The 54969-nt window shown below is 72.3% G+C and carries 58 protein-coding genes (1 of these 58 only partly in view); 34 read left to right on the forward strand and 24 right to left on the reverse strand.

Annotated elements, in window-relative coordinates; all coding sequences use genetic code 11:
* The first annotated feature begins 173 nt into the window (after positions 1 to 173).
* Positions 174 to 899 carry a TetR family transcriptional regulator gene (locus QIS96_RS23905; RefSeq protein ID WP_282544773.1) on the forward strand — a complete coding sequence of 242 codons (726 nt, stop codon included), beginning with the start codon at positions 174 to 176 and terminating at the stop codon, positions 897 to 899.
* Between the two features lie 34 nt (positions 900 to 933).
* Here the strand turns inward: QIS96_RS23905 and QIS96_RS23910 are convergent, their stop codons facing one another.
* Entirely contained in the window at positions 934 to 2448 is a 1515-nt protein-coding gene (locus QIS96_RS23910) for an MFS transporter (protein ID WP_282544888.1), read from the reverse strand.
* Positions 2449 to 2565: 117 nt separating this feature from the next.
* On the opposite strand from QIS96_RS23910, the gene QIS96_RS23915 reads away from it, so the two are divergent.
* The 5 genes from QIS96_RS23915 to QIS96_RS23935 all read left to right on the forward strand — a co-directional run bounded on the left by QIS96_RS23915 (position 2566) and on the right by QIS96_RS23935 (position 7991).
* Positions 2566 to 3387 (forward strand): AraC family transcriptional regulator, encoded by an 822-nt coding sequence (locus tag QIS96_RS23915; protein ID WP_282544774.1) that lies wholly within the window; start codon positions 2566 to 2568, stop codon positions 3385 to 3387.
* Between the two features lie 115 nt (positions 3388 to 3502).
* On the forward strand, positions 3503 to 3796 hold the full coding sequence (locus QIS96_RS23920) for a hypothetical protein (protein ID WP_282544775.1): 294 nt from the start codon (positions 3503 to 3505) through the stop codon (positions 3794 to 3796).
* 162 nt (positions 3797 to 3958) lie between these two features.
* On the forward strand, positions 3959 to 6436 hold the full coding sequence (locus QIS96_RS23925) for a heavy metal translocating P-type ATPase (RefSeq protein ID WP_282544776.1): 2478 nt from the start codon (positions 3959 to 3961) through the stop codon (positions 6434 to 6436).
* Between the two features lie 87 nt (positions 6437 to 6523).
* Positions 6524 to 6943, forward strand: a complete 420-nt coding sequence (locus tag QIS96_RS23930) for a cupredoxin domain-containing protein (RefSeq protein WP_282544777.1) — start codon at positions 6524 to 6526, stop codon at positions 6941 to 6943.
* 67 nt (positions 6944 to 7010) lie between these two features.
* Positions 7011 to 7991 (forward strand): hypothetical protein, encoded by a 981-nt coding sequence (locus QIS96_RS23935; RefSeq protein ID WP_282544778.1) that lies wholly within the window; start codon positions 7011 to 7013, stop codon positions 7989 to 7991.
* A gap of 30 nt (positions 7992 to 8021) precedes the next feature.
* Here the strand turns inward: QIS96_RS23935 and QIS96_RS23940 are convergent, their stop codons facing one another.
* Positions 8022 to 9206, reverse strand: coding sequence for an alpha/beta hydrolase family protein (locus QIS96_RS23940; protein WP_282544779.1), 1185 nt, complete (start codon positions 9204 to 9206; stop codon positions 8022 to 8024).
* A gap of 153 nt (positions 9207 to 9359) precedes the next feature.
* Here QIS96_RS23940 and QIS96_RS23945 point away from each other — a divergent pair, with 153 nt between their 5' ends.
* Positions 9360 to 10409, forward strand: coding sequence for an Lrp/AsnC family transcriptional regulator (locus QIS96_RS23945; protein WP_282544780.1), 1050 nt, complete (start codon positions 9360 to 9362; stop codon positions 10407 to 10409).
* A 43-nt stretch (positions 10410 to 10452) separates the two neighbouring features.
* On the opposite strand, the gene QIS96_RS23950 is transcribed toward QIS96_RS23945, so the two are convergent.
* The 4 genes from QIS96_RS23950 to QIS96_RS23965 all read right to left on the reverse strand — a co-directional run bounded on the left by QIS96_RS23950 (position 10453) and on the right by QIS96_RS23965 (position 13395).
* Positions 10453 to 11130: a CBS domain-containing protein gene (locus tag QIS96_RS23950; protein ID WP_282544781.1), complete on the reverse strand. Its 678-nt coding sequence runs from the start codon at positions 11128 to 11130 to the stop codon at positions 10453 to 10455.
* A 3-nt stretch (positions 11131 to 11133) separates the two neighbouring features.
* Positions 11134 to 11595 (reverse strand): Crp/Fnr family transcriptional regulator, encoded by a 462-nt coding sequence (locus QIS96_RS23955; protein ID WP_282544782.1) that lies wholly within the window; start codon positions 11593 to 11595, stop codon positions 11134 to 11136.
* A gap of 157 nt (positions 11596 to 11752) precedes the next feature.
* Entirely contained in the window at positions 11753 to 12466 is a 714-nt protein-coding gene (locus tag QIS96_RS23960; protein WP_282544783.1) for a CBS domain-containing protein, read from the reverse strand.
* Between the two features lie 41 nt (positions 12467 to 12507).
* On the reverse strand, positions 12508 to 13395 hold the full coding sequence (locus QIS96_RS23965; protein WP_282544784.1) for a universal stress protein: 888 nt from the start codon (positions 13393 to 13395) through the stop codon (positions 12508 to 12510).
* Between the two features lie 267 nt (positions 13396 to 13662).
* Here QIS96_RS23965 and QIS96_RS23970 point away from each other — a divergent pair, with 267 nt between their 5' ends.
* The 3 genes from QIS96_RS23970 to QIS96_RS23980 all read left to right on the forward strand — a co-directional run bounded on the left by QIS96_RS23970 (position 13663) and on the right by QIS96_RS23980 (position 15696).
* Positions 13663 to 14571 (forward strand): universal stress protein, encoded by a 909-nt coding sequence (locus tag QIS96_RS23970; protein ID WP_282544785.1) that lies wholly within the window; start codon positions 13663 to 13665, stop codon positions 14569 to 14571.
* A gap of 34 nt (positions 14572 to 14605) precedes the next feature.
* Positions 14606 to 14884 (forward strand): DUF1876 domain-containing protein, encoded by a 279-nt coding sequence (locus QIS96_RS23975; RefSeq protein ID WP_282544786.1) that lies wholly within the window; start codon positions 14606 to 14608, stop codon positions 14882 to 14884.
* Positions 14885 to 15018: 134 nt separating this feature from the next.
* Positions 15019 to 15696 (forward strand): response regulator, encoded by a 678-nt coding sequence (locus QIS96_RS23980; protein ID WP_282544787.1) that lies wholly within the window; start codon positions 15019 to 15021, stop codon positions 15694 to 15696.
* A 43-nt stretch (positions 15697 to 15739) separates the two neighbouring features.
* On the opposite strand, the gene QIS96_RS23985 is transcribed toward QIS96_RS23980, so the two are convergent.
* On the reverse strand, positions 15740 to 17482 hold the full coding sequence (locus QIS96_RS23985; protein WP_282544788.1) for a sensor histidine kinase: 1743 nt from the start codon (positions 17480 to 17482) through the stop codon (positions 15740 to 15742).
* Between the two features lie 335 nt (positions 17483 to 17817).
* Here QIS96_RS23985 and QIS96_RS23990 point away from each other — a divergent pair, with 335 nt between their 5' ends.
* The 3 genes from QIS96_RS23990 to QIS96_RS24000 all read left to right on the forward strand — a co-directional run bounded on the left by QIS96_RS23990 (position 17818) and on the right by QIS96_RS24000 (position 20891).
* Positions 17818 to 19245 (forward strand): MBL fold metallo-hydrolase RNA specificity domain-containing protein, encoded by a 1428-nt coding sequence (locus QIS96_RS23990; RefSeq protein ID WP_282544789.1) that lies wholly within the window; start codon positions 17818 to 17820, stop codon positions 19243 to 19245.
* A gap of 255 nt (positions 19246 to 19500) precedes the next feature.
* Positions 19501 to 20211, forward strand: a complete 711-nt coding sequence (locus tag QIS96_RS23995) for a CBS domain-containing protein (RefSeq protein WP_282544790.1) — start codon at positions 19501 to 19503, stop codon at positions 20209 to 20211.
* 5 nt (positions 20212 to 20216) lie between these two features.
* Positions 20217 to 20891: a DUF4389 domain-containing protein gene (locus QIS96_RS24000; RefSeq protein WP_282544791.1), complete on the forward strand. Its 675-nt coding sequence runs from the start codon at positions 20217 to 20219 to the stop codon at positions 20889 to 20891.
* Positions 20892 to 20937: 46 nt separating this feature from the next.
* On the opposite strand, the gene QIS96_RS24005 is transcribed toward QIS96_RS24000, so the two are convergent.
* From QIS96_RS24005 to QIS96_RS24025, 5 genes are all read right to left on the reverse strand, one after another.
* On the reverse strand, positions 20938 to 21531 hold the full coding sequence (locus QIS96_RS24005) for an Rv1733c family protein (RefSeq protein WP_282544792.1): 594 nt from the start codon (positions 21529 to 21531) through the stop codon (positions 20938 to 20940).
* A 72-nt stretch (positions 21532 to 21603) separates the two neighbouring features.
* Positions 21604 to 22050 (reverse strand): DUF7144 family membrane protein, encoded by a 447-nt coding sequence (locus QIS96_RS24010; RefSeq protein WP_282544793.1) that lies wholly within the window; start codon positions 22048 to 22050, stop codon positions 21604 to 21606.
* A gap of 234 nt (positions 22051 to 22284) precedes the next feature.
* Positions 22285 to 22449 carry a hypothetical protein gene (locus QIS96_RS24015; protein ID WP_282544794.1) on the reverse strand — a complete coding sequence of 55 codons (165 nt, stop codon included), beginning with the start codon at positions 22447 to 22449 and terminating at the stop codon, positions 22285 to 22287.
* A gap of 40 nt (positions 22450 to 22489) precedes the next feature.
* On the reverse strand, positions 22490 to 23419 hold the full coding sequence (locus QIS96_RS24020) for a universal stress protein (protein ID WP_282544795.1): 930 nt from the start codon (positions 23417 to 23419) through the stop codon (positions 22490 to 22492).
* Positions 23420 to 23495: 76 nt separating this feature from the next.
* Entirely contained in the window at positions 23496 to 24380 is an 885-nt protein-coding gene (locus QIS96_RS24025; RefSeq protein WP_282544796.1) for a universal stress protein, read from the reverse strand.
* 252 nt (positions 24381 to 24632) lie between these two features.
* On the opposite strand from QIS96_RS24025, the gene QIS96_RS24030 reads away from it, so the two are divergent.
* A complete protein-coding gene (locus tag QIS96_RS24030; RefSeq protein ID WP_282544797.1) occupies positions 24633 to 25568 on the forward strand; it encodes a universal stress protein in 936 nt (311 codons plus the stop codon).
* Positions 25569 to 25652: 84 nt separating this feature from the next.
* Here QIS96_RS24030 and QIS96_RS24035 read toward each other — a convergent pair whose 3' ends face one another.
* Both QIS96_RS24035 and QIS96_RS24040 read right to left on the reverse strand, forming a co-directional pair.
* The gene (locus tag QIS96_RS24035; RefSeq protein ID WP_282544798.1) at positions 25653 to 26144 is read right to left on the reverse strand and encodes a helix-turn-helix domain-containing protein; all 492 of its coding nucleotides are present in this window, start codon (positions 26142 to 26144) and stop codon (positions 25653 to 25655) included.
* Entirely contained in the window at positions 26144 to 27097 is a 954-nt protein-coding gene (locus tag QIS96_RS24040; protein ID WP_282544799.1) for a universal stress protein, read from the reverse strand. Before QIS96_RS24040 ends, QIS96_RS24035 begins: the two co-directional genes overlap by 1 nt.
* Before the next feature lie 543 nt (positions 27098 to 27640).
* Between QIS96_RS24040 and QIS96_RS24045 the strand changes: the two genes are divergently transcribed.
* The gene (locus QIS96_RS24045) at positions 27641 to 28291 is read left to right on the forward strand and encodes a CBS domain-containing protein (RefSeq protein ID WP_282544800.1); all 651 of its coding nucleotides are present in this window, start codon (positions 27641 to 27643) and stop codon (positions 28289 to 28291) included.
* A gap of 156 nt (positions 28292 to 28447) precedes the next feature.
* On the opposite strand, the gene QIS96_RS24050 is transcribed toward QIS96_RS24045, so the two are convergent.
* Entirely contained in the window at positions 28448 to 29323 is an 876-nt protein-coding gene (locus QIS96_RS24050; RefSeq protein WP_282544801.1) for a universal stress protein, read from the reverse strand.
* A 266-nt stretch (positions 29324 to 29589) separates the two neighbouring features.
* Between QIS96_RS24050 and QIS96_RS24055 the strand changes: the two genes are divergently transcribed.
* The 5 genes from QIS96_RS24055 (at position 29590) to pspAB (ending at position 33065) form a co-directional block, all read left to right on the forward strand.
* Positions 29590 to 30666, forward strand: a complete 1077-nt coding sequence (locus QIS96_RS24055; protein ID WP_282544802.1) for a zinc-dependent alcohol dehydrogenase family protein — start codon at positions 29590 to 29592, stop codon at positions 30664 to 30666.
* Positions 30667 to 30671: 5 nt separating this feature from the next.
* Positions 30672 to 30989, forward strand: coding sequence for a helix-turn-helix domain-containing protein (locus tag QIS96_RS24060; RefSeq protein ID WP_282544803.1), 318 nt, complete (start codon positions 30672 to 30674; stop codon positions 30987 to 30989).
* A 104-nt stretch (positions 30990 to 31093) separates the two neighbouring features.
* Positions 31094 to 31366: a dsRBD fold-containing protein gene (locus QIS96_RS24065; protein ID WP_282544804.1), complete on the forward strand. Its 273-nt coding sequence runs from the start codon at positions 31094 to 31096 to the stop codon at positions 31364 to 31366.
* 181 nt (positions 31367 to 31547) lie between these two features.
* The gene (gene htpX, locus QIS96_RS24070; protein WP_282544805.1) at positions 31548 to 32471 is read left to right on the forward strand and encodes a zinc metalloprotease HtpX; all 924 of its coding nucleotides are present in this window, start codon (positions 31548 to 31550) and stop codon (positions 32469 to 32471) included.
* Positions 32472 to 32489: 18 nt separating this feature from the next.
* Positions 32490 to 33065: a PspA-associated protein PspAB gene (pspAB, locus tag QIS96_RS24075; protein ID WP_282544806.1), complete on the forward strand. Its 576-nt coding sequence runs from the start codon at positions 32490 to 32492 to the stop codon at positions 33063 to 33065.
* A 73-nt stretch (positions 33066 to 33138) separates the two neighbouring features.
* Here pspAB and QIS96_RS24080 read toward each other — a convergent pair whose 3' ends face one another.
* From QIS96_RS24080 to QIS96_RS24090, 3 genes are all read right to left on the reverse strand, one after another.
* Positions 33139 to 33711: a TetR/AcrR family transcriptional regulator gene (locus QIS96_RS24080; RefSeq protein ID WP_349017411.1), complete on the reverse strand. Its 573-nt coding sequence runs from the start codon at positions 33709 to 33711 to the stop codon at positions 33139 to 33141.
* A 79-nt stretch (positions 33712 to 33790) separates the two neighbouring features.
* Positions 33791 to 33964 (reverse strand): 3-hydroxyacyl-CoA dehydrogenase family protein, encoded by a 174-nt coding sequence (locus QIS96_RS24085; RefSeq protein ID WP_282544808.1) that lies wholly within the window; start codon positions 33962 to 33964, stop codon positions 33791 to 33793.
* Positions 33965 to 34064: 100 nt separating this feature from the next.
* The gene (locus tag QIS96_RS24090; RefSeq protein ID WP_282544809.1) at positions 34065 to 34775 is read right to left on the reverse strand and encodes an ArsR/SmtB family transcription factor; all 711 of its coding nucleotides are present in this window, start codon (positions 34773 to 34775) and stop codon (positions 34065 to 34067) included.
* Between the two features lie 66 nt (positions 34776 to 34841).
* Between QIS96_RS24090 and QIS96_RS24095 the strand changes: the two genes are divergently transcribed.
* The gene (locus QIS96_RS24095; RefSeq protein ID WP_282544810.1) at positions 34842 to 35471 is read left to right on the forward strand and encodes a flavin reductase family protein; all 630 of its coding nucleotides are present in this window, start codon (positions 34842 to 34844) and stop codon (positions 35469 to 35471) included.
* Positions 35472 to 35591: 120 nt separating this feature from the next.
* Positions 35592 to 35933: a hypothetical protein gene (locus QIS96_RS24100; RefSeq protein ID WP_282544811.1), complete on the forward strand. Its 342-nt coding sequence runs from the start codon at positions 35592 to 35594 to the stop codon at positions 35931 to 35933.
* A gap of 95 nt (positions 35934 to 36028) precedes the next feature.
* Here QIS96_RS24100 and QIS96_RS24105 read toward each other — a convergent pair whose 3' ends face one another.
* Positions 36029 to 37489: a SulP family inorganic anion transporter gene (locus tag QIS96_RS24105; RefSeq protein WP_282544889.1), complete on the reverse strand. Its 1461-nt coding sequence runs from the start codon at positions 37487 to 37489 to the stop codon at positions 36029 to 36031.
* Between the two features lie 450 nt (positions 37490 to 37939).
* On the opposite strand from QIS96_RS24105, the gene QIS96_RS24110 reads away from it, so the two are divergent.
* A complete protein-coding gene (locus QIS96_RS24110; protein ID WP_282544812.1) occupies positions 37940 to 38353 on the forward strand; it encodes a MerR family transcriptional regulator in 414 nt (137 codons plus the stop codon).
* 39 nt (positions 38354 to 38392) lie between these two features.
* On the opposite strand, the gene QIS96_RS24115 is transcribed toward QIS96_RS24110, so the two are convergent.
* Positions 38393 to 39319: a DUF2470 domain-containing protein gene (locus tag QIS96_RS24115; protein ID WP_282544813.1), complete on the reverse strand. Its 927-nt coding sequence runs from the start codon at positions 39317 to 39319 to the stop codon at positions 38393 to 38395.
* A gap of 212 nt (positions 39320 to 39531) precedes the next feature.
* Between QIS96_RS24115 and QIS96_RS24120 the strand changes: the two genes are divergently transcribed.
* The 3 genes from QIS96_RS24120 (at position 39532) to QIS96_RS24130 (ending at position 43397) form a co-directional block, all read left to right on the forward strand.
* The gene (locus tag QIS96_RS24120; RefSeq protein WP_282544814.1) at positions 39532 to 40434 is read left to right on the forward strand and encodes an ABC transporter substrate-binding protein; all 903 of its coding nucleotides are present in this window, start codon (positions 39532 to 39534) and stop codon (positions 40432 to 40434) included.
* A gap of 465 nt (positions 40435 to 40899) precedes the next feature.
* Complete coding sequence (locus QIS96_RS24125; protein ID WP_282544815.1) at positions 40900 to 42207, forward strand: YncE family protein; 1308 nt, start codon at positions 40900 to 40902, stop codon at positions 42205 to 42207.
* Positions 42208 to 42266: 59 nt separating this feature from the next.
* Positions 42267 to 43397: an FAD-dependent monooxygenase gene (locus tag QIS96_RS24130; RefSeq protein ID WP_282544816.1), complete on the forward strand. Its 1131-nt coding sequence runs from the start codon at positions 42267 to 42269 to the stop codon at positions 43395 to 43397.
* Between the two features lie 49 nt (positions 43398 to 43446).
* Here QIS96_RS24130 and QIS96_RS24135 read toward each other — a convergent pair whose 3' ends face one another.
* Entirely contained in the window at positions 43447 to 43779 is a 333-nt protein-coding gene (locus tag QIS96_RS24135) for a hypothetical protein (RefSeq protein WP_282544817.1), read from the reverse strand.
* Positions 43780 to 43966: 187 nt separating this feature from the next.
* Here QIS96_RS24135 and QIS96_RS24140 point away from each other — a divergent pair, with 187 nt between their 5' ends.
* A complete protein-coding gene (locus tag QIS96_RS24140; protein ID WP_282544818.1) occupies positions 43967 to 44842 on the forward strand; it encodes a Rieske (2Fe-2S) protein in 876 nt (291 codons plus the stop codon).
* Between the two features lie 79 nt (positions 44843 to 44921).
* Here QIS96_RS24140 and QIS96_RS24145 read toward each other — a convergent pair whose 3' ends face one another.
* Positions 44922 to 45101, reverse strand: coding sequence for a hypothetical protein (locus QIS96_RS24145; protein ID WP_282544819.1), 180 nt, complete (start codon positions 45099 to 45101; stop codon positions 44922 to 44924).
* Between the two features lie 201 nt (positions 45102 to 45302).
* On the reverse strand, positions 45303 to 47039 hold the full coding sequence (locus tag QIS96_RS24150; protein ID WP_282544820.1) for an MFS transporter: 1737 nt from the start codon (positions 47037 to 47039) through the stop codon (positions 45303 to 45305).
* A gap of 833 nt (positions 47040 to 47872) precedes the next feature.
* Between QIS96_RS24150 and QIS96_RS24155 the strand changes: the two genes are divergently transcribed.
* The gene (locus QIS96_RS24155; RefSeq protein WP_282544821.1) at positions 47873 to 49369 is read left to right on the forward strand and encodes a DUF4246 domain-containing protein; all 1497 of its coding nucleotides are present in this window, start codon (positions 47873 to 47875) and stop codon (positions 49367 to 49369) included.
* A gap of 146 nt (positions 49370 to 49515) precedes the next feature.
* On the opposite strand, the gene QIS96_RS24160 is transcribed toward QIS96_RS24155, so the two are convergent.
* Complete coding sequence (locus QIS96_RS24160) at positions 49516 to 50028, reverse strand: DinB family protein (RefSeq protein ID WP_282544822.1); 513 nt, start codon at positions 50026 to 50028, stop codon at positions 49516 to 49518.
* Positions 50029 to 50269: 241 nt separating this feature from the next.
* On the opposite strand from QIS96_RS24160, the gene QIS96_RS24165 reads away from it, so the two are divergent.
* The 6 genes from QIS96_RS24165 to QIS96_RS24190 all read left to right on the forward strand — a co-directional run.
* Positions 50270 to 51058: a class I SAM-dependent methyltransferase gene (locus tag QIS96_RS24165; protein ID WP_282544823.1), complete on the forward strand. Its 789-nt coding sequence runs from the start codon at positions 50270 to 50272 to the stop codon at positions 51056 to 51058.
* A 101-nt stretch (positions 51059 to 51159) separates the two neighbouring features.
* A complete protein-coding gene (locus QIS96_RS24170) occupies positions 51160 to 51786 on the forward strand; it encodes a hypothetical protein (RefSeq protein ID WP_282544824.1) in 627 nt (208 codons plus the stop codon).
* A 96-nt stretch (positions 51787 to 51882) separates the two neighbouring features.
* Positions 51883 to 52611: a DUF2625 domain-containing protein gene (locus tag QIS96_RS24175; protein WP_282544825.1), complete on the forward strand. Its 729-nt coding sequence runs from the start codon at positions 51883 to 51885 to the stop codon at positions 52609 to 52611.
* 232 nt (positions 52612 to 52843) lie between these two features.
* Complete coding sequence (locus QIS96_RS24180) at positions 52844 to 53686, forward strand: PIG-L family deacetylase (RefSeq protein ID WP_282544826.1); 843 nt, start codon at positions 52844 to 52846, stop codon at positions 53684 to 53686.
* A gap of 134 nt (positions 53687 to 53820) precedes the next feature.
* The gene (locus QIS96_RS24185; RefSeq protein ID WP_282544827.1) at positions 53821 to 54336 is read left to right on the forward strand and encodes a GTP-binding protein; all 516 of its coding nucleotides are present in this window, start codon (positions 53821 to 53823) and stop codon (positions 54334 to 54336) included.
* Between the two features lie 152 nt (positions 54337 to 54488).
* Positions 54489 to 54969, forward strand: partial view of a DinB family protein gene (locus tag QIS96_RS24190; protein WP_282544828.1) — the 5' portion only. The gene runs 104 nt beyond the window's last position; only the first 481 of its 585 coding nucleotides appear in the window; it begins with the start codon at positions 54489 to 54491; its stop codon lies off the right edge, out of view.

Below are 54969 nucleotides of genomic sequence, written 5' to 3' on the forward strand. Positions count from 1 at the left end.
GAAGTTCTGGCTCATGGCAGGGATACCCCAGTTCCGTGCGCCGACCGGTGCTCCCGGCCGCGGGCAATACGAGAGAATGGCACTCAGTACCCTCAGTATGCACACTGAGTGCCAGCAATCAATCCCCGCCCGCGACCGCCGGGACCGGCTCCGGGCGGTGCTACGTTGCCCCCATGAGCGAGGAACAGGAACAGCCCACGGGCGCCGACAACAACTCCGCGAAGCCCGCCATCCGGGACGCGCTGATCTCGGCGGCCTTCGAGCTGTTCCTCGACCGCGGCTTCGAGCGCACCACCGTCGACGACATCGTCCAGCGCGCCGGAGTCGGACGCAGGTCCTTCTTCCGCTACTTCCCGTCCAAGGAGGACGTGGTCTTCCCCGACCACGAGGGCTGCCTCGCCGAGATGAAGGCGTATCTGGAGAAGGCCGACGACGAGGACCCGGTGGCGCGGGTCTGCGACGCCGCCCGCATCGTCATGCGGATGTACGCCGACAACCCCGCATTCGCCGTGCAGCGCTACGAGTTGACGCGGGCCGTGCCGGGTCTGCGCCACCACGAGCTGTCCGTGGTCTGGCGGTACGAGCACACGCTCGCCGGCTATCTGCGGCGGCACTCCGCGGGCCGTCCCGACGGCACGCTGCGGGCGGACGTGATCGCGGCGTCCGTCGTCGCCGCCCACAACAACGCCCTCCGGTCGTGGCTCCGCTCCGGCGCCGAGGGCGACCTCACGGCAAGCATGGACCACGCCCTCGAATTCGTACGGAACTCCAGTTCCCTGCGGGCGGACGGCGACGGCGCGGGCGACGCGCAGGACGATGTCGTCGTCCTGATCACCAAGCGCCGCACACCGTTGTGGCGCATGGTCCGTGAGATCGAGGCCACGCTCGACGAGGACTGAAGGACACCCGCAGCCGCTTCGGCACACAGGGAACTCAGTTCCCCTTCTGGTCGCACTCGGTGCCAGGCCGTGTTGGCGCGAGGTGTGCCCTGTGGTCGGCCGGGGCCTCTTCTCCGGCGGCGTGCACGCCTTCTGGGGAGCGGTTCCTCCCGAGCAGGGCGGCTGTGAGGACCGCGCCGAGGGCGAGGAGGGCGGCGGCGACGGTGAGTGCGAGCGAGAAGCCGTCCGTCGCGGCCCGCAGCGGGCCGCTGCGGGCGGCCGATGCGTCGTCGCTGCGACCCGCGGCCAGCGCGACCAACACCGCCACCCCCACAGCGCCGCCGACCTGTTGGACAGAGCTCAGGACGGCCGAGCCGAGCCCCGCGTCCTCCTCGGTGGTGCCCGTGAGCGCGGCGACGGTCAGGGCGGGCAGGCTCAGCCCGCAGCCCAGGCTCGCGACGAGCATGCCGGGCAGCACCCCGGCCGCGTACCCGTCGCCCGGCCCCACGTCGGAGAGGAGCAGGAGTCCGGCAGCGGTGATCAGGAACGATCCGGCGAGCGCCGCCCGCACCCCGAGCCGGACCACCGCTCGCGAGGAGAGCCACATGCCCGTGAGGATGCCTGCGCCGTACGGCAGGTGGGCGAGGCCGGCCGTGAGCGGGCCGTAGCCGAGGACGGTCTGCAGGTGCACCATCAGCAGGAACGCCATCGCGTACAGGGCTGCGGAGAACAGCAGGGTCGCCCCGTTGGCCACGGCGCGGAAGCGGAAGGACAGGAACGACCACGGCACCAGCGGCTCGGCGGCCCGCGCCTCGACCACCAGGAACGCGACGGCGAGGAGCACGGCAAGAGCCAGGGACCCGACGACGACCGGGGCCGCCCAGCCCGACTCCCCGGTCTGGAGCAGCCCGTAGACCAGAGACACCAGGGCGCCGGTGCCGAGCACCGCACCGGGTACGTCGAGCCGGGCCGCGTCACCGGCCCGGCTCTCGGGGACCAGGCGCGGCAGCAGTACGACAGCCACCGCGGCGACCGGCAGGTTGACGAGGAAGATCCAGCGCCAGGACGCGAGGCCGGTCAGCGCACCGGAGATCACCAGACCCGACGTGCCGCCGAGGGCCGCGATGCCGCCCCAGACGCCGAAGGCCTCGGCGCGCTCCTCCGTGCCGGGGAACAGGAGGGCGATCAGGGCCAGCGCGGCGGGACTGGCCATGGCCGATCCCGCGCCCTGGACGAACCGCCCGGCCACCAGCTGCCAGGGCTCCTGCGCGAGCCCGCAGACGAGGCTGGCCGCGCCGAACAGCACCACTCCGGTCAGGAAGACGCGCCTGCGGCCGAGGAGGTCGGCCATGCGGCCGAACAGCAGCAACAGCCCGCCGAAGGCGAGGAAGTAGGCGTTGACGACCCAGGCCAGACCGGCGCTGTCGAAGCCGAGGTCGTCGCGCACGCTGGGCAGCGCGACGCTCACCACGTTGTCGTCCAGGACGAGCATGAACTGCACGAAGCACAGCACCACCAGAGCGGGTCCGCGACGCCGCCCAACGGACCCTGTTTCTCGTGCAGTTGGCATCGGCGTCGCACTGGATTCGTTCGGCATACGACGACGCTATGCACCCGCCGCGGCGGCCGCGATGCGCTACGGGGCCACGTCGTATCGCATCGAGGACACGCGCCCTACGCTGGCGCTATGACCGATGCCTTCGAAGTCGAAGGGGCCGTGCCGGCCGGGGTGGGCGCGATCGTCGTCGGGAGCTTCCCGCTCGCGACCGGTCAGTGGTTCGTGCCGCACCGGCACCCGCAGCACCAACTGGCCTGGGCGCAGCGCGGAGTGCTCGGCGTCGCCGTCGGCGAGGACTACTGGGTGCTGCCGCGCACACGGGCCCTGTGGCTGCCCGCCGGGGTCGTCCACCGGACCGGCGCGACCCGCGACGCCGTGCTGTGCAGCCTCTACTTCGAGCCGGACCGCAACGCACCGAACCGCAGCGCGCCGGACTGGACCGAGCCCACGCCGGTCGGCGTCGACGGGCTCCTCGCCCACCTGATCGCCCACCTCAGCCGCAAGGACCTCCCCGACGACGCACGGCTCCGCGCAGAGGCCGTCGTCCTGGACCTCCTCCAGCCCCTGCCGGCCACGCCCATCGACGTGCCCACCCCCACCGACGACCGCGTACGCGCCGTGGCCGACGCCCTGCTCGCCGACCCCGCGGACCCGCGCAGCCTGGACGCGCACGCGCGCGCCGTCGGGGCGAGCCGGCGCACCCTGACGCGCCTTTTCGTCCACGACACCTGCATGAGCTTCGACCGCTGGCGCACCCACGTACGGCTGCGCGCCGCGCTCCCGCTGCTCGCCGAGGGGCAGCCGGTCTCCCGCGTCGCACACGCCGTCGGATACGCGACGCCGAGCTCCTTCCTCGCCGCGTTCCGCCGCACCGTCGGCACGTCCCCCGGCCGCTACCTGAGCGGCGACACCGGCGCGCCCACCGAGCCACGCGGACCGGCCGCCCCTTGAGCAGCACCTCGGCTTCCGCAGAGACACCCGCGCCAGTCCGGGAACCCGTACGGGAACTCGTACAGGAACGCGTACGCAGCGCAGGATCCAGCCCGTCCGCACGGAGGTGAGCCTCATGGCGTCCCTCGCCCTGGCCCTGGTCGTCGTCCAACTCGTCGCCGTCGTCCTGTGCGGCGTCCACCTCCACCGGCGGCGGGGCCACGGCGCGGACGGGCGGACGCGCTCGCTCCGCCTTCTCTCGCCCGTGCTCCTCGCGACCTCGGCGCTGCCGTTGATCCCGCTGCTCGCCTACGACGCATCGGCCCTGCTCTGGGGCCTGTGGGGTGCCGGATACCTCACGGCCGCCCTCGTCCACGCCGCCGCCGGGTCGGCCAGGGGCTCTGTCGGCCCGCCCGCCCCGACTCCGTAGGGCCGCACGTCCCCCAGCTGGGCCACCCGGCCCATGCGCCGCCCCGCCGGGGGGAGGAGGGTGGCAGTAGAGCGCCTCCACGTGCGGTCGCCACGCGCGGTTGCGACCCGCGTCCGGACCGCTCGCTACGGGAGTGATCACGGCGCACAGGGAGAAGTGACCGTGCACGACCACCACACGGAACACACGGACCACATCGAACACACGGAGCACGCGGAACACACCGACCGTACGCAACAGTTCAGTACCGCCGTCCTCGACGTACGAGGTCTCGGCTGGGCTTCCCAGCAGAGCACCGTCAGCGCGGTCCTGGGCAGGCGGCCAGGCGTGCTCGACGTGGCAGCCAACCCGGTGGGGCTGACGGCGACGGTCGTCTTCGACCCGGGCCGCACGTCGTTGGCCGAACTGCGGCGCTGGGTCGAGGAGTGCGGCCTGCACTGCGCGGGCCAGTCCGTACCGGCGCACCTCTGCGACCCGCTGGCCGAGCCCGCCCCACCGCTAACGCCAGCTCCACCGCCGACGCCGACCCCTCCGCCGACGCCCGCCGCACTTGCGGCCGGCGCGCACGGACACGGCGACATGTCGATGGCGGACATGGCCGCCGACCTGCGCAACCGCTTCCTCGTCGCGGCGCTCTTCTCGATCCCCCTCGTGATCTGGTCACCGATCGGCGAGGACGTCCTCCACCTGGACGCGCCCGTGCCGTTCGGGCTGCGTCAGGACGTGTGGGCGCTGCTGCTGAGCCTGCCGGTGGTCCTCTGGTCGTGCACGCTGTTCTTCGCCGGCGCGCTCCGCGCCCTGCGAGCCCGCACGCTGGACATGATGGTGCTCGTCGCGGTCGCCGTCGGCTCCGGCTGGCTGTACTCCGTGGTCGTCACGGTCACCGGCGGCGGCGACGTCTTCTACGAGGCGGCGACCGTCCTCGCCGCCTTCGTGCTGCTCGGCCACTGGTTCGAGATGCGCGCCCGCGGCGGCGCCAACGACGCCATCCGCACACTCCTCGACCTGGCCCCGCCGAAGGCGCTCGTCCTGCGCGACGGCGAACCGGTCGAGGTGCCCACGGCCGAAGTGGCCGTCGGCGACCTGCTGTTGGTCCGGCCGGGCGCGAAGATCGCCGTGGACGGGGTCGTCGAGGAGGGCGCGAGCGAGGTCGACGAGTCGATGGTCACCGGCGAGAGCCTGCCCGTGCACAAGGAGCCCGGCTCGCAGGTCGTCGGCGCCACCGTCAACGCCAACGGCACCCTGCGCGTGCGCGCCGCCAAGGTCGGCTCGGACACCGCCCTGGCCCAGATCGTCAAGCTCGTCCAGGAGGCCCAGAACTCCAAGGCCCCGGGGCAACGGCTCGCGGACCGGGCGGCGTTCTGGCTGGTCTTCGTCGCGCTGATCGGCGGGGCCGCGACCCTGGCCGTCTGGCTCCTGGCCACCGACCGCTCCCTGGGCACGGCGATGCTGTTCGCCATCACCGTCGTGGTGATCACCTGCCCGGACGCGCTCGGCCTCGCCACCCCCACCGCGATCATGGTCGGTACGGGGCTCGGGGCCAGGCGCGGCGTGCTCTTCAAGAACGCCGAGGGCCTGGAGATCTCCGCCCGTGTCCAGACCGTCGTCATGGACAAGACCGGCACGCTCACCAAGGGCGAGCCGGAGGTCACCGACGTCCTCACAGGCGACGACGGCCCGACCGCGAACGAGTTGCTCCGGCTGGTCGCGGCGGTGGAGCGCGAGTCCGAACACCCCCTGGCAGAAGCCGTCGTGCGACACGCCGCCGCCCAGGGGCTCGCCACCGAACGCGCGGCGGGCTTCGAGAACATCCCCGGCCACGGCGCCGTCGCCACCGTGTCCGGCCGCCGGGTCGCAGTCGGCAACCGCCGCCTGACCGAGCGCGAGGGCGTCGACCTCAGCGAACTCGCAGCGGCACGCGACGAGTTGGCCGCCACCGGCCGTACGGTCGTGATCGTCGCGGTCGACGGTCGTGCGGCCGGTCTGATCGGCATCGCCGACGCGCCCCGGGAGTCCTCGGCCACCGCCGTGCGGGAACTGCACGCCCTCGGCGTCGAGGTCGTCATGCTCACCGGAGACAACCGGGCCACCGCCGAACGCATCGCCGCGCAGCTCGGCATCGACACCGTCGTCGCGGAGGTCCTGCCCGGCGACAAGGCCGCCGAGATCGCCGCACTCCAGGCCACCGGCCGCAAGGTCGCGATGGTCGGCGACGGCGTCAACGACGCCCCCGCCCTCGCCAGGGCCGACCTCGGCATCGCCATCGGCGCCGGCACCGACGTGGCGATCGAGACCGCGGACCTCGTCCTGATGCGCTCCGACCCCCTCGACGTGCCCACCGCCCTGCGCATCGGCCGCGGCACGCTGCGCAAGATGCGCCAGAACCTGGGCTGGGCCATCGGTTACAACGCCCTGGCCCTGCCCATCGCCGCCGGCGTCTTCGAACCGGCCTTCGGCCTCGTCCTCCGGCCCGAGATCGCCGCCCTCACCATGTCCGGCTCCAGCTTCATCGTCGCCGCCAACGCCCTTGCCCTGAAGGGACTTCGACTGCCGAGCACCACTCCGTCCCCCCTGCCGGCCGCACCGGAAGCGGCCGTCGACAGCGCCTACGACGAAGGCCCCGCCCGCCGCGCCGCCTGACACCGACCCCGTGCATCCACGCGTACGCCCTCTCGTACGCCGCCCTCGACACCACCCCGTACGCCGAACTCCCGAAGGATCGTTCCGATGTCACCGTCACCCCGCCTCCGGCGCACCGCCGGCCTTCTGCTCGGGGCGGCCGCCGCCCTCGTCCTGGCGACAGCCTGCTCCGACACGGACAACGGCTCCACCCCCTACGCCCCCACCCCGCCGGCCACGACCCCCGCGAACCCGCCCGCCACGCAGAACGCCGGCGAGGACCGCATCGTGGCGGAGAACTTCGCCTTCGACCCGGACACGCTGACGGTCAACCCGGGCGAGAAGGTCACGGTCGTCAACAAGGACTCCACCGCACACACCGTGACCGCCACGGAGAGCGGGGCGTTCGACACGGGCACCATCGACGGCGGCAAGTCCGGAACCTTCACCGCCCCTTCGAAGCCCGGCAGTTACGACTTCGTCTGCAGCTTCCACTCGAACATGACGGGCAAGCTGATCGTGCGCTGAGCCCGACGCCCGTGGTCCGCAGGGGCACGAGGTGCGGGATGCTCCGGGGCGGCGGAGTGTGGGAGGCATGCGGAGGAAGGAGAGGCGCGGAGGCGGGGCGGGGAGCGGAGCGCGGGACGCGGAGGAGGTCCTCGACGAGCTGTACGTGACGCCGCCGCCCGAGTTCGTGGCCCGGCGGGACGAGCTGGCCGCCGAGGCGAAGGCGGACGGCCGTGCGGAGGACGCCCGCAGGATCCGTGCCGCCCGCCGTCCGACGCGCGCGGCCTGGGCGGCGAACCTGCTGCTGCGGTCGGCGCCTGCGGACTGCGAGCGGTTCCTCGAACTCGGGCAGGCGTTGCGCGAGGCGTACCGGTCCCTTGACGCCGCCGAGATCAAGCAGCTGTCGGGCCGGCGGGGCAGTGTCGTCTCGGCCATGGCCCGGCAGGCCGTCGCCCTGGCCCTTGAGGCCGGGCACCGGTTGTCGGACGACGCGCAGCAGGGCGTCGTGTCCACCCTGCGGGCCGTGCTCGCCGACCAGGAGGCGGCGGACCAGTGGGCCGCGGGTCGGCTTGAGGGCGCGCTCACTCCGCCCTCGGACTTCGCACCGAGCGGCGTCACGGAGGCTGTCACGGAGGCTTCCGTACGGGAAGAGGAGGAGCCCGGTCCGAAGCGGGCAGCTCACGAGGCCGCGCGGACCTCGCCACGGGCCGCGCCGGTCGAGGAAGAGCTCGCCGAGCGGCGCCGGCGCCGGGAGCAGGAGCGGCTCGCGGCCGCGCGCAAGGCCGCTGCGGAGGCCGCCGCCGAGGCCGAGCGGGCGCTTGAGCGGCAGCGCACCGCCACAGAGGACGCGGAGGCCGCCCTGGTGCGGGCGCGCGACCGCGAGGCCGAGGCGCGTGCGCGGACGACCGAGGCCGAGGACCGACTCCGTGCCGCCCAGGGCGAGTTGGAGCAGGCGGAGCGGGACCGGCGGGACGCCGAGGAGCGGGCCCGGACAGCGGCGGACGCCACCGCCCGAGCCGAACGAGCGGCGCGGCAGGCGGCGGACGAGGTGGAACACCTCCGCGAATGAACGCCTCGGGTTCCCGTACGGTTCCCGCCGTCAGTCGGCGAACAGCTCGCGTACGTACGGGATCGTGTCCGGCTGGGACGCGGCCATCGTGCCGCTGTGGTCGGTGGGGTACGTCCTGAACGTCACGGGCTCGCCGTTGGCCGTGAGGGCGTCGGCGTAGGCGGCGGTGCCGGTGACGGGGACGTCCTGGTCCTGCGTGCCGTGCGCCATGAAGAACGGCTTGTCGAAGCCGTCCTCCGGCATGCCCATGTAGTCCCGCACGGTGTCGGCGAAGTGCGGGATCTCGTTGACGGGCCGGTCGAGGAAGTCGCCCGAGGAGACCCCGGCCGCGGCGATCCGCTTCTCCAGCGGGTGCAGGCACTCCTTCTCGGCGAGCGCGATGAACTTCTTGCCCGTACGGCTGAGCACGCTGTCGATCCGCAGCTCGGGGTGCACGTCGCGCAGCGCCGCGAAGATGTACGTGCCGTACGCCGTGCTGACGGGGCTCGACGGCTCGTCGGAGGGGCCGGCCGCGGCGACGAGCCGCTCCACGTACGCCGGTGTGCCGGTGCCGACGGCGCCCCGGTAGTCGAGTTCCGGGCCGCCGAACTCGGTGGCGTGGCGCGCCGTGTAGATCGCGGCGCCGCCGCCCTGGGACTGGCCGACGGTGACCCACTTGCGGGCCAGTCGGGCGCTCTCCGGCAGCCGGGCCCCGGCGAAGGCGCGCCCGGCCTTGACCATGTCGACGATGTTGTGGGCCGTCGTCCTGCCGTCGAGGTAGGGCATCAGGCCCTTGGTGCCGAGGCCCACGTAGTCGCTGGCCACGATCGCGTAGCCCTGTTCCATCCACTTCGCGAGATACGCGAGGTCGCGTTCCTGTGCGGACGAGCCGACGCGGGAGGGCGTGCAGTCGTCGCCGAGTCCCACGGTGCCGTGCGCCCACGAGATGACGGGCCAACCCCCTCGCGGGGCCTCGCCCTTGGGGATGAACACGGCGCCGGTGCTGTGGGCCGAGCGGCCGTCCGCGTTCGTGGTCGTGTACGTGAGCCGGTACGCCTGGCCCGTGCCCGGGACCCACAGGTCGGCGTCGAGCGGGGCAGCGCCGACCACGGTTCCCGGCTCGGGTCGGCTGTGCTGCGCGGCGTTCGCGGAGGCGGCGGGCGCGGCGGTGGCGGTGAGGGCGGCGGTGAGGGCGAGAGCCGTTGCGGTGCGGACCGACGAGGCGCGGAGGACCACGGTGTTTCTCCGTTCGGTAGACGGCTGGAGAGCGGGGGCGGCTGGAGGGTTGAGGGCGGCTGGAGAGTGGGGACATGGTGCCGCCGCGGCCCGTCGGGGTCGGGACATTGCCTGATCCTTGCGGGATCGGGGGCGCGAATGTACGTTCCGTGCGTGATCAGCGAGGACGATCTTGCGCTCGTACACGCGCTGCAGGAAGCGCCTCGGGCGCCGTGGGCGCTGCTCGCCTCGGTGCTCGCGCAGGAGCCCCGCACGATCGCCCGTCGTTACGCCCGGCTGTGCGCGCGTGGCGATCTGCGGATGGTGCCCACCACGGGGCCCCGGCTCGTGGACCGGCTCCAACTCGCCCATCTGCGGCTGCGTACCGCGTCCGGCCGGGCCGACGAGGTGGCGCGACGGCTCGCAGGACTGCCGCTGGCCGCTTCGGTCCAGGTCACCGACGGCTCGGCCGATGTGTACGCGACGTTGGTGGGCACGGACCACCAGGCCCTGATCCGCTCGGCGCACGAGGCCGTGGCGGCGCTGCCGGGCGTCGACCGCGCCGAGGTCAACACCGCGCTCGAAACCGTCGAGGTGGGCGGCTCACGCCGTCTCGAATCCCTGCACCCGTCCCAGATACGGGCGTTGCGGGCCGGGCTTCCGGAGCCGCGGGCCGGTTCCGCCGCCGCCCTCAGACAAGACGACCTCCCCCTTTTCCGGCTGCTCTCCCAGGACGCGCGCACCGACACCGCCGAGCTGGCCCGCCGTCTGGGACGGGAACCCAGCACCGTCTCGCGCAGGCTCGCCCGGCTGCGCACGGACGGCCTCCTCGGCTTCGTACCGCTCCTCACCGACTCCGCTTCGCCCGCGCCGTGGCGCGTACTGCTGTGGTGTGCGGCGCCGCCCGGCGAGGTGCCCCAACTCACCGCCAAACTCGCCCAGTTGTCGAAGATCGGGCTGCTGACCGTGACCACCGGCCGCCCCAACGTCCAGCTTCTCGCGCACCTGGAGTCGCCGGCCCGCGTCACGGCCCTGCACGCGGAGCTGGCCGCCCTCTGCCCGGGGCTGCAGATCCTGGAGACGCAGGTCGCGGCGTACGCGGTGAAGGTGCACGGCTGTCTCCGCACGCCTGACGGACGCTGGTCCGACGAACCGTCCGATCAGGGCGGCGTGCTGCAGCAACTGGTCGACGAGCCACGGCGAAGCGGCGCGCGCCGACGGTGAACGGTCCTTGCTCGGCTGTTCACGTCGGCATGCGCTCCGCTGTTCACGTCGGCACGCGCTCCGCGGCGAGCTCCAGTCGTACGTCGACCACGCCCTCGACCGTGCGCAGCGCCCTCGCGAGCAGCGGCAGGGGCGTGCGGTCGCGGAGCGGGCCCCGGAGGGTGGCGATGCCGTCCCGGACCGTGACATGGACGGGGCCGGGGAGCGGAAGCCCGTCGAGGACCTGGTGGATGTCGTCCGCGATCTCCTGGTCGGAGCGCAGGAACACCTTGAGCAGGTCGCTGCGGCTCACCATTCCTTCGAGCAGGCCCACCCCGTTCACCACGGGGAGCTGCTTGACGCCCTTCTGCGCCATGACGCGGGCGGCCTCGGGCAGGGTGGCGTGCGCCCGCACGGTGACGGCGGGGCTCGACATCAGGTCCTCGACGAGGACGGCGGCGGCCTTGACCGCGGCACGGGCCTGCTCCGGCAGGTGCGGATCCTCCTGTTTGAACTCCTCCTTCAGCAGCAGGTCGGCCTCCGAGACGACGCCCACGACGCGCCCCTCCCCCTCCAGCACGGGCAGCGCGCCGACCTTCCACTGCTGCATCAGTTCGACGGCCTCCTTGTACGAGGCGCCACGGCCGACGGCGACCGCGGTGTGGGACATGACGTCGCTGACGGTGTACCGGTGCGCGGGTGCGGCCCGGCCCGGCTCCAGATCTCCGGGTTCGCTTGTCATCGGCTAGATCACGCTTCCGCTTCCGTGCGGGGCGTACAGGTCGAGCAGCCGGACGCGGGTCGCCTGCAGTCGGTGGGCGAGGATCTGGCCGACCCAGTGGGCGATGGCGAAGCCGAAGGCCAGGTCGGCGTCCATGAGCATGCGTACGTTGCGGGCGTCGTACTCGTAGGTGCGGACGGGGGTGGTGGCCGTGGCGTCGAGGTGCCAGCGGTACGGCTCGTACAGCCACGACCAGCCGACCAGGTCGCCGGGGCCCAGGTTCTCGATGACGGCAGGCCGCCCGCCGGGGACGCGGAACTCCAGGGAGACGGCTCCGGACCGCACGATCCAGAACTTGTCTGCGCGGCCGCCCTCGCTGAACAGGTGGGTGTCCTCGGGGTAGTTGACTTCCTGGGCGTGTTCGAGGAGCCGGTTGCGGTAGGCCACGGGGAGGGTGGTGATCGAGGTGGGGATGGGTGAGCGCATGAGAGTCTCCGTTCCTCTTCCGCTTCCGCTGCCTCTCCCCCCTCTCCTCCCCCGCCTTCCATTCTGCGACGGGGGCCGGGTGCGGGGGTAGGCCGGGCGGCCCCTCCGGTGGGCCTGAGCGGCTCCTGGCCCGCGGTACGTGGGTTCCGCGCCGCCTTCACGCGTCGTCGAGGTGGTCCTTCGGGGCGGTCGGGCAGGCCCCGCCGGTCGGGTCCGTCTCGTCGTTCCGGAGCAGGGCGCCGAGCAGAGCGTTCCGGTGCACCACTCCGATGAGGCGTCCGGCCTGGTCCGTCACCGGCAGCCGCTTGAGGCGGGCCAGGGACACCAACCAGGCTGCTTCGGCGACCGTTTGGCGGGAGTACACCGTGACGGCGGGCGAGGTCATCAGGGTCTCGGCGGTTTCGGCTGTTTCGGCTGTTCCGGCTGTTCCGGCTGTTCCGGCGTGAGCGTTGCCGTGGGGCCGGCGTTCGCGGAACCGCGCCAGGACGCCCGAGGGGCCGCCCGAGGCCTCGATCGCTGCCTTCGCGAGCAGGTCGGACTCCGACACGACGCCGAGCACATGGTCCTCGGGGTCCACCACCGGCAGGCACCCGGTGTGCTCACGGGTGAGCAGCCGCGCGACGTCCAGGAACGGCAGGTTTCCGCGTACCGACGCGGTCGGGAGGTCCATGACGTCGCGGACGAGGAGAGGCTCGGGTCCGGCCTCGGGAGTGCCGTCGGCGGGCGCCTCGGCCGGGACGGCTGCCAGGCGTACGGTGGCGTGCCGTGCGGAGACCGTGGCCACGGCGCCGATGTAGCGCGCGAGGAGCGCCTCACCCCGCTCCTCGCGCCGTGTCTCCGCCCGTGCCGCGCACCTCTCGTGGTCGTTCATGGCGGACTCCTCGACTCTGTTGCCGCTGAAGGGAGTTGGGGTCAGCTGTCGCCGTCCCCGGCGGTCGCGTCGGCCGACGTGGGCACCGTGATCACCGGGCAGCCGGCCCGGTGCAGCAGGCCGTGCGGAACGGAGCCGAGCCGCATGCCGGTGAAGCCCCCGCGGCCCCGGCGGCCGACGACCACGGCGAGGGCCTGCCGGCCGGCGTCGGCCAGTACGTCGACGGGGTGGCCGCGGCGCAGCTCGCGGCTGAGCGGCACGTCGGGGTGGGCGGCGGCGAGCGGGGCGGTCGCGGCGTCCAGCTGGCCGCGGAAGTCCTCGACCGCCGCGCGCTCGTCCAGGAATCCGAGGAGGGGCCGCGGCCACGCCCATACGGCCCGTACCGCGGCGCCCCGCGCGGCCGCGGCCGTCAGCGCGTGTTCGAGGGCGACCTCCGCCGCCGCGCTGCCGTCCACGCCGACCACGAGATACGGGGGCTCCTCGACCGTGTACTCCGTCTCCGGGACCACGGCCACGGGGCAGGCGGCGTTCGCGCTCACCGGCACCGTCGTCGAGTACGCGCTGAGCATCTCCGCGAGGCGGCCGAGGCGGCGCGAGCCGAGGACCACGAGGTCGGCGTGCCGGGACTGGCTCACCAGGGACTGCGCGGGGTTGGACTCCGTGATGAACGTCGCCACGTCCAGGCCAGGCCGGCGTTCGCGGGCCCGGACCACGGCCTTGTCGAGCAGCTCGTCGCCCAGCTGCCGCAGCTCCTTGTGGTGGGCGGTCTCCACGACTCCGTGCACGTGATGGGTCACGGGGAGCACCGCATGGACCAGGTGCAGCGGTGCCCGGCGGCGGGCGGCCTCGTCGACGGCCCAGGCCAGAGCCGCGTCCTGCTGGGCGCTGTCGACGCCGAAGACGACGGGCCGGTTTCCGATGGGCGTCATGGCTCCTCCACCCGTGCTCGGAGCGGCGCCGGCCACCTGCTGCGGTCGGCTCTTGTCCGCACGTTACGTACGCCGGGCTGTGCCACGGCAGGACCGAGTGGTCCCCACCATGGTGAGCCGTTCGTCCACGACGCGCAGAACACCGGGTCGTTCGGTCCCCCGTTCCACCCTGTTCGGCCCCTGTGCCGAGGGCTCCCCGCGCTGTGCACTGGACGGGTGGCGACCCCTGTCTCCGTCCGAGGTTTCAGGTCCGAGGAGGTCCGCGCCATGTACCGCCATCTGACCGCAGGGGTGGACGGCTCGCCCGAGAGCCTCGCGGCCGCCGCCTGGGCCGCCGACGAAGCCGTACTGCGCCGTCTTTCGCTGCATCTCGTCCACGCGGAGGTCTGGCCGCCGATCGGCCGGGAGACGGGCCCGCCGCAGCGCGCGGGCGACTTCGAGCAGCAGCGGCGGTGGTCCGAGGAGATGCTCGGCGAGGCCGCGGAGGCCCTGCGCGAGCGGCATCCCGGCCTTACGGTCCACGTCCGGACGGTCGCGGCCCGGCCGCCGGCCGCGCTGGCCATCGAGGCGGGCGAGGCCGAGCTGCTGGCCATCGGGTCACGCGGGCCCGGCCGTATCGCGGGCTTCTTCCTGGAGTCGGTCGGCCTTGCCGCGGTCGCTTGCGCCGAGCGGCCGGTCGTCCTCGTACGCGCCGCCCGGCCCCCTGCCGGGACGCCGCCACGCAACCGTACGAGCCGCTACCGCGACGTGGTCGTGGGCGTGGACCTCGACCGGGCCTCCGAGACGCTGCTCGGGTTCGCGTTCGACGTGGCCGCCCGCCGCGACTGCACACTGCGTGTCGTGCACAGCTGGCCGCTGTCGCCCGCGCTCGACACGGACCCGTCGCGGGACGCCGACGGGCGGCTCGTGGCGGCGGAGGTCGAGCACGCGCTCGCGGGTCTCCTGGAGCCCTGGCGGCAGCAGTTCCCCACGCTGGACGTCGTCGGGCAGGCCCTGGTGGGCCCGCCCGGGGAACAGCTGGCCCACTGCGCCGCCGACGCCGATCTGCTGGTCGTCGGCCGGCGCGTGCGGGGTTCCCTGTTGCCGGACGCCCTGGTGGGAACCCGGATCGGAGCCGTCACCCGCGCGGTGATCCACCACTCCCCCGCACCGGTGGCCGTGGTCGCCCACGCATAGGCCGAAACGCCTGCGCATCCGAGGAGGGAAGGTCATGAAACACACAGCCGAATGGGACGTACGGCTCTACCTGTCCGAGGAGGACGGGACGACGAGGACGCACGCCGTCCTCAACACCGGCACCAGCACGCTCGACGGCCACGGCACGGCCCAGTGCAACCCCGCGGACAGCGACGTGCCGGAGATCGGCGACGAGCTGTCCGCGAGCCGCGCCCTCCAGGACCTGGGCCGCCGGCTGATGGCCACCGCCTACGACGACATGGAGGCCGTGGGGGCGGCGGGGACGGACTCGACCCGGCGCGATCCCCGGTAGGCCGCGATCCGCGGTGCGGCCGGGTCCGCGCGGCCTGCGGGCATCCCTCGCCGGCGTGCGGAAGCCATGGCGGGCCGCCCTGACGGACAATCCTCGTAGGAGCTGTTGGCCCGACCGATCGCGCGGGGGTCGTCATGACCGAACAGACAACGACCGACGGACACACCCGCGTCTTCCTCGTGGACGATCACGAGGTCGTACGGCGCGGTCTGCGCGACCTCATCGACGACGAGCCCGACATGGAAGTGATCGGTGAGGCCTCGACGGCGGACCAGGCGCTGGCCAGGGGGCGTGCGCTCCGTCCCGACGTGGCGGTTCTCGACGTACGGCTGCCGGACGGCGACGGGATCTCCGTGTGCCGCGAGCTCCGCTCCTGGATGCCCGACCTGGCCTGTCTGATGCTGACCTCCTTCGACGACGAGGACGCGCTGCTCGACGCGATCATGGCGGGCGCCGCCGGGTACGTCCTCAAGCAGATCAAGGGCTCCGACCTCGTCTCCGCGATCCGGACCGTGGGGACCGGGCAGTCGATGCTGGACCCCGCCACCACCGCCCGTCTGATGCACTCGCTGCGCGGTCCCGAACCGGCCGCGCCGCCGGAGGACGAACGCCTGGCGGCGCTGTCGGAGCGGGAGCGGTCCGTCCTGGAGCTGATCGGCGAGGGGCTCACCAACCGGCAGATCGCGGAACGGCTCTACCTCTCGGAGAAGACCGTCAAGAACCACATCTCGCGGCTCCTCGGAAAGCTGGGCGTCGAGCGCCGCGTGCAGGCCGCCGTGATCGCCGCGCACGCCGACGAGCACGAGACCTGAGCACCAGGTCGAAGAGTCCGCGAGCCGCCGACCGAGTACGGGCTCACTCCTGCTCCGTCGGCGCCCTCAGCGGCACCCGCCACTCCAGGGCCGAGCCGCCCTCCGGCCCAGGGCGGGCGATGACCGACAGGGTGCCGCCCAGGCGTTCGGCCCGTTCCGTGAGGTTGCGCAGGCCGCTGCGCGGGCCGTCCGGGGTGATGCCGACCCCGTCGTCGCTCACCGTCACCGTCACGACGCCGTCGTCGGCGACGACCGACACGTCCGCCCGGCGAGCTCCGGCATGGCGGGCGACGTTGGTGAGCGCCTCGCCGATGACGGCGATGACCTCGTCGGCCATGTCGGCGGATACGTCGGTGTCGAGCAGGCCCTCCATGCGCAGGGCCGGGGCGAAGCCGAGCGTCGGGGCGGCCGAGTCCACCGTCTTGACGATGCGCGCCCGGAGCTTGGGCGCGCGGCCCGGGGCGCCGTGTTCGCGCAGGCCGAAGATGGTCGAGCGGATGATCTTGATGGTGGTGTCCAGGTCGTCGATGGCCCGGGTCAGCCGCGCCTGCGCCTCCCGGTGCTCGACGAAGCGGCGGGCGCTCTGCAGGGTCATGCCGGTCGCGAAGAGCCGCTGGATCGCCAGGTCGTGCAGGTCCCGGGCGATCCGGTCGCGGTCCTCCAGCTGGCTCACCTGCTCCGCGTCCCGGCGGCGCTCCGCCAGTTCGAGGGCGAGCGCCGCCTGGCTGGCGAAGCCGGGCAGGGCGAGGGTCTCGGCCCGCGTGAAGGAGGCCCGCCCCCGGCACCTGGCGAGGATGAGGACACCGCTGAGGCGTTCCTTGGTGTCGACGGTGACCGCGACCGCGGGTCCGAAGCCCCGCCACCGCTCGGGCTGGACGGTGATCCGCCGGTCGCTCGACACGTCCGCCACGTTGACGAGGCCGTCGTGGTTCAGGGCCACCGAGGCGAGGGTGCCCTCGCTGCTCGGCAGGACGACGCCGCGGTGCTGTTCGGCCCGTTCGCCGTGGGCCGAGGAGCCGCGCAGCTCGCCCTGCGAACCGACCATGTAGAAGACGCCCATGTCGGCGCCGACGATGTCGACGGCGCGCTCCAGCATGCCGTCCAGGACCTCGGCCTCCGCCGTGCCGGACAGGAGCGCGCTGGTGAGGTCGGAGCTCGCCGCCAGCCAGAGCTGCCGCACCCGTCCCTCCTCGTAGAGCCGCGCGTTCTCGACGGCGATGCCGGCCGCGACGGCGAGGGTCGTCACCACCGCCTCGTCCTCCGCGTCGAAGGCGACCCCGCCCCGCTTCTCGGTCAGGTAGAGGTTGCCGAACACCTCGTCGCGTACGCGGATCGGGACGCCCAGGAAGGAGTGCATCGGCGGGTGGTGCGTCGGAAAACCGTAGGACGCCGGGTGTGCGGAGAGTTCGGCCAGGCGCAGCGGCTGCGGGTTGCGGATCAGTTCGCCGAGCAGGCCGTGGCCTTGGGGCAACTCGCCGATGTGGCCGCGGAGTTCGTCGTCGATGCCGACCGTGACGAACTCGGAGAGCTTCTGGTCCTCGCCGATGACGCCGAGGGCGCCGTACTCGGCGTCCACGAGCGTGACGGCCGCCTCGACGATCCCGCGGAGCACCTGCGGCAGGTCGAGGGCACGGCCGACGGACATCACGGCTTCGAGGAGTCCGTGCAGCCGGTCGCGCGTGCTGCGCACCTCGCCGATGCGGAACTGGAGCTCGTCGAGGAGCTCGTCGAGTCTCAGGCGCGGCAACCGTGCCTCGGCGGAGTCCGCGGCGTCCTCCCGGCCCATCGAAACCTCCGGCTGCATCGGGCACTGGGGGCGCTCGGGGCACACCCTGTGGATCGGTTTCACGGTAGCTCCGAAACGCCGCCCGCTCTCCTCGAACCGGGGCCGCCCTCGCGGAATGCCGTACGGAGCGGGTCGTACGGAGCGGTCGTACGGGCGAGTCGTACGGGCGAGTCGTACGGGCGAGTCGTACGGAGCCTTGTGCGGACGCGGCGTACGGCGATGCGGTCCCGCGCATGAGCCGATCGGCCCCAGGTAGGGGGCTGTCGGCCCCCTCCGGAGGGCAGGCGCCGGGTGCGACCGTGGAGGCCGGCCCACTCGTCGAAGGAGGGCTGACCATGTCCGAGGCAGCCTCGATCCCCGTGCCCGGCACGACCCGTCCGGCCCTGCTCACCTTCCTCGGCGGGGTCGGGACGGTCACGGGCAGCAAGTTCCTGGTGGAGAGCGACCATGCGCGGATCCTCGTCGACTGCGGGCTCTTCCAGGGTTTTGCGAGCCTGCGCCGGCGCAACTGGGAACGTCTCGCGCGCGACGCCGCCGACATCCACGCCGTGGTCGTCACCCACGCCCACCTGGACCACTGCGGCTATCTGCCGCGGCTCGTCCGGAACGGCTTCCGCGGGCCGATCCTCACCACCCCGCACACCCGCGGGCTCGCCGAGATCGTGCTGCGCGACAGCGCCCGGCTGCAGCAGGAGGCCGCCCGGCACGCCAACGAGCACGGCTGGTCCAAGCACCGCCCGGCGAAACCGCTGTACGACGACTCCGACGTGGACAAGACCCTGGACTTCTTCGACCCGGTCCCGCTCGGCGCGGACGTGGAGATCATGACGGGGACCAGCCTCACGCTGCACCACTGCGGCCACATCCTCGGCTCCGCCTGGGTGCGGATCACCCTCGAGGACGGGCACACCCTGGCGGCCTCCGGTGACCTGGGCCGGCCCGGACACCCGCTGCTGCGCCCCGCGGAGCCGTTCTCGGGCGCGGACGTGCTGCTGATGGAGTCGACGTACGGCGACCGCCGCCATGACCAGGACTCCGCCCGTACGGCCTTCGCCGACGTGATCGCCCGGACCGTCGCCAGGAACGGCACGGTCGTGATCCCCGCCTTCGCGATCGACCGGACCGAGGTCGTCCTGCACGAGCTGGTGCGGCTGCGGGACACGGGCGTACTGCCGCGCTCCGTCCCGGTGTTCGTGGACAGCCCGATGGCGCTCGCCGCGCTCGACGTGTACCGGCAGGCCGTACGCGAACGCTCCGCCGAGCTGCGCCCCGAGATCGTCGCGGCGGGCGAGGCCGCGCTGCGACCCGAGCCGTTTCAGGCCGCCCGCACGGTCCAGGAGTCCATCGACATCAACAGCGTGCCGGGCCCCGCCGTCATCGTGTCCTCCGCAGGCATGGCCACCGGCGGGCGCGTCCTGCACCACCTGGACCGGCTGCTCCCCGACTCCCGCAACACCGTGGTCATCGTCGGCTTCGCCGCGGCCGGGACGCGGGCCCGCGACCTGGTCGACGGGGCCAAGGCCCTGAAGATGTTCGGCGGTTACGTGCCCGTGCGGGCGGAGGTCGCCGACGTGCCGCACTTCTCCGCCCACGCCGACGCCGGGCAGATCCTCGACTGGCTGCGCGGCGCCCCGCCCCCGCACACCGCGTACCTGGTGCACGGCGAGCCCTCCGCGTCCGCCGTCCTGCGCGACCGCATCGACCACGAGCTCGGCTGGACGGCCGTCGTCCCGCGCTCCGGCGAGGCCGTCCTGGTCCGCTGAACCACCCGCTCCGGCGGCGTACGGACACCGAGCCGGTGATCTGTCGACCACCCTCGACGAGCGATTCCCGCGCACCGGCGCCGCCCCCGGCCGGGTCTTCGCCGCGTACGCCGACGATCACGGCCGGTCGCCCGGCCCCGCCGACACTGCAGGGCCGAAGGAGGCGGACGATCCTGAGAAGCGGGGCCGGACGCGGGGGCCGGGTCGGCCGGTCGAGGGCGGGAGAAGTCCAGCGCACGAGAGAGGCGACAGGCGATGAGACACCGCAGCGTCGCGGACCTGATGACACCCACGGCGGTCAGCGTCGCGCCCGAGACGACGTTCAAGGAGATCGCACGGCTTCTGGACGAGTACGACATCACCGCGGTGCCCGTCGTCGACGAGGCGGACCGGCCCCTGGGCGTGGTCTCCGAGGCCGATCTCGTACGCCGCCGGGTCCGCGGTTCGGAACCGGACGCAGAGACTTCGGAACCGGACGCAGAGGCGGAGGCCGGGGACGCAGAGGCGGAGTCGGAACCTGGGGCGGCGCGGATCGGGCGGGCCGGGGCGGACACCGCGGCCGGTCTGATGTCGAGCCCGGCCGTCGTCGCCCGCCCCCGGTGGAGCGTGGTGCGGGCGGCCCGCACGATGGACCGGGCGAAGGTCAAACGCCTGCCCGTCGTGGACGACGAGGGCCGGCTCATCGGTGTGCTCAGCCGCAGCGACCTCGTCCAGCTCTTCCTCCGCCGCGACCGGGCCATCCAGGAGGAGATCGTCGAGGACGTGATCACCCAGACTCTGCGCCTCAGCCCCTCGGCCCTCACCGTGGAGGTCACGGAGGGCCGGGTCACCCTCAGCGGCAGCGTGCGGGACCCGGGCCTCGTACCGGTGCTGCTGCGGCTCTGCGACAGCGTCGACGGCGTCGTGACCGTCGTCGACCGGCTTCAGAAAGACCAGAAAGACCACGACGTCCCGGCAGGGAAGTGACGACCATGGACACCCCGTACGCGCCCCACTCCTCCCCGGTGGCGCTGACCGCCGAACTCGACGCCCCGCTGTCCCGATGGCTGTGGCTGGTCAAGTGGCTTCTGGTGATCCCGCACTGGATCGTGCTGTTCTTCCTGTGGATCGGCTTCTTCGTCGCCACCGTGATCGCCTTCTTCGCGATCCTCTTCACCGAGCGCTATCCACGGGCCCTCTTCGACTTCAACCTCGGCGTCCTGCGCTGGGCCTGGCGCGTCTCGTACTACTCGTACAGCGCGCTCGGCACCGACCGGTATCCGCCCTTCAGCCTGGGCGCCGAGCCCGGCTATCCGGCGCGGCTCGACGTCGACCGCCCGGAGCGGCTCTCACGCGGGCTCGTCCTGGTCAAGTGGTGGCTCCTCGCCATCCCCCACTACCTGGTCCTCGCGTTCTTCACGGGCGGCATGCGCGCCGGGCTGTGGAGCATCGGCCTGATCTCGCTGCTCGCGCTGTTCGCCGGGGTCGCGGTGCTGTTCACCGGCCGGTATCCGCGTGACCTGTTCGTGCTGGTCGTCGGCCTCAACCGGTGGATGTTCCGGGTCGTCGCGTACGCGGGCCTGATGACGGACGTCTATCCGCCGTTCCGGCTCGACCAGGGCGGGGCGGAGCCGCCGTCGAAGTCCCTCTCCGGCTACGGGAGTTGAGGGCGGGGGGAGTTGAGGGCGGGCCGGAGTTGAGGGCGGCGGCCGTTCATTCGTCGCCGCTGCCGGGGCCGCTGCCGCGGCGGAGCCTGCCGGACCAGACCGGCTCGACCTGCTCCCACTCGCGCTCCCACGCCACAAGGCGCCGGCTCTCCGTACGGCGACGTGCGAGGCAGGCGACGCCCATGCCCGAGGCCGCCGCCGCGGCCGCCGCGGTCAGGCCGCCCGCGAAGGTCGTCAGGACCCGGTCCCCGGTGCTGCCCGGCGAACCGGACGGCACGCCGCGGTCGTCCACCCAGATCCTCACCGCGTGCCCCTTCGGCGTCTGCGGCGGGACCTCGACGGTTCCGGACCGGCGCACGCCCGCCGGGTACTCCCACACCGCCGCCGCCACCGACTGGCTGCGGGCGCCGCTCCAGGGGCCGACCGCCGTCACCGCCACCTGCCGGGTCGTGGTCGCGCGCACCTCGTGGAGGTGTGCGGCGCGCTCGCGGTCCGCCCTGGCCCCCGCGTCCCAGAGCAGTCCCGCCGCCACGACACCGCAGACCACGGCGACCGTCAGCACGAGCCGCACCGCTCCACGGCCCAGAGACCCCGCCCAGGAACCGGTCCGGGTCGGGCCGGACCGCTCGTGCTCGCTCATGTCGCACCTCCGGTGCGCGGCGGGGTCGACCTGTCGCGGCAGGCCTTCAGTGCTCCGGGTTCCGGGGTCCGGTCAGTCGTTCCGTACGCGCCACTCGGGCGAGCCGAAGAGGCTGTCGCGTCGGACGGTGCACAGGGCCCAGATGACGAAGCCGGAGATGGCGATCATCACCACCGACCACACCGGGTAGTACGGCAGCGAAAGGAAGTTGGCGATGATGACGAGCCCGGCGATGCCCACGCCCACCACCCGCGCCCACATCGAGGGCTGCAGCAGACCGATGCCGACCAGCACGGCGGCTGTCCCCAGAGCGAGGTGGATCCAGCCCCAGCCGGTCAGGTCGTACTGGAAGACGTAGTCGGGCGTCGTCACGAACACGTCGTCCTCGGCGATGCCCATGATGCCGCGGAAGATGCCGAGCACCCCGACGAGCATGATCATCACCGCCGCGAACGCCGTCAGGCCGCCCGCCCACTCCTGCTTGGCCGTGTGCACCGGCCGTGTCTGTGTCGCAGTCATCTCGTGTTCCTCTTCTCTGCTGCTCCGGGCGTGCGGCGCCCGGAGGTACGTGAGTACGTGAGGGTTCGTGTGCGGGTCCGCCGTCAGAGGAAGGCCGTGGAGACCTCCACGGTCCGCACCGGGCGTGCGGGGCGTGGGCGCAGCCCGCTCAGGGGCGCGGGGAAGGTCCTCGGCTCCCGTGGCAGTGCGTCGCCCGCCGCGACTCCGGGTTCGGAACCCGGCTGTCTCCTGGTTTTACGGGCCCGTCGTCGACAGCGATCGGAGCGCATGGGCCACCTTCCTTCTCCTGAACTGCCGTTGCTTACCGCCGAGTTGGCGTCCGTCGAGTTGGGGTCCGTCGAGTTGGGGTCCGTCGAGTTGGGGCTCGCGTGGCGTCGAGTCGTCGGCGCTTTCTCCCACGGTGCGGCCGTCCTCACGGTGCGCCCCAGTGCCGAAGGGGTCACGGGCCCTGGGCCGGTCGGTCCGTACGGCGCCGGGCCCGACCGGCCCCGGTCGCAGCCCCGTCCGCCCCGCCCGCCCCGTCGGCCGGGGGCAGGGGCACGGCGATCACGGGGCAGTCGGCGTGGTGCAGCAAGCCGTGCACCGTGCAGCCGAGCCGCATGCCGGAGTAGCCGCCGCTGCCCCTGCGGCCGACGACGACCGCGAGTGCCTCCCCGGAGACCCGGGTGAGTTCCTCGACGGGATGGCCCCGTACGACGATGCGCTCGACGTGGACGTCCGGGTAGCGCTCGGCGCAGCCCGCGACCGCCTCGGCGAGCAGGCGGCGGCGCTCGGCCAGGCCTTCCTCCGCGTCCTCGTGGACGAAGACCGGCCGGGGCCACACCCACACCGCGGTGAGCGCCACCTCGCGCAGGCTCGCCTCCGCCATCGCGAACTCCACGGCCGCCCGGCAGTCCGCGCTGCCGTCCACGCCGACGACGATCCGCGGCGGGTGGACGGCGGTGTGCTCAGGTTGGCGGACCACGACGACGGGGCAGTGCGCGCGGGCGGCGAGCGGGACGGCCACCGAGTCCTCGCCGAGGAACTCCGCGGCCCTGCCCAGGCGGCGCGCGCCCACCACGGCGAGGGCGGCCCCGGCCGTCGCGTCGCGCAGGACCGTCGCGGGCGGGCCGTCGACGAGCTCGGCCACGGTCCACGGCTCGTCGTGCAGGTCCCGTACCAGCTCCTCGGCGTCGGCGAGGGCCGAGAGGGCGCGGATGCGCAGCGAACTCCGGTGCGCGAGCGCGTCGTTCCACAGCCGGTCGTGCACCGGGGGCACGGCGGACACGAGGCGCAGCCGGGCCCCTCTGCGCTCGGCCTCGTCGGCGGCCCAGAGGAGGGCCGGCACGGGCGGCTCGCGGGGGTCGACGCCGAGCAGTACGTCGCTCATGGTTCCTCGTCTGGCTTCTCGTCTGGCTTCTCGTCTGGCTTCTCGTCTGGCTTCTCGTGTGGTTCCTCGCTCCGCGTCACTCGGGCGGAGAGACGATCTGCACCGGGCAGTGGGCGTGATGGAGCAGGGCATGGGCGACCCGGCCGAGGGACGGGCCGACGCCGAGCAGCCGTCGCCCGCGGCCCATCACGATCAGGTCGGTGTGGCCGCTCGCCCCGATCAGGGTTCCGGGGGTGCTGGTGCCGGTCTCGACGTGGTGCGTGACGTTCAGGTGCGGATAGGCCTCGGCGACGCCCGCGGCGAGGGCTTTCACCTCACCGGTGCGCTGCCGCGCGAGCGCGTCGAGGTCGTCGAGCATGGTCACGACGCTGCCGACGTGGGTGAGGACGTTCCACGCACTGACGAGGCGCAGCGTCGCCTTGCGGGCCTCCGCCTCGGCGGCGGCGACGAGCAGCCAGTCCAGGTCGCCGGCCTCGTGCACGGCCGCGGTCACCACGCCCGTGCCGGGCTGCTCGCTCTCTCCGCGTACGACGATCACTGGGACCTGGGTACGGGCTGCGACGCCCAGGCCGACCGAGCCGAGCAGGAGTGCGGGGAAGCCGCCGAGCCCGCGGTGGCCGACCACGATCGTCCCGGTGTCGCCGGCCGCGGTGCGGAGGGCGCCGACGGGGGTGTCGCCGCTGAGCTTCTTGGTGACGGTGAGGTCGGGGAAGCGTTCCTGGACCGCGCTCGCCGTCTCGGTCAGGAGTTCCCGGCCCGCGTCGCGCAGCGCCTCGATGGTGTCGGCGTCGGTCCAGGTGGAGCGGCGGACCGAGTCGGCGGCGTGCACGAGGTGCAGGGGCCGACCGCGGAGGTCCGCCTCGGCGGCCGCCCAGTGCGCGGTCGTCCGGGCGGACGGGGAGCCGTCCACGCCGACGACGACGTCGCCGAGCTCCGGGCGCGCGGGGATCTGGCTGTCCATGGCTCCTCCTCCGGGCCCCGTCCCGCGGGCTCGTACGTGTCCCGTTCGTGTCTCGTGCACGCCTCGAACGCGCCTCGTACGAGTCCCGGGGGCGCCACTTCTCACGCTGGCACCTGGGAGCGGCGGCTGAGGAGGGGCCGATCGGTACCGATCGCGACCCTGCCCGGCCCCTCCTGGCCGGGGCCTGCGGGAACGAGGCTGAAAGTCGGGGCCCGGCGTCCCGGGTTCCCCGCACCACCGAGGAGGCAGGCCATGACAGCCCAGGTCACCGTCGGGATCGACGACTCGGAGGAGAGCCTCGCCGCGGCGCGGTGGGCAGCGGGGGACGCGGCGGCGCGCGAGGTTCCGCTGCGCCTTGTGCACGTCGAGCCGTGGCCGAGCACGCCGGAGGCCGTGGAACCGTACGACCGCACGGCGTCGGACCGCGCCGCGGGCCTGCTGCACGACACCGCCGAGTGGGCGCGCGGGGAGTACCCGGGGCTTGAGGTGTTCACCGGCCAGGCGCTCGGCAGGCCCGGGGAGGAACTGACGGCCGCGGCGAACGAGTCCGACCTGACGGCGCTCGGTTCGCGCGGTCTGGGCGGGGTGCGGGGCTTCCTCCTCGGCTCGGTCTCACTCCAGGTCGCGGGCACGGCGCGCAGGCCGGTCGTCCTGGTCCGCGCGGGCAGCGCGTTCGGGAGCCGGCCCGGCGGGATCCTCGTGGGCTTCGACCTCGACGACTCGCACGCCTGCGACGCACTGCTCGCCTTCGGCTTCGCCGAGGCCTACCGCACCGGTTGGCCGCTCCGCTTCCTCAACTGCTGGACCCTGCCGCCGACTTACGGCCAGGCCTCCGTGATCAATCCGGGCCTGATCGAGGACATGGCCGAGCAGCGCGTGAAGGGCATGGGCGACCTCCTCGAACCGTGGCGCAGGCGCTACCCGGAGGTCGAGGCACGAACCGAGGCGCGGCTGGGGAGCGCCGGCCTCCAACTGGTCGAGGCTTCAGGCGAGGCGTCGGGCGGGGCATCGGGCGAGGCTTCCGGCGGGGCATCGAGCCGGGCAACGGGCGGGGCGTCGGGCGGGGCGGAACTCGTCGTCCTCGGCCGCCGCACCCGTCCCCTCCCCCTCGGCCCGCACCTGGGCCACGCGACACACGCCGTCATCCATCACAGCCCTGCGCCGGTCGCCGTGGTGCCGGTGAGGTGAGCCGACGACGGCCGACGGCCGACGGTAGTTCTGAGGCAACAGCCTTGCATGCTCTGAGGCAACAGCCTTGCATGCACCGGGTGTTCAGGACGGCGGCTGCACTCCCGGAGCGCCCTCCACCAGAACACGTCGCCCCGTCACCCGGCGAGGCGTCAACAGCACGAACGTGTCCCGGTTCTCGCCCGACCAGGGGGTCGAGTGCACGGACCTGCGGAGCTCGTCGGCCGCGGCGCGGTCCTGGACCGTACGTGCCGGGCCGCCGACGAGGACGCTCCAGCCCTGGTGGAACGCCTCGTCCACGCGGCCCTCCTCGAAGGCGATCGTCTCGTCGGCCTCGGCCGCCTGTGCCAGGGGTGCGTCCGCCGCGGTCAGCATGAGGATCTCGCCGCCGTTCGCGAGGCGGACCAGAAAGGCCGTTCCGGGCATGGGCAGTTGCTCCTCCAACCGCTCGATGTAGCCCTGCGTGGAGCCCGTACGCGCGGCGACGTCCGCCCGCGACAGGCCGAGCTCGGTGCGCCGGGCGGCGACGCGACGGCCCAGGTCGCTCATCCGGTGCGGGTCGGCGTCGGGGCTCATCACCGCTCTCCTTCCGAAGACTCCGAGGGATCCGAAGACTCCGAAGACTCCGAAGACTCGGAAGGCTCCGTGGGCGCGGGGTGGTGCTGCGGCACGACCGCGACCGGGCAGTGGGCGTGGTGGAGGGCCCGGTGGGCGACACGGCCCAGCTCCAGGCCGACGGGGCGTCCGGTGCGGCGCGCGCCGAGCACGAGCAGGTCGGCCGCGGCGGAGCGGTCCGCGAGCATCTTGCGGGCCGAGCCCTCGACGGTGGACCGGCGCAGGCTCACCTGCGGATACGCGCCCACCGTCGCCTCCAACGCCTTGTCGAGCTCCTCCAGAGCCCGCTCCTCGAAGTGCACGCGGCTCTCACCGGTCAGGAGCGGATGGTCGACGGGATCGAAGGCCGGACCTCGCCAGATGCGGACGGCATCGAGCTCCGCGCCGCGTACGGCCGCCTCCTGGAAGGCGTACCGCACAGCCTCGGAGTCCACGTCGTGGTCGCCGACGCCGAGCAGGACGCGGCGGTGATGTGCTTCCAGCGCGTGCTCTTCCCCGCGCACCACGACGACCGGGCCTTGTGCGCGCGACGCCACCACGAGGCCGACGGAGCCGAGCAGCAGATCGGCGAAGCCTCCCCGCCCGCGCGAGCCCACGACGAGCACCAGGGCGTGCTGCCCCTCCCGCAGGAGTGCGCTGATCGCGTCCTCGGCGAGGACGTCCCCGGTGACCTGGAGCAGGGGGGCGAGGCGGCGGGCCCGTTCCTCCGCCGCAGCGAGGACGTTCTCCGCGATGACCTGGCCTTCGGGCCGTTCGGTGGTCCCGGCCGCGACGGCCCCCTCGTACCGCTCCCAGAGCGAGGCGTGCACGATGCGCAGCGCGCTGCCGTGCCGTTCCGCTTCGGCCACGGCCCAGTCCAGGGCCGTGAGACTGGCTTCGGAACCGTCGACGCCCACCAGTACGGGCGATTGCATCGTCCCCACCGCCTTCCGTGTGCGTGGTGGCTCGCTGCCACGCTCGCACCGGGCAGGCGCCCGGACCAGGGCCGGTCGGTCCCGACCCGCCACCCAGCCGGGTCGTCTTCCCCGAGGTCAGGGGGCACGGAGGTCTCGAACGCCGATCTCGTACGCGGGTCCCGCACGCCGATCCCGTACGCGAGGCTCGTACGGAGAGCTCGTACGGAGGGCTCGTACGGGAGCGAGGAAGAACCCAATCCGCTTCTCGCGGATCCTGATTGCGTGGTGCACGGGAATCGAGCCCCGCTGCTCCGCGTCCTGGCGGGCCCTTCCTCACCTTCAGGAAACCACTTTCCGCCGACGCCCACCAGGCCTGGCCAACCGGTCCGCAGAGCTCGGGATTGAGCGGCCGGCGCCGGGCCACCCGTCCCCGTAGAGACCCGTTCGGACCGACGACCACGACAGCCTCGCGCTCGACCTGGAGCCGCCCCGATGACCGCCCCGATGACCGCCCCCGGAAGCCAACGTTCCGCGTCCCTCCGTGTACGGAAGGAGCAGGCGATGCGGCACCGCAGGATCAGTGAGCTGATGACCCGAGAGGTGGTGAGCGTCCGCGGCGACACCCCGTTCAAGGAGGTCGTCCGCGCCCTTCGGCAGCACCGGATCACGGCGGCGCCGGTGGTGGACGGCGAGAACCGCGTGCTCGGCGTCGTGTCCGAGGGGGATCTGCTGCGCAAGACCACCGACCGGAGCGCCGCGCCGGCGGACCTCCCCGCCGTACCGGGAGTCGAGGCGTGGGAGCGGGCGAAGGCGGCGGGGACGCGCGCCGAGGAGCTGATGTCGGCGCCCGCCGTGTGCGCCCGCCCCGACTGGACCGTGGCGGAGGCGGCGCGCCTGATGGAGGTGCAGGACGTCAAGCGGCTGCCCGTGGTGGACGAGGGGGACCGGCTCGTCGGCATCGTCAGCCGGCGTGACCTGCTCGGCATCTTCCTCCGCGAGGACGAGGACATCTCCCGCGAGATCACCGAGGACGTCCTCGACGCCACCCTCGGCCTGGATCCGCGCGCCCTGTCGGTCGCGGTGCACGACGGCCGGGTGGAGGTCGGCGGCCGGGCCCCGTACCGGATCATCCCGGCGATCGAGCGGATGTGCTCGACGGTCGACGGCGTCGTCTCGGCCTCCTACCGCTGGCTCACCGCCTCCCCGGACTAGACCGTCCCCTCCGGATCTCGCCAGGTCGCCAACTCCCCCGCGTACAGGGCGACTTAGATCCGGCCGTCAGTGATCCGGGCGGTCAGTGATCCGGGCGGCCAGTGATCCGGGCGATCAGTCGTGGGCGATCAGTCGTGGGCGATCAGTCGTGGGCGATCAGTCGTGGGCGATCACCGCGACCGGCGCGTGGGCGTGGTGCAGTACGGACTGGGTGACCGGGCCGATGTGGGCGCCGACTGCCGCGGCGCGCTTCTTGCGGCCCACGACGACGAGGGCGGCGTTGCGCGACTCCTCCACCAGGAACGAGCCGGGCTTCCCGACGACGGCCTCCCCGGTGACCGCGACTCCGGGGTGCTTCTGGTGCCAGGGGTGCAGCAAGTCGCCCAGCCTGACCATGAGTTCCTCGTCGATCCGGTCCTTGGCACTCTGGGTGAGGGCCCCTTCCCTGCCGAAGTACTCCCGGGTCAACGACCAGTTGTGGACGACGCGCAGCCGGGTCTCGCGCCGGGCCGCCGCGTCGAAGGCGAACTCCAGGAGCGCCTCGGCAGGGTGCGCCGTGTCGACCCCGACCACCACGTCGCCCGACGCGCTCTCCTCGCTCGCGCGGACGAGGACGACGGGCCGCTCCGCGCGCGCCACCACGGCGAGGGAGACGGAGCCGAGCAGATACCCGGCGAGGCGGCCGAGCCCGCGCGAGCCGAGGACCAGCACCTCGGCCTCACGGGCGGCGCCGAGCAGCACTCCGACCGGTTCCTCGGTCACCTCGTCGACACTGATCCGCAGCCCGGAGTGCCGGCTGAGGAGCTGCGACTCGGCCTCGTGAAGGAGGCGCTGGGACCAGTTCTCCTCGGCCTCGTCCCCGTAGGGCCGCCGCATCACGCCGCCGAGCGGCGCCTTCGTGTACGGCTGCGACTTCCAGGCGTGCACGAGGCGCAGGGGCACGTCGCGGAGCATGGCCTCCCGTGCGCCCCACTCCGCCGCCGCGAGGCTCTCCGGGCTGCCGTCCAGGCCTGCGGTCACATGGCGAGACATGGGAACCCTCCTCGGGGCATGCGCTTTCAGTTCGGGGCGGGCAGCGGAGCGTCACCCTGCTTTCAGGAAGCCACACATCCCGGCCCCACGCACCAGCTGCCCGTCACCGACGGCCACCCACGAGCAGCGGGCGGTACAGACCCTCACGGTCCAGGGGTCCCGCCCGGTCCCAGGTCAGGGCCGACCGGCCCAAGCGCCGCGCCGCCCCGTCGACCGAGCCTGTCAGGGAACGTTCCCTACGCCCTACGGCAGAGAGAAGCCGCGCCATGAAGGCACTCGTCTTCCACGGTCCCGGACAGACCTCCTGGCAGGACGTCCCCGACCCGTCGGTGAAGGACGCCGGCGACGCGATCGTCCGGGTCGACGCCGTCAGCATCTGCGGCACCGATCTGCACATCGTCAAGGGCGACGTGCCCGAGGTGTCCCCTGGACGGATCCTGGGCCACGAGGCCGTCGGCACCGTGGTCGAGACCGGCGGCGACGTCCTCGGCGTCCGCCCCGGCGACCGCGTCCTGATCTCCTGCATCTCCGCCTGCGGCCGCTGCCGCTTCTGCCGCGAGGCGCGCTACGGCCAGTGCCGCGGGGGCGGCGGCTGGGTCCTCGGCCACACCGTCGACGGCACCCAGGCCGAGTACGTCCGCGTGCCCTTCGCCGACCTGTCCGTGCACCCGCTGCCCAGTGCCCTGTCCGACCAGGACGCCGTGCTGCTCGCCGACATCTTCCCCACCGCGTACGAGGTGGGCGTCCGCAACGGCCGGGTGCGCCCCGGCGACACGGTCGTGGTCGTCGGCGCCGGGCCCATCGGGCTTGCCGCCGTGGTCACCGCCCAGCTCTACAGCCCCGGGCGGATCATCGTCGTCGACCTGGCCGAGCCCCGGCTCGCCGCCGCGCGCGAACTCGGCGCGGACGCCACCGTCGGCGCGCGGGAAGGTCCCGAGCGCCTGGTGGAGGACCTGACCGAGGGGCTCGGCGCGGACGTCGTCGTGGAGGCGGTCGGCGTGCCCGAGGCGTTCGAGATGTGCACGCGCATGGTCCGGCCCGGCGGCCGCGTCGCCAACATCGGCGTGCACGGCAAGCCCGCCGCCCTCCACCTCGAAGACCTGTGGATCAAGGACGTCACCATCACGACCGGGCTCGTGGACACCCGCTCCACGCCCATGCTGCTGCGCCTCATGGCCGCGGGCCGACTGCCCGGAGCCGAGCTGATCACGCACCGCTTCGACCTCGACCGGATGGAAGAGGCGTACGACGTGTTCTCCCGCGCCGCCGACACCGGCGCGCTCAAGGTCGTGCTCGGCGGCCCGCAGCACGACACCGTCGCCGTACGGCCGAAGGAGCAGTGAGTGCCGTGAAGAGCCTGCCGACCAGCACGCAGCAGCAGTCCTTCTCCGACGGGGCGCCCGCGCACCCCGCCGACCTGGGCGGCAGGCTCGCGTCCCGGCTCGCGTCCCGGCGTGCCTCGCTCGGCCTGAGCCGCGAGGAGCTGGGCCGCCGCTGCGGTACCGACGGCCACTACATCGCCGCCCTGGAGGACCGCACCGCGAGCCCCGCCGCCCCCACGCTGGTCCGCCTCGCCGACGCCCTCGGCGTCACGGTCGACGACCTGACCGGAGAGCTGACCGGAGAGCTGACGGGAGGCCTGACCGGCGCCCCGGAGAAGCAATAGGGGCCGCACAGGTGCAGGCCGCGGTGAACGGCGCGATCCTGGAATACGGGGCGCCGAATCCCTCCCGGACGGATCCGTCCGGCACACAGCCCTGGAGGAACACCATGTCGCACACCTCCGACTGGCAGGCCAACGTGCACCTGGTCGAGAAGGGGCGCACGACCAGGGTCAGCGTCGACCTGGACACGGGCAGCACCCACATCACCGGCCACGGCATGGCACGCCGCAACCCCACGGACAACGACGTACCCGCGATCGGCGACGAACTGGCCACGGCCCGCGCCTTGGAGAGCCTGGCGCAACAGCTCAAGCGAACCGCGTACCAGGACATGACCGCGGCGGGGAACCGGGAGCAGCAGACCGCAGACACGATGTGAGCCTCGCCTGGGCAGCGGCCCATTGCACAGCCGCCCTGCCCCAACGGCCCGGGTCGCGACGGCCCGGGTCAGAGGCAGGCCCGGGGCCGGGAGAGACCTGGTCCTCGCCGGTGGCGAAGTGCCGCCGGCCTCATCCCGGACCGACGGACCGACGGACTGACGGACTGATGGGGTGATGGCGATGCGCAGCCGTTTCGAGCCCGACCGGCAGCTGACCGTGCGCATGACGCTCACGATGTTCCTGCTCGGACTGCTGTACGTGGCGTTCATCGCCGCGCTGATCGTGCTCCTGAAGTCCGTCGTCCTGGTGGTCGTGATCGCCGCCGCCCTGCTGTGGGCGCAGTTCTGGTACTCCGACCGGATCGCCCTGTACGCCATGCGCGGGCAGCTCGTCACGCCCGAGGAGCAGCCGCAGCTGCACGGGGTCGTGGACCGGTTGTGCGCGAGCGCGGACATGCCCAAACCCCGGGTGGCGGTCTCCCGTATGGACCTGCCCAACGCGTTCGCCACCGGCCGCAACGCGGACCACGCCGTGATCTGTGTGACCACCGGTCTCATGCGCCGCCTGGAGACGGAGGAACTCGAAGGCGTCCTCGCGCACGAGCTCTCGCACGTCGCCCACCGCGACGTGGCGGTGATCACCATCGCCTCGTTCCTCGGCGTCATCGCGGGTCTGATCGTCCGCTTCGCCTTCTACTCCCAGCTGTTCGGCGGGCGCGGCCAACGGGACCAGAACACCGCTGTCGTCTTCCTCGCCGTGATGGGCGTGTCCGCCCTCGTCTACGCCGTCAGCTTCCTGCTCATCCGGGCCTTGTCCCGCTACCGGGAACTGGCCGCCGACCGAGCCGCGGCCCTGCTGACCGCCAAGCCGTCCGTCCTGGCTTCAGCTCTGACCAAGGTCAGCGGCGACATCGCCCGCATCCCCACCAAGGACCTGCGTACCGCCCAGGCGTTCAACGCGTTCTTCTTCACCCCCGCCCTCGGCCCCGGCACCGCGGTGGCGAACCTGTTCTCCACCCACCCCACCCTGGAGCGCCGCCTCGAGGCGCTCGCGGAGCTCTCCGCAGAGCTCGGCGAGACGGGCGGCGGACCGGACAGGGCGTGAGGGAAAGGGACGCGGCCCATGGGTTTCTGGGATGTCCTGTTCGGCAGGAGCAAGCCGGTCCGGCCCGACCTGGACCAGCTCTTCGCCCTGCCCTCCGCGGCGATCACCCTCCAGGCCGCCACCGGGTTCGCCCCGACAGGAGCGGGCTCGGTCTGCTTCGCCTCGATCGAGGGCGGCGCGTTCGCCCAGGTCCAGGAGGAGGTACGAGCTCTCCTGTCCGCCGATTCCGAACGCGGCGCCCCCGTGGAGTTCAGCCGCGACGCCTTCGGATACTCCTGGCTGCTCTCCCGCCGCGCCCCGGACGACCTGCCCGCCCTCGTGGGTGACCTGCACGCGGTCAACACCTCCCTGCAGGAAAGTGGCTTCGGCCCGCACCTGCTCTGCTCACTGGTCGTCTTCCACGACACCGAACTGCGCCGGCTCGCGCTGGTCTACCTGTACAAGCGCGGCACCTTCTATCCGTTCGCCCCGCTGTCCGGCACCAAGCGCGACAATCCGCTGGAACTCCAAGTCAGAGCCGTACTCAAGGACGACCTGCACATCGAGCAGGACCTGAGCCGCTGGTTCCCGCTCTGGGGCGCCCCCGGCCTGTGAGACGCGGCGCCCGGATTCGTACTGACGGGCGTCGAAGCCGTCCACGCGCTGCCTCGCGCTGCCTCGCGTTGCCTCAACACCCCAACGTACAGGGCGAGTTGCGGGTCCGGCGGGAGCGGGACGAGCCCGCAGCGCTCGCCCTCGTCGCGCGTCCGGCAGACCGACCGGCTACTCGAAGGCGATCTCCTCGCAGCGCGCCACACCGCGCCGGACGGCGGCGCGGTTGAGGCCGAGGAGGGCGGTGATCCGGGTGGGCCTGGGCTAGCGCCCACAGCTGGAGGCGGAGCGACAGGTACTGCGTGGTGAGGAACTCGGCGCCGGCCACCCGGCGGAGCACAGCCCGGAGGTTCTGCTCGGGGGTCTTCGCCGGGTTGGGGTCGAGCATGGTCATGTCCTGGCGCTCGATCCGGCGGAGAGCGGCCCCGATGAGCGTGACCTTGTCGTCGTAGCAGTAGTTCACGAGCCCGAGCGAGACACCCGCCTGCCGTGCCACCGCACGCATGCTGATCCCTGAGATCCCGTGCTCCGACAGGAGGACGAGCACGGCGTCGAGAATCCGATCCTGTCGGTCGACCTTTTCGTCAGGTTCCGCAGTCCCGTCGCTCATCCGGCCGGGACCAGCCGCTGCACGAGCACGGTTCCGCATCGGACTGTCCTGCCGGACGGCTACCGGCCGCTCGGCGGGGACCGGCGTTCGCTTCGGGCGAGCGCGATCATGCCGGTGATCAACGCATCACGCTGCTGAGCCAGTTCGTCGACCGAGCGGCGTAGCGCGCACAGAACGACGCCAGGCCCCCCTCCCCCGCGCCCAGGTGGAACAGCGTGGTCGGGCCCATGGCCGCCCACCGCAGTCCGGGCCCGGCGGCGACGGCCGTGTCCACGTCCTCGACGCTCGCCACACCTTCGTTGACGAGGTGGATGGCCTCACGCCACAGGCCCGCCTGCCGCCGATTCGCGACGCGGCCGGGGACCTCGCGCCTGACCTCGATGGCGACAAGCTCAGCGAGCCGTGAGTGCCTCGTCGGTCAGGTGCAGGTGCCGTCGGAAGGCGTCGCGCCCCTGGTCCGTCAGCCGCACGACGCGGGAGCCCTCGGCCAGCACGAGCCAGGACTTGTCGACCGCATGATGGAACACCGCCGCGGCCACGCCGCCCGCCAGATGCAAGCGCCGCTCCGTCCAGTCCAGGCACGTGCGTACATGTGGTGCCGTTTCCTCGGTGATGTCTGTGTCCGTGAGCCACGCGGCACCCGAGGGAGTGAGAGCCGGGCCGAACTCCCAGTCCAGATAACCCTGTTCGGTCATCGCGTCGGTGATCGCCACGGACAAGGCACCGCCGAGATGGTCGTAGCAGATGCGCGCGAACGTCACGGCACGGTGCCGGCGGGCGGCGACGAGCGAGCGGACCGGGACGCGCTGCTGCGGCGCCCGAGCGGCGAGGGCTTCGATCATCTCGGCGACGGCGGGGTCCGCCAGGCGCACATAGCGGTGCCGCCCCTTGCGCTCCTCGGCCAGCAGGCCGCCGGTCACCAGCCGGTTCAGGTGGCTGGTGGCGGTGGACGGTGCGATCCCCGCGAGCTGTGCCAGTTCCGTCGCCGTCCATGCGCGGCCGTCGAGCAGCGCGAGACAGAAGGCGGCGCGGTTGCGGTCGGCCAGCAACGCCCCCAGGGCGGCGAGGTCCGGTTCGTCGGCGTGCGTATCGGGGCTGCTCACCGCACCATTGTCGGCAGCCGATGCTTCGACGTACATCGAAACGTTCCGCCCCTAGCGTCTTGAGGCATGACGACTGACACCCACCGCACGGTCCAACCGAGCATCCTCTACTTCGGCACACCTGTGGTCCTGCTGACCACCGAGAACGACGACGGCACGTTCAACCTTGCCCCGATCTCCTCCGCCTGGGCGCTGGGACAGCACATCGTCCTGGGCCTGGGCAGTGCGAGCCAGACCGTGCGCAACCTCGCGGCCCGCTCCGACCTGGTGATCAACGTTGCCTCGCCGGAGCTGTGGGAGCAGGTGGAGCGCCTGGCACCGCTCACCGGGGCCGACCCGGTGCCCGAGAGCAAGCGAGCGGTGTACCGGTACGAGCCCGACAAGTTCGCCGCGTCCGGGCTCACCCCGGCCGATTCCCACCTAGTGAAGCCGCCGCGGGTCGCCGAGTGCGCGCTGCAGTTGGAGGCACGGGCCCGTGCGCTGACGCCGGGCGGTACGGGGCTCTTCTTCAGCGTCGAGTGCGAGGTGCTGCGCGTCCACGCCGACGAACGCATCGTCGTGCCGGGCACGCACCACATCGACCCCGCTCTCTGGAGCCCGCTCATCTACAACTTCCGCCACTATCACGGTCTGGCGCCGGAGGTCGGGTACGGCTTCCGCTCAGAAACGGTGAACACAACGAGCCGTGCCGCATGACAGCCCGTTGACCGGCGTCACATTTTCGGGACGACTTCAGGACGAGGCGTCGGGGGGCAAGGACACGGTGAGGTCGGTTCCCGGGGGCGCCGCACCGCCCCAGCGCGCGATCCTGGAGACATGGAGATCGAGATCCTCGTCGTACCGGACTGCCCCCACCAGCAGCTCGCCGAGAGCCGGTTGCGGGAGGCGCTGGACGACCTGGCGCTGGATGACGTCGGGCTTGCCGGCACGGGTTTCACCACGCGGGTGGTCGGTGGCCAGCTGGAGGCCGAGCGGTCCGGCTTCACCGGCTCTCCGACGTTCCTGGTCGACGGCCGTGATCCGTTCGCCGAGCCGGGCGTGCCGCCGTCGCTTGCCTGCCGGGTCTACCGGACTCCCGGCGGCTTGGCCGGTGTGCCCGAGGTCGGCCAGCTCGTGAAGGTGCTGCGAGCAGCCGTCGACACCGGCGGCGGAGTGTGAGCGCGGTCACCGTTCGGTCGGCCGCTGGGCACCGGCCTGCAGCAGCAGGTCCCCCGGGACGGCCGGGAGACCTGCTGGGCTTGAGAGTCGACCGGTCAGTGACCGGCTGTGAGTTCGCCGCTGAGCCTGTCGTGGAGTCTGGCGCTCGGAGTGTTCAGGCCGGTGATCTCGACCGTCTTGCCGCGCTCGGCGTACTTCGTCTCGATGGCGTCGAGCGCGGCGACGGATGAGGCGTCCCAGATGTGGGCGGCCGACAGGTCGATGACGACGTGCTTCGGATCGCCCGCGTAGTCGAACTGGCCGACCAGGTCGTTGGACGAGGCGAAGAAGAGTTCACCGGTGACCCGGTAGACGACCGTGGTGCCGTCGGGGTCGGTGACCGCGGTGACCTCGGCGAGGTGGGCGACGCGCTTGGCGAAGATGACCATGGCGGTGATCGACCCGGCGACGACGCCGACGGCGAGGTTGTGGGTGGCCACGACGCAGGCGACGGTCACGAGCATCACGGTGATCTCACCGACGGGCATCCGCTTGAGGGTCTTCGGGGCGATGGAGTGCCAGTCGAAGGTCGCGAACGACACCATGACCATGACGGCGACGAGTGCGGCCATGGGGATGTCGGAGACGAGCGGTCCGAAGGCGATGCAGAGCACCATGAGGAACGCCCCGGCCAGGAAGGTGGACAGGCGGGTACGGGCGCCGGAGACCTTCACGTTGATCATGGTCTGGCCGATCATGGCGCAGCCGCCCATGCCGCCGAAGAACCCGGTGACGATGTTGGCGATGCCCTGGCCGATGGACTCTCGGGTCTTGTCGGAGCGGGTGTCGGTGATGTCGTCGACGAGCTTGGCGGTCATCAGCGACTCCATCAGGCCGACCAGGGCCATCGCGAACGCGTAGGGAGCGATCGTCGTCAGGGTGTCGACGGTGAAGGGCACGTCCGGCAGCCCCGGGACCGGCAGCGAGGAGGGCAGTTCCCCCTTGTCGCCCACGGTCGGCACCGCGATGCCGGCGGCCACGGTGATGACGGTCAGGATGACGATCGAGACCAGCGGCGCCGGGACGACGGTGGTGACCCTGGGGAAGAGCACCATGAGCGCCAGACCGCCGATGATCAGCGGGTACACGGCCCAGGGAACGTTCCGCATCTCCGGCACCTGGGCCATGAAGATCAGGATGGCGAGTGAGTTGACGAAGCCGACCATCACCGAGCGCGGGATGAACCGCATCAGCTTCGCCACGCCGAGCGCGCCGAGGACCACCTGGAAGACGCCGGCGAGGATGACCGCGGCGACCAGGTAGCCCAGCCCGTGCTCCCGGTTCAGTGGGGCGATGACCAGGGCGACGGCACCGGTCGCGGCGGAGATCATCGCCCGTCGGCCGCCGACGACCGAGATGACGACCGCCATGGTGAACGAGGCGAACAGGCCGATCGCCGGATCGACCCCGGCGATGATCGAGAAGGAGATCGCCTCGGGGATCAGTGCGAGCGCGACCACGAGGCCGGCGAGGACCTCGGTGCGCCAGACCTTCGCATCGCGCAGCCAGTCGGGCATCAGACCGCGCAGGCGCGCGCCCGGGGACGCAGGGGCAGCAGAAGAGGACAACGTGAAACCTGTCGTGCTCAGGCGCACCCCCTCGACAAAACAGGGGTGCACGGGAGGACACGGAGAGGCCGGGCCGGCGTCTCCGGGGACGGCTCCGCACCACACAGAGCCTGAAGACGAAGAGGACTGGCACGGGCCGACGCATGCGCAGCCGGGCTCACGTCCTGAGGCGAAGCGTCACGGCGGGCAGGCTGCGGCGTCGGGCGGCATGGGCTCGCGCACGCTCGTCTCCTGCAAGAATCGGTCCTCGCCGGGGGCGCCGTCGGCCCCGGCAGTGCAACGGTCAGGGCAGCGCTCCGCGACCCTCACCACGAGAAACTCTACCCTAACGTTAGGGTAGAGATCGGCGGCCCATCAGGATGCGGACTGCCGCCGAGGAGAAAGGCCGAGGTCACGGGCGTGGACGGCAAGCACATGCAGATCGGCGAGGTCGCCGCGCGCACGGAGCTGTCCCTGCGCACCATCCGGCACTACGAGGAGACCGGCCTCGTGATCCCCTCCGCCCGCTCCCAGGGCGGCTTCCGCCTCTACACCGAGGCCGACGTCGCCCGGCTCATGGTGATCCGCCGCATGAAGCCCCTCGGCTTCACGCTGGACCAGATGCGCGACCTCCTCGACGCCACCGACCGCCTCGACCAGGTCGCCGATCTGGACGCCGACGAGCGCGCCGCCCTCCTGGAGCGGATCCGCACCTACCAGCAGTCCGCCGCCGAGCAGGTGGAGAAGCTGCGGGTTCAGCTCTCCCGCGCCGAGGACTTCGCCGCCACTCTGGACGCCCGCCTGGAACAGAACGCCGCATCCGCCCGGTCCTGACGTTCGACCCACACGCGCGCCGAACTTCGGTGAGCGCGCTTACAGTTCCCGCGCGCCCCTGGCCCTGCCTTCGTCTCGCGAAGTCTCGCCCCGGCAGGCGACGCGTCGGCACCGCCCCGCCTCCGCCTCCTCGCGCGGCGGCAGCGCGTAGATCGTCGCCGCCGCCGGTGCGGCACGGATGATCGCCGCCACGACGTCTCGCCGTCGCGCCCCTCGGTCAGCACGGCCCGGATTCCCCGACGGCGTGGTCACGGCCCGACGGGGAGCTCGTCGCGGTGCGGGCGGGCGGGCGGCGGCCCGGACGAGCAACTCGCGGATCCGTCGCACCGCCTGGCCGGGGTGGCTGACCGGGGCGGGGAACGCCAGGCGGGCGTCCTCGTGGCCGTGCTCGCTCTCGAGGCGCAGTACGAGGCCGTATCGGTCGAGTCGCACGGGCCGGACGCGGACGACCCCGACAAGGAGCTGCGGCGCGAGCAGCCGGCTCAGCCGTTCCGCAGTGTGGGTCCGTGTGGCGTCGAGGTGGGTGAGCAGGTCCGCCTCGTAGGTGGCCAGCGGGTCGGGCCTGGCGGCACTCAGCTCGTCGACGCCGATGGCGGTGGCCTCGCCCCCCTCGTACAGGACGGCCCGTGCGGGGCTGAAGCACAGCTGTTCCGGTGTGTCCTCGCCGACGGCTTCGAGCCGGCCGCCGAGCGTCAGGCGCGCCCGAACACGGTCACGCAGAGCCGTCGGTGCGACATCGGTGAACTCGGCGGATGCGGTGCGGCAGTTGTGCGGTGCGTGAACGAGGTCGCTCCGGAGCCGGCCGCCCACCGGATCGGTCAGCGTCAGCCGGCCCGAGGAGTCCACGGCGTGCAGGCCGATCAGTTCGATGCGGTGCGCTTCCGTGGTGAGCGTCAGCGATTCCGCCGCCGCGAGCATCGAGCGGGCCCGTTCGGCGGGGGTGGGTTCCGTGCATCGGCTGCTCATCGACATTCCTTCCCCTTCACAGTTAGGTAAGCCTTACCTTAACAAGCCGGGTCTCTGTCCGCGCATCCCCTCCCTCCCACCTGTCCCGTACGGGCGCCCCGGGAGCGGTTGGGACAGCAGTCGCGCGGGCAGGGTCGTACCGGCTCAAGGCGGGGCGCCAGAGCGGGAGTTCGGCGCATCGAGAGGGACGTCGAGAGGGAAGGGAAGTCCCGATGGCAGAGGCCGGAGCGTGGAAGTTCACCGACGACAGAGGGCGGACGGTCACTGCGAAACGGCGGCCGGAGCGGGTGGCGGCGTACGTCCGTGCCGGTGCGGCGCTGTGGGACCTGGGGATTCCTCTGGTGGGCGTGTTCGGCTCCGCCCACGACGGGGCGTCGTGGGACCGCGCCAAAGCGGGAGGACTCCCGTCGGCCGGAATCCCCTATGCCGGGGCGGGAGATGACCTGAACGAGCAGACGCTGTCGGCCCTCCGGCCGGACCTGATCGTCGATGTCACGTACGACGAGAAGAACCCGTACGCCCTCTCGGACCCTCTCGGCGAGCGGATGGAGGAGGCCGGGGTGCCCAGCGTGGCGCTGACGGTGGGAAGCGAGGCGAGCTTCGCCGGAATCCTGGAGCGCTTCGCGGAACTCGCCGACGCCCTGGGAGCCGACGCGCAGGCCCCCGCCCGGCTCGCGGCCGCGACCCGGCTGGCAGCCGCTGAGCAGGCGGTGCGCGTCGCCGTGGCCGCCGGACCGGTGCCGCTCCGCGTGCTGGCGCTGTCCGCGGCCGGCCCGGAGCAGGTACATGTGGCCCGGCCCCGTACCTGGCCCGACCTGAAGCACCTGATGGACCTCGGGGTCCACATGACCGATCCGGGAGAGGGGGCCGGGATCAACTGGATGTCCATGAGCTGGGAGCAGGCCGCGTCATTGGGGGCCGACCTCGTCCTGGCGGACAGCCGCTCCAACGCCGTCCAACCGCAGGACCTCACCGCCCTCCCCGCCTGGCGTGCCCTCACCGCCGGCGCGACCGTCGAGCCGTGGAACCCCGAGACCCCGTGCAGCGCCGCCGCCCAGACCGGCTTCTTCCGGGCCGTCGCCCAGGCCCAGCACACCGCGCTTTCGAACCGCTGACACACCTGGCACCACCTGTCCAGGGGCCGGCGGAGCCGTGTATCGAGCGGCTCGGGAAGGCGGCGCCGGACTCGAGAGCCGTTCGGCGCGGGGGCAGCCAGTTCAACGGGTGCTCGGCGGGGCGATGAAGCGCTGCGCGAGACCTCCCCCGCGGCGGACGGGCGGCTCTCGTCGAGGAGTCGCAGGAGCTGATCGGGGCTGTCGGGGCTGTCGGGGCTGTCGGGGCTGTCGGGGCTGTCGGGGCTGTCGGGGCCGGGCGTGACGGCCAGCAGCCGCACCATGTGGGCGAGTTGGGACTCGTACTGCCGCAGCGGCGCGAGCGCCGCCGCGTGCCGGGTGGCGAGCTCCGCCCCCCGACTCCCGTACGGGTTCGATCTCTTCGGGACCAGGCCTTGTGACCGCGGCCCCGCCTACTTACCCTGCGGTAACTACCTTGCCCTCCTTCCTGATTCAGGAGCCACGTACATGCGAGCTTCCCTGTCTCCCCGTTGGCGCCGGCTCCTCGTCCGGGGCGCCGTGGCCACCGCGACCGCCGCCGGAACGCTCCTCGCCACCGGCCCGGCGCAGGCCACGCACGCCACTCAGGCCGCGCAAGGCACTCAGGGCCCGCAGGACACGTCGCGAGGTGGCCTGCAGGAGGTGCTGCTCGTCGGCAACAACTGGGAGGGGACCGCTGACGTCATCGAGTCCAGCGGCGACTTCGCGAAGGTCGGCCGGATCGGGCTCGTGCCCGACAAGGAGGAGCGGCTGCGGGAGATCTATGCGAACCCCGTCAAGCTCGCCTATTTCCTCGGCATCCGGCTGACCGTCGGCGAGGGGCACGACCAGTACACCGACGACATGTACACCACCCCGGACGGCTCGGCCGTGGTCGTGTCCCGGCCGAGTTTCGCGGACGTCGTCTCGATCGACACGGCCACCGGACGCGTCAACTGGCGCTTCCCCGTGGCCGGTTACCGCTCCGACCACATGGCCGTCTCCCCCGACGGCTCCCGCGTGGCGGTCTCGGCCTCCACCGGCAACACCGTCCACGTGCTCGACATCCGCACCGGCGAGCAGGTCGGCTCCTTCAAGACCGGCGACAAGCCGCACGAGAACGTCTTCACCCGCGACGGCGAGATCTGGAACATGGCGATCGGCGAGGTCAACAACGCCCTCGACGCCCCCTGGCTGGACGGCCTCAAGGGCGACCGCAGGATCACCGTCGCGGACGCCGACACCTTCGAGGTGGTCCGGACGATCGACCTGCGCGAACGCCTCGACGCGTACGGGCAGTCCGACAAGTCCGACGCCATTCGCCCGGTGGCGTTCACGCCCGACGAGTCGAAGATGTACTTCCAGGTCTCGTTCTTCAACGGCTTCTTCGAGTACGACGTCGCCGACGACGAGATCACGCGTATGAAGACCCTGCCGAAGAACCCCGACACCTCCGACGACCGCACCACGTACGTCAACGACTCGCGCCACCACGGGATGTCCATGAACCCCGCCGGCACCAAGCTCTGCGTCGCCGGGACGATGGACGAGTACGTGACGGTCGTCGACCGCGACACCCTGGAGGAAGGCCCGCTCGTGCCCGCCGCCAAGCCGTACTGGGCGACCGTGAGCGGCGACGGCAAGGCCTGTGTGATCTCGGAGAGCGCCGCGGACCAGGTCACCGCCATCGACTTCGCCACCGGACGGAAGATCAAGTCCGTCCCCGTGGGCGACCACCCGCAGCGTGTCCGCGTCGCCCACCTCCCGAAGGGCTGGACCAGCCCGAGCGCCGGGTGACGGATGCGGGTCGAGCACGCCGAGCAGCCCGAGCAGCCGGAGCAGCAGAGGAGTCATCCATGAGCAGCCCCCGCACGGTCCTCGTCGTCGGCGGCGGCGCGGCCGGGAACGCCGCGACGATCCTGCTGCGCCGCGCCGGGATCGCGGTCGACCTGGTCGAGGCCCGGGACGACTGGAACGCCACCGCGGGCTCCGGCATCACCCTCCAGGGCAACGCCCTGCGCGTGCTGCGCGAACTCGGCGTGTGGGAGCAGGTCGAGAAGGCCGGCTACGGCTTCGACGCCATGGGCGTGACCACCCCTGACGGCACCGTCCTGCACGTCGCGGAAAGCCTGCGCGCCGGGGGCGACGACCTGCCCGCCACCCTCGGCATGCAGCGCGCACAGCTGCAGAGCATCCTGATCGACGCGGTCCGCGCCGGCGGCGCCACCGTCCGCCTCGGCGTGCGCGCCGCGTCCCTGGACCAGGACGGCGACGGCGTGACCGTCCGCTTCACCGACGGCAGCGAGGGCCGCTACGACCTGGTGCTCGCCGCCGACGGCGTGGGCTCCGGCACCCGTGCGGCCATCGGCATCACGGACCGGCCCGAGCCCACCGGCATGGCCGTCTGGCGGGTCGCCGCACCGCGCCCGGCCGGCCTCACCCGCACCGACATCGCCTACGGCGGCCCCGCCTACATCGCCGGATACTGCCCCACCGGCGAGAGCACGCTCTACGCGTACGTCGTCGAGAACCAGCGCGAGCGGGCTTCGCTGCCGGCTTCCTCGTACGCGGACGAGATGCGGTCCCTGGCCCGGCACTACGGCGGGTTCTGGCCGGAGATCACCGCGCACATCACGGACCCGGATCAGGTCAACTACACAGCGTTCGCCCGGATGTTGGTCGAGGGTTCCTGGCACCGCGGCCGGGTCGTCCTCGTGGGCGACTCGGCGCACTGCTGCCCGCCGACCCTGGCGCAGGGCGCCGCCCTGTCGTTGGAGGATGCCTGGGTGCTCGCCGGCATGGTGTCCGCCGCTGATGTCTGGGACGACGCGCTCTTCCAGGCGTACTACGAGCGGCGCGTCGCGCGCGTGCGGCCGGTCGTGGAGGCGTCCGTGCAGATCGACCGGTGGCTGCTCGACGGCGTCCGCGACGCCGACGTGCCCGGGGTGACGGGCCGCACGACGGCCATGCTGCGGGAGCTCCCGTGACCACAGCGCAACACAGCGCCCGGCGTCGTGCCGTGCCTTCTCTCCGCTGTCAGCTCTCTTCGCGTGCGATGGTCAGCGCGAGCGTCTGCAGGACCGCCTCGGTGGGGCTGTCCGCCTCCGTGGGGCTGTCCGGCTCCGTCTGGTCGTAGGCGTCGGCGACCGTCTGGAACGCCAGCACCAACCCGTTGAACAGGGCGCTCAGCGGTTCGGAGAGCTGGTCCAGGACGGCCTGGCTGACTTCCGTCGGGTCCTGGGTGTCCGGTACCAGGAACTGCGTCGGGATGACCTCGCCGAGCAGCTCGGACACGTAGTCCGCCCCGACGCCTCCGCGCAGAGCCGTGAGTGCCGCGATCGCCTTGAGCTGGATCTCGTTTTCGGTCATGTACCGAGCGTAGGAGGCCTCGGCGGTTACGGAGGGTCAATGCTTCAAGTGGTGGTCGGGCGGAGCGCGCGCGACGGTGGAGGCAGGAGCAGAACGACGACGGCGAGGGTGAGGACGAAGAGTGATGGGAGCACCGGAGAACCCGGGAACCGAGGGAAGCGGGACGGGGAACGGGACGGCGAACGGGATGGCGGCGCGTGCGGAGGCCGCCTTCCTCAAGTCCCTTGACGCACTGGGGCGGTTGGAGCAGTTGGACCCGGCGATCGGGCGGGTCCGGAAGGTGGTGCGCGGGTTGCCCATCGGGCGTTTCCGCGATGTGCTGCAGGGCCTGCCGATCGGGCATCCGCTGCACCCCGCGCTCGTGCAGGTCCCGATGGGCGCGTGGCTGTCCGCCGCGGTCCTTGACGCCGTGCCGGGGACCGGGCGCAGTGCCCGTCTCCTCGTCGGCGTGGGCCTGGCTTCGGCGGCGCCGACCGCCTGGGCGGGCTGGGTCGACTGGGCGGAGCAGCGCGAGGACCAGATGCGTACGGGCCTGGTGCACGCGGTGTCGATCGCCACGGCCATCGGCCTCTACACGGGCTCCTGGCTGAGCCGCCGCCACGGCCGTACCGCGCTGGGCAAGACCCTCGGCTACGCCGGGCTGTGCGCGGCCGGTGCCGGCTCGATGCTCGGCGGACACCTCGCCTTCCGCCTGGGCGCGGGCACCAACAAGGCGACGTCGGTGCCCCGTCTGGTGGGCGCGGACTGGCACCCGTTGGGCACGTTGGCGGACTTCCCCGCCGGTGCGGCGGTGCGCCGGGACCTGGACGACGTGCCGCTGCTGGTGTACCGCGAGCCGGACGGGCCGCTGCACGTCATCGCCGGGCGGTGCAGCCACCTGTCGGGGCCGTTGTGGGAGGGCGAGATCGCCGACGGCTGTGTGCGCTGCCCTTGGCACGGCAGCGTCTTCCGGCTGTCGGACGGCGGGAACGTCCGGGGCCCGGCCACCGCCCCGCAGCCGTCCTTCGAGGTGCGGATCGACGCGGACGACGGTGTGCACGTACGGCTGTCGGGCGACGCCTGAGGAAGGCGCGGCCTTACGCCTGACCCGTACGCGTCACGGGAACAGCCTCGTGCGCCTCACGGGAACAGCCTCGTACGCCTCAAGGGAACAGCGCGATGCCGACGAGGATCACCAGGATGACGAGGGCGACCAGCAGCACGGTCCCGAGCGTGCCCGGGTGCTTCAGCGGGCGTCTCGGTCCGCCGCCGCGCGGTCGGTCCTCCGGCAGGTGTGCGCCGGGTGAGCGCTGGTAGAAGTCTCGGTCGCCAGGGTCAGCCATGACACTCAGTCCCAGCGGTGTGAGATGCGGTGCGCGTTTTCCATCGGTGGTGGGGGCGGTGGTGCCCCTGGAACCGGGTTCCCGGCGCAGGTCGAATGATGCGCGGCCCGCTCTCTCACTCGGACGTGCCGGGTCCGCCGTGAGGGCCTGCGGGGGCGGCCCACAAGGTCCGTGTCCGTGTGCGGGCCGCCCTCCGCAGGCTCAACTCGCGGCAGCAGAGCCGGTGTTCAGCTCCAGGGCCAGGTCCACGTCGACGGGCCGGCCCTCGCCGTGGTGGATGGCGGCCGAGGCGCTCGGGGCGTGGCCGGGGGCCGTCGCGGCGAGGATGTAGGAGCCGCTGTCCGGGACCTTGAGGGAGTAGCTGCCGTCCGGGCCGGTGAGGGCCGCGCCCGCCTGCCGGCCGCGGTCGTCGATCAGGGTGATCTTGACGCGGGGCAGCGGGTCGCCGGCCGGGTCGAGGACCCGCCCGCGGAAGGCGGCGAGGGCCTCCTCGGCGCGGCCCAGGGCCTCGTCCTCCTCGCTGCTGGCGCGCAGCTGCAGGACCTCGGTGCGGCGGCCCGGCAGGAACAGGGCGAACAGCACGCCGCCCACCACCGCGCCGGTCGCGATCAGGAACGCGAGGCGGAAGCCGTGCAGGGTCGGGATCGCTACGCCGCCGACGTGGTCCGCGGTGTTGGCGAGGACCATGCCGATGACGGCCGAGGACACGGAGGTGCCGATGGAGCGCATCAGGGTGTTGAGGCCGTTGGCCGCGCCCGTCTCGGACGGGTCGACCGCGCCGATGATCAGCGCCGGGAGCGAGGAGTAGGCGAGGCCGATGCCCGCCCCGAGGACGACCGAGATGACGACGGTCTGCCAGGCCGCGCTCATCAGGCCGAGCCCGGCCCCGTAGCCGACGGCGATGATCACCATGCCGAGGAGCAGTGTGACCTTCGGGCCGAAGCGGGCCGAGAGGCGGGCGTACACCGGGGCGGTCAGCATCATGGTCAGGCCGAGCGGCGCCACGCACAGACCGGCGACGACCATGGACTGGCCGAGTCCGTACCCGGTGGCGGTGGGCAGTTGCAGCAGCTGGGGCAGGACCAGGGACACCGCGTAGAACGCGACGCCGACCATGACCGAGGCGAGGTTGGTGAGCAGCACCTCGCGGCGGGCGCTGGTGCGCAGGTCGACGAGGGGGGCCTTGCGGCGCAGCTCCATCACGCCCCAGGCGACGAGCACGACGACGGCCGCGGCGAACAGACCGAGGGTGGTGCCCGAACCCCAGCCCCAGTCGCTGCCCTTGGTGATCGGCAGGAGCAGCAGGACCAGGCCGAGGGAGAGGCCGACGGCGCCCGCGAGGTCGAAGGTTCCCGGGGCGCGCAGCGGGCTCTCGGGGACGACGGCCAGGGTCAGGGCTATCGCGAGGACGCCGAGGCCGGCGGCGCCGAAGAACAGGGCGTGCCAGTCGGCGTGCTGGGCGACGAGCGCGGCCAGCGGCAGTGCGAGGCCGCCGCCGACGCCGATCGAGGACGACATCAGGGCCATCGCCGAGCCGAGCTTCTCCGGCGGCAGCATGTCGCGCATCAGGCCGATGCCGAGCGGGATGGCGCCCATGGCGAAGCCCTGCAGAGCACGGCCGGCGATCATCACGAGCAGGTTGTCGGTGAAACCGCAGATCAGCGAGCCGACGACCATGACGGCGAGGCTGGCGAGCAGCATCCGGCGCTTACCCGCGAGGTCGCCGAGCCGGCCCATGATCGGGGTGGAGACGGCGCCGGCGAGGAGGGTGGCGGTCAGCACCCAGGTGGCGTCGGAGGGCGCGGTGTCGAGGAGCTCCGGCAGGTCCTTGATGACGGGGACGAGCAGGGTCTGCATGACGGCGACGACGATGCCGGAGAAGGCGAGGACGGGGACGACGCCGCCGGCACGGCGGGACGAGGTCGTCGGACGGGACATGAAGAGGGGCCTCCGGAGGCGGTCTCGGGCGGGCGGCGGAACGGCGGGACGGCGAACAGCTGGGCGGGCGGGACGGGACACGGCGGGACGGGGCGGGGTGGCGGATGCCACGTGAGAGCGTCACGCACCTCGGTGTGCGTGACGCTTACGTGTACCTCGAACCTGTATCCTCGGGCGACTATTCCGACGATCGTCGTACGATTCGAAACCTTGACCTTTTCATTACACGGTTCAGGGTGCAGGCACCAGAGGCCGCCAACTTCCGGGCGTACGGGGCGAATTCGGACCGGCGGCGGCCGCTGGACGGCTCAGCGGCCGGAGGTGTGCATCGGGCCACGTCGGGGGTGGCGCTTCTGGTCGGCTGCGCTTGGGACTGCGGGCAGCTTCAGGCAGCTACGGCCGGCTCAGTAGCGGAGGGGGCGGCCTGAAGGGGACCGCAGGTCCAGCGGCCGGGGTCGGCGCGGTGGCTCGGGCCGGCGGGTGACCCGTATCCGCTGCATCGCGCTCACCTCCTGCCGAGGCCCGGCCTCGGCTTCTCCCGAGGCACGGCCTCGGACCGGCGACCGGTCTCGTCCTCCCACGGTGCCCCCGTCCGCGCGGTCCGCCCCAGTGCCGAGGGGGTCAGGGGTCCTGGGCCGGTCGGCCCGTGGGGCGGCGGGCCCGACCGGCCCCGGTGGCGGTCCCGTCCGCCCCTACCCTCGGCCGCGGTCCCGTCCGCCCCTCCCCCGGCCGCGGTCCTGCGCTCGCCCGGCGTGCGACGGCTTGGAGGGGGCACTGTCAGTGCCCTCCAGTAGCCTTCGGGCATCACGTAACACCTGGAAGGACCAAGAGAGTTGACTGAGCTCGCCGCGTTCCCCCTGCCCTTCGCCGAATCCTTCTCGACGCCGACGGCGCCGCCCAGGACCCGGCGCGAGCTGGAGATGATCCGGTGCAGCGCCGCCATACGGTCGAAGCCGGACTGGTTCGCGAAGATGCGGGACCCGGAGATCGTCGCCCGGTGGACGCGGGAAGCGGCCGAGCAGGGCATGACCGAGGCGCAGATCCGCTATGTGCTCGCCGAGCTGGCGCACTACGCGGAGTTGCGGGACGGGCGTACGGGCATCGAGGTGTCGGCCGTGGACGGCGTGTGGCAGTCGGACGCGCTGGTCGACGACGCGCTCAGGTCCCGCCTGCGCGAGGCGGTCCGGGTCCTCGAGGACGTCCCGGAGGCGGAGCAGGACTGGCATCCGGGCTCCGACGGCCAGGTCCTGGACCTGGTGCACCCCTCGCTGTTCTGCAACGTGCGCGAGGTGAGCGGCGGGCCCGAGCGGGCCTGGCAGAACCCGGCGGGGACGGACTGGACCAAGTACCAGTTCTCGAACAAGTTCCAGTGGCTGCCCACGGACGTCGAGGTCGACGCCGACGGCGGCGTGTCCTTCCTCTCGTACGTGAACAACGTCCACCCCGTGGAGCACCGCGAACTGGCCGCCGTGCTCCCGGAGTTGCTGGGCCGGGTGCTGCCGCTGTTCGAGAACGTGCTGACCGATCTGCGCCACCCGCGGCCGCTGCGGATCGAGGCGGACCCGTACTCCTGGTACGACGAGGACGCCGAGCCGTCCTGGCCCGAGGGCGACGACGAGGAGGAGCAAGCCGCGTACGAGGACGCGATGGACAAGTGGTACGACAACCGCCGCCCGACCGTCCCGGACGCCCCGGAGTTCAGCGCACCCGAGGCGCCCGACGACACCGCCCGGGTCGACCTGCGCGGCCGACGCCTGCAGGTCATAGCGAAGCTCGCCACCATTCAACTCACCCCGGACAAGCCCGAGTACGCGGGCGGCTCCTGGCATGTGGAGGGGATGCTGAACGAGCGGATCGTCTCGACCGCCCTCTACTACTGGGACAGCGAGAACATCACCGAGAGCCGGCTGGGCTTCCGGGCCGCGCTCGACGACCCGCGCTACGAGCAGAACGACGACACGGGCGTGAGCGAGGTGTACGGCCTGGAGGACGAGGACCCGCTGAACCAGGTCCTCGGTTCGGCGGCGACGCCGGCGGGCCGCTGCCTGGCGTTCCCGAACGTCCTGCAGCACCGCGTCAGCCCGTTCCGGCTCGCCGACCCGGCCCGGCCGGGGCACCGCAAGATCCTGGCGTTCTTCCTGGTCGACCCGGAGCGGCGGATCGTCTCGACCTCCGACATACCGCCGCAGCAGCCGTGGGCCGACACCTCGACCATGACGCTGGAGCAGGCCCACGGATTCCGCGAACAGCTCATGCACGAACGCAAGTTCTTCGTCGACGAGCACAACGAGCAGCTCTACGAGCGGGAGTTCTCCCTCTGCGAGCACTGACCCCGGCGCACTGCCCGGCCCTCGCCCAACGCCCGTACACACAGGACCTGTTGACGTCCGACGAACCCGAGCCTGCCTCGACCGGCGCTCGACCCGCGCCCCCGAGGTCGTACGCGGAGCGAGCCCGGCCGGGAACGCGGCCCGCGCTACACGCCCGTAGCGCCGTCGATGCGTTCGCGGAGCAGGTCGGCGTGGCCGTTGTGGCGGGCGTACTCCTCGGTCATGTGGACGTAGATCCAGCGGAGGTTGACGTCCTGCTCCATGAAGCGGCCGGTGTCGGTCAGCGTGCGGTCGGCGCACAGCTCGCGGGCGCGGGCGACCTCCGCGCGCCAGGTGGCGAGGGCATCACTCAGGGCGGCGCCCTCGGCCACGTCGAAGCCGCCGTCGGGGCCGTCCGGGTCGGCCTGCGGGTCGAAGATGGGCGGCGCCTGCTCCCCGGCGAACACCCGCCGGAACCAGTTCCGCTCCACCTCCGCCATGTGCTGGACCAGGCCCGTCAGCGTGAAACCGGACGGCGGCACGGACGCGGTGGCGGCCTGCTCGTCGTTCAGCCCCTCGCACTTCATGGCCAGGGTGGCGCGGTGAAAGTCGAGCCAACTCTCCAGCGTCGTACGCTCGTCGGCGTTCAGGGGCGGCAGGGGCCGATCGATGGCACTCATCCGGCGATTATCGCCCGCGCCCGAGACGGTCGCCGGGCCAGGGTGATCTCCCGGCCGCCCGGCCGCCCTGCGGCTGTTCACATCGGCGAAGTGGTCCTCACCTCCGGAGTGCGCACGCCCGGCAGCCGAGATGGGCTGGATCCTCAACCCGCGGCGGGCCGGGCAGGGTTACGCCGTCGAGGCGGACGGGCCGTGCGGAGGCGTTCTTGTTCCGGCGTGTTCCCTGCCCGAGGATCGCCCCATGAGCCGTGCCCATGACGACGAGCGACTGGCCGGCGCCTACGAGCACGGCAACGAGATGCCCGAGGAGTCCCTGCGGGCCTGGGTCGCGCTGATCGCCTCGCATGTGCGGCGGCCGTCGCCGTCGATCGTCGAGATCGGAGCGGGAACGGGCGTCTTCTCCGCTGCGATGGCCCGTTGGATCAAGGGCAGTGAGGTCGTGGCCGTCGACGCATCCGAGGCGATGCTCGCCGAGGTCCGACGGCACCATCCGCACCCCGCGGTGCGGTACTTGCCCGGGGAGGCGGAGGCCCTCCCCACGGGCTCGGACGCCTTCGACCTGGCGTTGCTGTCCCGCGTGATCCACCACATCCCGGACCGCACGCGCGCGGCCCGCGAACTGGTCCGCGTGCTCCGCGTCGGCGGCAGAGCGCTCGTCCGCACCACGTTCCGCGAACGCCTCGACGCGGTGGTCTACGACCACTGGCCCCGGCTGCGGGCGGTCGACGAGCGGCGATTCCCGAGCGAGGAGGAGGTCGTCGCCGACTTCGCCTCCGCCGGGCTCACCCTGGAGACCGTCACCTCCTTCGCCCAGCCGGTGGCGGCGAACCTGCACGAGTACCACGCCCGCCTCACCGGCCGGCCGCAGTCGAAGTTCACGCACCTCACCGACGAGGAGTTCCACCGGGGCCTCGACCAGCTCGACGCCGCAGCCCGTGACGAGGCCCTGCACACGCCCCGCCCAGTCCTCGAACGCTACGACGTGGCCGTCTTCTCCCGACCGCTCTTCCGGCCGTTCTCCCGCCCTTGACGGCTGGCGCTTCCTTCGCCCAACTCGATTGTCAGACCCGGCGATTACTGTCTTCGGTAGTGGTCGCAGAGTGTCCGTCGAAGTCGGAGGAGTGCCGTCCCGTGAGTGCCGTGAGCCCTGGAAGCGTCGTACGTGACGCCTACTCCCCCGTGCCCGAGCTCAACCTGCTCAAGGAGTTCCTGGAGCGTTCCGGGGACCATCTCTCCGTCATCGGCTTCGAGTTGTTCGACTGGGACGACGACCTGGACTGGTTCTGCGGCGCCGCCCCCGACACGTATCTGGACCGCCTGATCCCCTTCGCGTACGCCACGTCCTCCGGGTCGTACTACGCGCTGTGGCGCTGCGACGACCGGCCGGACCTGGCTGCCCTGCCGGTCGTCTTCTTCGGCGACGAGGGCGACCTGTGCATCGAGGCCGGTGACCTGCGTGAGCTGTTCCAACTCCTCGGCGCCGACCCGGACCCGGAGGAACTCGACGACTACTTCGACCTGGACGCCCCGCAGGACCGCGCGGACCGGGAGCGGTTCGACGTGACGCTCGCGGAGTACCGGGAGTGGCTGCTGCGGGAGTTCGGGCTCGCGCCGCTCGACAGCCGGGACGCCGTCGACGAGCAGCGGGCCGACGCGTACGCGCTCCGGTTCGCCCACTGGATCGCCGAGTTCGCGGACGAGGGACTCCTCAACCATGCGACGCGCGCGCTCGGCGTGGACATATCCGCCGAGGGCTAGGCCGTCTCCTCCGGGTCGGGCCCCACCACCAGGAGAAGCGACGGCCGGTGCGAGGATGCGGGGAAGCGGGGATGCGAGGACGCGGGGGATGCAGGGATGCGCGAAGCCGATGAGTTGATCAACGTCGAGGACCCGGCCTGGCCGCTTCTGGTCCAGGAGCTGTCCGACACCGACGTGCCGGTCGAAGTGCTCCCCGGCGACGGCGAGTTGGGCCGTGCCGCCCTGCTGCAACTGCAGGTCTCCGCCCGGTCGAATCTGGGCGGTCTGGTCCTGAACTGCGGCGGCCTCCTCGTGGACGGCGGATGGTTGCGGATCTTCGGAAGTCCGAGCGGCGACCACCCCGAAGGGATACCGGGCCTGGCCGAGGTGAACGCGATGCCCGCGACGTTCGATCCGGCATGGGCACCGGATGCCGGCCTCGTGGTGGCGCACGACGTGCTGGGCGGGGTCTTCGCCGTCAACGGCGGCGCCCCCGGCGAGGCCGGACGCCCCGGCGGGCCGGGCGAGATCATCTACTTCGCCCCCGACACCCTCCGCTGGATCGCCCTCGGCGCCGGACACTCCGCCTGGCTGACCTGGATCTTCACCGGAGGCCTCCAGACGTTCTACGAGGACCTGCGCTGGGAGGGCTGGCACAGCGAGGCATCCGCCTTGGCTCCCCGACAGGGACTGTCGGTCTTCCCGCCCCTGTGGTCGGAGGAGGCCCGCCGGGACCTCCCGGCGACCAGCCGCCGCGCCGTGCCCATGGCGGAAATCCTGGGGCAGAGCCACGACGCGTGCCTGCGGTTCGACGGGGCCGATCCGGGGTTCCTCGGAGCACTGTGAATCGGCGGGACCACGCGGCGACACCCAAGCCCGGCAAGCCGATCCGCCGCACCGGGAACAGCCGGTCCTGCCCGGGAGGTTGCATCAGCCGAGGGGCCGGCGCCTCGCGTGGGAAAAGCGGACACCACCAGGTCGTACGCTCCACCGAGATCCGGGCCCCAGGGGCGCGGTACGCCCGCCGCGCACCCGGACCGAAACATATGACCGGTCGTATAACCGCAGGAGGACTTCCATGACCGACCGACCCTTGACGCTGATGGCCGTACACGCCCACCCCGACGATGAGGCGACCGGCACCGGAGGGGTCCTCGCGCGGTATGCGGCGGAAGGCATCCGTACGGTTCTCGTGACCTGTACCGACGGCGGCTGCGGTGACGGGCCGGGAGGGATCAAGCCGGGCGAGCCCGGCCACGACCCGGCGGCCGTCGCCCGGATGCGCCGGCAAGAACTCGAGGCGAGCTGCGAAGTCCTGAAGATCAGCGACCTGGAGCTCCTCGGCTACGCCGACTCCGGGATGATCGGCTGGCCCAGCAACGACGCCCCCGGATCCTTCTGGCAGACCCCCGTCGAGGAAGGCGCCGACCGGCTCGCGGAACTCATGCGGCACTACCGCCCCGATGTCGTCGTCACCTACGACGAGAACGGCTTCTACGGTCACCCCGACCACATCCAGGCCCACCGCATCACGATGGCGGCCCTGGAGAAGCTGGAGCAGACCGAGCTGACGCCGAAGGTGTACTGGACGACGATGCCCCGCTCGGGCATGCAGCGATTCGGCGAGCTCATGCGGGAGTTCAACCCGGACATGCCGGAGCCGGACCCCGCCGAGGCCGCCGCCATGGCCGAGATAGGGCTCCCCGACGACGAGATCACCACCTGGGTCGACACCACCCCGTACAGCGGTCAGAAGTTCGACGCGCTGGCCGCGCACGCCAGCCAGGGCGAGAACATCTTCTTCCTCAAGATGGGGCAGGAGCGGTTCGCCGAGCTGATGGGCACGGAGACCTTCGTACGGGTCAAGGACACCACCGGCGCTGCCATACCGGAGAACGACCTCTTCGCCGGACTGCGCTGATCCGTACGCCCGCACGCCCATACGCCCGCACGCACCGCCGTGCCGGGCGGGGCCGTAGCCTGCCCTGGCAACTGCACGGCGAAGGAAAGGGCAGTCCCATGTGGGGTTGGGGACGCAGAGGCGGAACAGGACCAGTGGTGCAGGCGGCGGTCGTCGGCTCCCAGGGGCACGGCAAGAGCACCGTGACCCAGGCGTTGAGGGAGCTGCTGCCCCAGGAATACCGGCAACCTCAGCTGCCGCCGGGGCAGTTCGCCACGGCACGCGGCCCGTACCAGCTGTACGACTGCGTCGATCCCGACGACTTCCGGTCCCGACTCGCCGTCGGCGCGGACCAGTTGGGCGGTGTGCTCCTCGTCGTCTCCGCCGACGAGGGGCCGATGCCCGAGACCCGCGAGTATCTGGCGGCGGCGCGAGAGGCGGGCGTTTCGCAGATCGCGGTGTTCCTCGGCAAGCTCGATCTGGTCGACGATCGGGACATCGAGCTCATCATCGAGCTCGAAATCCACGAACTGCTTGACGAGTTGGGCTTCGGCGACCAGTCCCCCGTGGTGCACGGATCCGCCCTGCAGGCGCTGCGGAACGGCAACTCACGCAAGGGCCGCCACGACGTGGTCCGCCTGGCACAGGCCCTGGACGGCCACTTCCGCTGAACACTGGATCCCTGAAACTGGATCGCTGAAGGCTGCGCCCTGGGGCCCTGAACTCTGAGACCGGACCGGCGAGACCTCCGCACCACCGCCAGGCGTTGCGGAGGCCCGTACGGATCTTGAGGCCACGAGCAGCCCATGACAGTCTCCTGCCGGTGATCGATGAATTCGCGAAACACCACCTGCACGGGAGACTGCGGCGGGACCGCGAGGCGCTGCTCTGGAAACTCGACGGCCTCTCCGAATACGACGCCCGCCGGCCTTTGACCGCGACCGGGACCAACCTCCTCGGCCTGGTCAAACACGTGGCCACCGTCGAGGCCAGATACCTCGGCGAAGTCTTCGACCGCCCTTCCCCGGAACCGCTGCCCCGGTGGCAGGACTCCGACGGCAGCGACCTGTGGGCGGCCGAGGACGAGACCCGCGAGCAGATCACCGCGTTCTACCGGCGTACGTGGGACCGCTCGGACGCGACGATCACCCAACTCCCCCTCGACACCCCCGGCCACGTGCCGTGGTGGCCGGAGCCTCGCCCCAACACGAACCTGTTCGCCGTCATGGCCCACGTCCTCGCCGAGACCGTCCGGCACACCGGGCACGCCGATATTCTCCGCGAGGGCATCGACGGCCGCACCG

Source organism: Streptomyces cavernicola, from assembly GCF_029968035.1.
Classification (GTDB): domain Bacteria; phylum Actinomycetota; class Actinomycetes; order Streptomycetales; family Streptomycetaceae; genus Streptomyces; species Streptomyces cavernicola.

Coding starts and splice junctions, on each gene's coding strand:
- QIS96_RS24050 (WP_282544801.1), bottom strand. CDS start 29,323: ATGTCTCGCCATGTGACCGCAGGCCTGGACGGCAGCCCGGAGAGCCTC.
- QIS96_RS24125 (WP_282544815.1), top strand. CDS start 40,900: ATGCGAGCTTCCCTGTCTCCCCGTTGGCGCCGGCTCCTCGTCCGGGGC.
- QIS96_RS23970 (WP_282544785.1), top strand. CDS start 13,663: ATGTACCGCCATCTGACCGCAGGGGTGGACGGCTCGCCCGAGAGCCTC.
- QIS96_RS24025 (WP_282544796.1), bottom strand. CDS start 24,380: ATGGACAGCCAGATCCCCGCGCGCCCGGAGCTCGGCGACGTCGTCGTC.
- QIS96_RS23930 (WP_282544777.1), top strand. CDS start 6,524: ATGTCACCGTCACCCCGCCTCCGGCGCACCGCCGGCCTTCTGCTCGGG.
- QIS96_RS23965 (WP_282544784.1), bottom strand. CDS start 13,395: ATGACGCCCATCGGAAACCGGCCCGTCGTCTTCGGCGTCGACAGCGCC.
- QIS96_RS24165 (WP_282544823.1), top strand. CDS start 50,270: ATGAGCCGTGCCCATGACGACGAGCGACTGGCCGGCGCCTACGAGCAC.
- QIS96_RS23915 (WP_282544774.1), top strand. CDS start 2,566: ATGACCGATGCCTTCGAAGTCGAAGGGGCCGTGCCGGCCGGGGTGGGC.
- QIS96_RS24100 (WP_282544811.1), top strand. CDS start 35,592: ATGGAGATCGAGATCCTCGTCGTACCGGACTGCCCCCACCAGCAGCTC.
- QIS96_RS24120 (WP_282544814.1), top strand. CDS start 39,532: ATGGCAGAGGCCGGAGCGTGGAAGTTCACCGACGACAGAGGGCGGACG.
- QIS96_RS24145 (WP_282544819.1), bottom strand. CDS start 45,101: ATGGCTGACCCTGGCGACCGAGACTTCTACCAGCGCTCACCCGGCGCA.
- QIS96_RS24010 (WP_282544793.1), bottom strand. CDS start 22,050: ATGACTGCGACACAGACACGGCCGGTGCACACGGCCAAGCAGGAGTGG.
- QIS96_RS24160 (WP_282544822.1), bottom strand. CDS start 50,028: ATGAGTGCCATCGATCGGCCCCTGCCGCCCCTGAACGCCGACGAGCGT.
- QIS96_RS24035 (WP_282544798.1), bottom strand. CDS start 26,144: ATGAGCCCCGACGCCGACCCGCACCGGATGAGCGACCTGGGCCGTCGC.
- QIS96_RS24140 (WP_282544818.1), top strand. CDS start 43,967: ATGGCGGCGCGTGCGGAGGCCGCCTTCCTCAAGTCCCTTGACGCACTG.
- QIS96_RS24180 (WP_282544826.1), top strand. CDS start 52,844: ATGACCGACCGACCCTTGACGCTGATGGCCGTACACGCCCACCCCGAC.
- QIS96_RS24095 (WP_282544810.1), top strand. CDS start 34,842: ATGACGACTGACACCCACCGCACGGTCCAACCGAGCATCCTCTACTTC.
- QIS96_RS24030 (WP_282544797.1), top strand. CDS start 24,633: ATGACAGCCCAGGTCACCGTCGGGATCGACGACTCGGAGGAGAGCCTC.
- QIS96_RS23955 (WP_282544782.1), bottom strand. CDS start 11,595: ATGCGCTCACCCATCCCCACCTCGATCACCACCCTCCCCGTGGCCTAC.
- pspAB (WP_282544806.1), top strand. CDS start 32,490: ATGGGTTTCTGGGATGTCCTGTTCGGCAGGAGCAAGCCGGTCCGGCCC.
- QIS96_RS24055 (WP_282544802.1), top strand. CDS start 29,590: ATGAAGGCACTCGTCTTCCACGGTCCCGGACAGACCTCCTGGCAGGAC.
- QIS96_RS24130 (WP_282544816.1), top strand. CDS start 42,267: ATGAGCAGCCCCCGCACGGTCCTCGTCGTCGGCGGCGGCGCGGCCGGG.
- QIS96_RS23985 (WP_282544788.1), bottom strand. CDS start 17,482: ATGGGCCGGGAGGACGCCGCGGACTCCGCCGAGGCACGGTTGCCGCGC.
- QIS96_RS24080 (WP_349017411.1), bottom strand. CDS start 33,711: ATGCGGAACCGTGCTCGTGCAGCGGCTGGTCCCGGCCGGATGAGCGAC.
- QIS96_RS24150 (WP_282544820.1), bottom strand. CDS start 47,039: ATGTCCCGTCCGACGACCTCGTCCCGCCGTGCCGGCGGCGTCGTCCCC.
- QIS96_RS24045 (WP_282544800.1), top strand. CDS start 27,641: ATGCGGCACCGCAGGATCAGTGAGCTGATGACCCGAGAGGTGGTGAGC.
- QIS96_RS23990 (WP_282544789.1), top strand. CDS start 17,818: ATGTCCGAGGCAGCCTCGATCCCCGTGCCCGGCACGACCCGTCCGGCC.
- QIS96_RS24000 (WP_282544791.1), top strand. CDS start 20,217: ATGGACACCCCGTACGCGCCCCACTCCTCCCCGGTGGCGCTGACCGCC.
- QIS96_RS24135 (WP_282544817.1), bottom strand. CDS start 43,779: ATGACCGAAAACGAGATCCAGCTCAAGGCGATCGCGGCACTCACGGCT.
- QIS96_RS24040 (WP_282544799.1), bottom strand. CDS start 27,097: ATGCAATCGCCCGTACTGGTGGGCGTCGACGGTTCCGAAGCCAGTCTC.
- QIS96_RS23910 (WP_282544888.1), bottom strand. CDS start 2,448: ATGCCAACTGCACGAGAAACAGGGTCCGTTGGGCGGCGTCGCGGACCC.
- QIS96_RS23935 (WP_282544778.1), top strand. CDS start 7,011: ATGCGGAGGAAGGAGAGGCGCGGAGGCGGGGCGGGGAGCGGAGCGCGG.
- QIS96_RS24065 (WP_282544804.1), top strand. CDS start 31,094: ATGTCGCACACCTCCGACTGGCAGGCCAACGTGCACCTGGTCGAGAAG.
- QIS96_RS23995 (WP_282544790.1), top strand. CDS start 19,501: ATGAGACACCGCAGCGTCGCGGACCTGATGACACCCACGGCGGTCAGC.
- QIS96_RS24020 (WP_282544795.1), bottom strand. CDS start 23,419: ATGAGCGACGTACTGCTCGGCGTCGACCCCCGCGAGCCGCCCGTGCCG.
- QIS96_RS24175 (WP_282544825.1), top strand. CDS start 51,883: ATGCGCGAAGCCGATGAGTTGATCAACGTCGAGGACCCGGCCTGGCCG.
- QIS96_RS23950 (WP_282544781.1), bottom strand. CDS start 11,130: ATGACAAGCGAACCCGGAGATCTGGAGCCGGGCCGGGCCGCACCCGCG.
- QIS96_RS23980 (WP_282544787.1), top strand. CDS start 15,019: ATGACCGAACAGACAACGACCGACGGACACACCCGCGTCTTCCTCGTG.
- QIS96_RS24005 (WP_282544792.1), bottom strand. CDS start 21,531: ATGAGCGAGCACGAGCGGTCCGGCCCGACCCGGACCGGTTCCTGGGCG.
- QIS96_RS24115 (WP_282544813.1), bottom strand. CDS start 39,319: ATGAGCAGCCGATGCACGGAACCCACCCCCGCCGAACGGGCCCGCTCG.
- QIS96_RS23960 (WP_282544783.1), bottom strand. CDS start 12,466: ATGAACGACCACGAGAGGTGCGCGGCACGGGCGGAGACACGGCGCGAG.
- htpX (WP_282544805.1), top strand. CDS start 31,548: ATGCGCAGCCGTTTCGAGCCCGACCGGCAGCTGACCGTGCGCATGACG.
- QIS96_RS24105 (WP_282544889.1), bottom strand. CDS start 37,489: ATGCCCGACTGGCTGCGCGATGCGAAGGTCTGGCGCACCGAGGTCCTC.
- QIS96_RS23905 (WP_282544773.1), top strand. CDS start 174: ATGAGCGAGGAACAGGAACAGCCCACGGGCGCCGACAACAACTCCGCG.
- QIS96_RS23920 (WP_282544775.1), top strand. CDS start 3,503: ATGGCGTCCCTCGCCCTGGCCCTGGTCGTCGTCCAACTCGTCGCCGTC.
- QIS96_RS23975 (WP_282544786.1), top strand. CDS start 14,606: ATGAAACACACAGCCGAATGGGACGTACGGCTCTACCTGTCCGAGGAG.